Annotated in this window: 58 protein-coding genes (2 of these 58 cut by a window edge); 22 read left to right on the top strand and 36 right to left on the bottom strand. The window is 36.4% G+C overall.

The genetic code is table 11. From position 1 onward, the window contains the following. The 7 genes from leuC to MMF97_RS08765 all read left to right on the top strand — a co-directional run. A protein-coding gene (leuC, locus tag MMF97_RS08795) for a 3-isopropylmalate dehydratase large subunit (RefSeq protein WP_243361599.1) crosses the window boundary here: on the top strand, window positions 1-994 show its 3' portion. 404 nt of this gene lie to the left of the window's left edge; 994 of the gene's 1,398 nt are visible here — the last part of the coding sequence; its start codon lies beyond the left edge, outside the window; the stop codon is at window positions 992-994. 13 nt (window positions 995-1,007) lie between these two features. Continuing rightward, complete coding sequence (gene leuD, locus MMF97_RS08790; RefSeq protein ID WP_243361597.1) at window positions 1,008-1,604, top strand: 3-isopropylmalate dehydratase small subunit; 597 nt, start codon at window positions 1,008-1,010, stop codon at window positions 1,602-1,604. Between the two features lie 72 nt (window positions 1,605-1,676). Continuing rightward, a complete protein-coding gene (locus tag MMF97_RS08785; protein WP_243361595.1) occupies window positions 1,677-3,074 on the top strand; it encodes an ATP-binding cassette domain-containing protein in 1,398 nt (465 codons plus the stop codon). Beyond that, complete coding sequence (gene leuB / locus MMF97_RS08780) at window positions 3,071-4,147, top strand: 3-isopropylmalate dehydrogenase (protein WP_243361593.1); 1,077 nt, start codon at window positions 3,071-3,073, stop codon at window positions 4,145-4,147. Before MMF97_RS08785 ends, leuB begins: the two co-directional genes overlap by 4 nt. 18 nt (window positions 4,148-4,165) lie before the next feature. Next, window positions 4,166-5,332 carry a 2-isopropylmalate synthase gene (locus MMF97_RS08775; protein ID WP_243361592.1) on the top strand — a complete coding sequence of 389 codons (1,167 nt, stop codon included), beginning with the start codon at window positions 4,166-4,168 and terminating at the stop codon, window positions 5,330-5,332. A 20-nt stretch (window positions 5,333-5,352) separates the two neighbouring features. Then, window positions 5,353-6,597 carry a threonine ammonia-lyase IlvA gene (gene ilvA, locus MMF97_RS08770; RefSeq protein ID WP_243361590.1) on the top strand — a complete coding sequence of 415 codons (1,245 nt, stop codon included), beginning with the start codon at window positions 5,353-5,355 and terminating at the stop codon, window positions 6,595-6,597. A gap of 552 nt (window positions 6,598-7,149) precedes the next feature. Next, window positions 7,150-7,554: a hypothetical protein gene (locus tag MMF97_RS08765; RefSeq protein WP_243361589.1), complete on the top strand. Its 405-nt coding sequence runs from the start codon at window positions 7,150-7,152 to the stop codon at window positions 7,552-7,554. Between the two features lie 6 nt (window positions 7,555-7,560). Here MMF97_RS08765 and MMF97_RS08760 read toward each other — a convergent pair whose 3' ends face one another. The 17 genes from MMF97_RS08760 to hemA form a co-directional block, all read right to left on the bottom strand. Then, window positions 7,561-8,553, bottom strand: coding sequence for an ABC transporter ATP-binding protein (locus tag MMF97_RS08760; RefSeq protein WP_243361587.1), 993 nt, complete (start codon window positions 8,551-8,553; stop codon window positions 7,561-7,563). A gap of 60 nt (window positions 8,554-8,613) precedes the next feature. Further along, window positions 8,614-9,387 (bottom strand): TIGR03915 family putative DNA repair protein, encoded by a 774-nt coding sequence (locus MMF97_RS08755; protein ID WP_243361586.1) that lies wholly within the window; start codon window positions 9,385-9,387, stop codon window positions 8,614-8,616. Between the two features lies 1 nt (window position 9,388). Continuing rightward, the gene (locus MMF97_RS08750; RefSeq protein WP_243361583.1) at window positions 9,389-10,642 is read right to left on the bottom strand and encodes a putative DNA modification/repair radical SAM protein; all 1,254 of its coding nucleotides are present in this window, start codon (window positions 10,640-10,642) and stop codon (window positions 9,389-9,391) included. A gap of 149 nt (window positions 10,643-10,791) precedes the next feature. Then, window positions 10,792-11,688, bottom strand: coding sequence for a gliding motility protein GldB-related protein (locus tag MMF97_RS08745; protein WP_243361581.1), 897 nt, complete (start codon window positions 11,686-11,688; stop codon window positions 10,792-10,794). A 45-nt stretch (window positions 11,689-11,733) separates the two neighbouring features. Then, the gene (locus MMF97_RS08740; protein ID WP_243361578.1) at window positions 11,734-12,534 is read right to left on the bottom strand and encodes an outer membrane beta-barrel protein; all 801 of its coding nucleotides are present in this window, start codon (window positions 12,532-12,534) and stop codon (window positions 11,734-11,736) included. A 21-nt stretch (window positions 12,535-12,555) separates the two neighbouring features. After that, window positions 12,556-13,272: a hypothetical protein gene (locus MMF97_RS08735; RefSeq protein WP_243361576.1), complete on the bottom strand. Its 717-nt coding sequence runs from the start codon at window positions 13,270-13,272 to the stop codon at window positions 12,556-12,558. 31 nt (window positions 13,273-13,303) lie between these two features. Next, window positions 13,304-13,873, bottom strand: a complete 570-nt coding sequence (locus MMF97_RS08730; protein ID WP_243361574.1) for an RNA polymerase sigma factor — start codon at window positions 13,871-13,873, stop codon at window positions 13,304-13,306. Between the two features lie 176 nt (window positions 13,874-14,049). Beyond that, window positions 14,050-15,189, bottom strand: a complete 1,140-nt coding sequence (locus MMF97_RS08725; RefSeq protein ID WP_243361572.1) for a hypothetical protein — start codon at window positions 15,187-15,189, stop codon at window positions 14,050-14,052. 50 nt (window positions 15,190-15,239) lie between these two features. Then, window positions 15,240-15,788 (bottom strand): protoporphyrinogen oxidase HemJ, encoded by a 549-nt coding sequence (gene hemJ, locus MMF97_RS08720; protein WP_243361570.1) that lies wholly within the window; start codon window positions 15,786-15,788, stop codon window positions 15,240-15,242. Between the two features lie 136 nt (window positions 15,789-15,924). After that, a complete protein-coding gene (gene hemE / locus MMF97_RS08715; RefSeq protein ID WP_243361568.1) occupies window positions 15,925-16,950 on the bottom strand; it encodes a uroporphyrinogen decarboxylase in 1,026 nt (341 codons plus the stop codon). Window positions 16,951-16,953: 3 nt separating this feature from the next. Beyond that, window positions 16,954-17,445, bottom strand: coding sequence for a tetratricopeptide repeat protein (locus tag MMF97_RS08710; protein ID WP_243361566.1), 492 nt, complete (start codon window positions 17,443-17,445; stop codon window positions 16,954-16,956). 29 nt (window positions 17,446-17,474) lie between these two features. Beyond that, complete coding sequence (locus tag MMF97_RS08705) at window positions 17,475-18,179, bottom strand: response regulator transcription factor (protein ID WP_243361564.1); 705 nt, start codon at window positions 18,177-18,179, stop codon at window positions 17,475-17,477. A gap of 3 nt (window positions 18,180-18,182) precedes the next feature. Further along, window positions 18,183-19,049, bottom strand: a complete 867-nt coding sequence (locus MMF97_RS08700) for a sensor histidine kinase (RefSeq protein WP_243361562.1) — start codon at window positions 19,047-19,049, stop codon at window positions 18,183-18,185. Window positions 19,050-19,073: 24 nt separating this feature from the next. After that, window positions 19,074-20,444, bottom strand: a complete 1,371-nt coding sequence (hemL, locus tag MMF97_RS08695) for a glutamate-1-semialdehyde 2,1-aminomutase (RefSeq protein ID WP_243361561.1) — start codon at window positions 20,442-20,444, stop codon at window positions 19,074-19,076. A 59-nt stretch (window positions 20,445-20,503) separates the two neighbouring features. Beyond that, window positions 20,504-21,472, bottom strand: coding sequence for a porphobilinogen synthase (gene hemB, locus MMF97_RS08690; protein WP_243361559.1), 969 nt, complete (start codon window positions 21,470-21,472; stop codon window positions 20,504-20,506). A 148-nt stretch (window positions 21,473-21,620) separates the two neighbouring features. Continuing rightward, window positions 21,621-23,201, bottom strand: coding sequence for a hydroxymethylbilane synthase (gene hemC / locus MMF97_RS08685; protein WP_243361557.1), 1,581 nt, complete (start codon window positions 23,199-23,201; stop codon window positions 21,621-21,623). Window positions 23,202-23,283: 82 nt separating this feature from the next. After that, window positions 23,284-24,510, bottom strand: coding sequence for a glutamyl-tRNA reductase (gene hemA, locus MMF97_RS08680; protein WP_243361556.1), 1,227 nt, complete (start codon window positions 24,508-24,510; stop codon window positions 23,284-23,286). A 159-nt stretch (window positions 24,511-24,669) separates the two neighbouring features. Between hemA and MMF97_RS08675 the strand changes: the two genes are divergently transcribed. The 4 genes from MMF97_RS08675 to MMF97_RS08660 all read left to right on the top strand — a co-directional run bounded on the left by MMF97_RS08675 (window position 24,670) and on the right by MMF97_RS08660 (window position 26,737). Next, window positions 24,670-25,503 (top strand): alpha/beta hydrolase family protein, encoded by an 834-nt coding sequence (locus MMF97_RS08675; RefSeq protein WP_243361554.1) that lies wholly within the window; start codon window positions 24,670-24,672, stop codon window positions 25,501-25,503. A gap of 65 nt (window positions 25,504-25,568) precedes the next feature. Further along, complete coding sequence (locus MMF97_RS08670) at window positions 25,569-25,799, top strand: hypothetical protein (RefSeq protein ID WP_243361551.1); 231 nt, start codon at window positions 25,569-25,571, stop codon at window positions 25,797-25,799. Further along, window positions 25,789-26,124 (top strand): type II toxin-antitoxin system PemK/MazF family toxin, encoded by a 336-nt coding sequence (locus MMF97_RS08665; RefSeq protein WP_243361550.1) that lies wholly within the window; start codon window positions 25,789-25,791, stop codon window positions 26,122-26,124. The genes MMF97_RS08670 and MMF97_RS08665 overlap by 11 nt, the downstream gene beginning before the upstream one ends. A gap of 190 nt (window positions 26,125-26,314) precedes the next feature. After that, complete coding sequence (locus tag MMF97_RS08660; protein WP_243361548.1) at window positions 26,315-26,737, top strand: secondary thiamine-phosphate synthase enzyme YjbQ; 423 nt, start codon at window positions 26,315-26,317, stop codon at window positions 26,735-26,737. Here the strand turns inward: MMF97_RS08660 and MMF97_RS08655 are convergent, their stop codons facing one another. After that, complete coding sequence (locus MMF97_RS08655) at window positions 26,738-27,457, bottom strand: LytR/AlgR family response regulator transcription factor (protein ID WP_243361546.1); 720 nt, start codon at window positions 27,455-27,457, stop codon at window positions 26,738-26,740. An 8-nt stretch (window positions 27,458-27,465) separates the two neighbouring features. Further along, window positions 27,466-28,563 (bottom strand): sensor histidine kinase, encoded by a 1,098-nt coding sequence (locus MMF97_RS08650; protein WP_243361544.1) that lies wholly within the window; start codon window positions 28,561-28,563, stop codon window positions 27,466-27,468. 246 nt (window positions 28,564-28,809) lie between these two features. Here MMF97_RS08650 and MMF97_RS08645 point away from each other — a divergent pair, with 246 nt between their 5' ends. Further along, window positions 28,810-29,115, top strand: a complete 306-nt coding sequence (locus MMF97_RS08645) for a hypothetical protein (protein WP_243361542.1) — start codon at window positions 28,810-28,812, stop codon at window positions 29,113-29,115. Window positions 29,116-29,207: 92 nt separating this feature from the next. Here MMF97_RS08645 and ispG read toward each other — a convergent pair whose 3' ends face one another. The 5 genes from ispG to MMF97_RS08620 form a co-directional block, all read right to left on the bottom strand. Continuing rightward, window positions 29,208-31,175 (bottom strand): (E)-4-hydroxy-3-methylbut-2-enyl-diphosphate synthase, encoded by a 1,968-nt coding sequence (ispG, locus tag MMF97_RS08640; RefSeq protein WP_243361541.1) that lies wholly within the window; start codon window positions 31,173-31,175, stop codon window positions 29,208-29,210. Between the two features lie 153 nt (window positions 31,176-31,328). Next, window positions 31,329-31,928, bottom strand: a complete 600-nt coding sequence (locus MMF97_RS08635) for an RDD family protein (RefSeq protein WP_243361539.1) — start codon at window positions 31,926-31,928, stop codon at window positions 31,329-31,331. Between the two features lie 33 nt (window positions 31,929-31,961). Beyond that, window positions 31,962-32,930 (bottom strand): LiaF transmembrane domain-containing protein, encoded by a 969-nt coding sequence (locus MMF97_RS08630; RefSeq protein WP_243361537.1) that lies wholly within the window; start codon window positions 32,928-32,930, stop codon window positions 31,962-31,964. Between the two features lie 39 nt (window positions 32,931-32,969). Beyond that, entirely contained in the window at window positions 32,970-33,644 is a 675-nt protein-coding gene (locus tag MMF97_RS08625; protein WP_243361535.1) for a PspC domain-containing protein, read from the bottom strand. 11 nt (window positions 33,645-33,655) lie between these two features. Then, window positions 33,656-34,345, bottom strand: a complete 690-nt coding sequence (locus tag MMF97_RS08620; protein WP_243361533.1) for an SDR family oxidoreductase — start codon at window positions 34,343-34,345, stop codon at window positions 33,656-33,658. 133 nt (window positions 34,346-34,478) lie between these two features. Between MMF97_RS08620 and MMF97_RS08615 the strand changes: the two genes are divergently transcribed. The 3 genes from MMF97_RS08615 to MMF97_RS08605 are packed head-to-tail and all read left to right on the top strand — an operon-like array spanning window position 34,479 to window position 36,854. Further along, window positions 34,479-35,213, top strand: coding sequence for an MlaE family ABC transporter permease (locus MMF97_RS08615; protein ID WP_243361532.1), 735 nt, complete (start codon window positions 34,479-34,481; stop codon window positions 35,211-35,213). Then, window positions 35,210-35,962, top strand: a complete 753-nt coding sequence (locus MMF97_RS08610) for an ABC transporter ATP-binding protein (protein WP_243361529.1) — start codon at window positions 35,210-35,212, stop codon at window positions 35,960-35,962. The genes MMF97_RS08615 and MMF97_RS08610 overlap by 4 nt, the downstream gene beginning before the upstream one ends. Before the next feature lie 7 nt (window positions 35,963-35,969). Then, window positions 35,970-36,854: a class I SAM-dependent methyltransferase gene (locus tag MMF97_RS08605; protein WP_243361527.1), complete on the top strand. Its 885-nt coding sequence runs from the start codon at window positions 35,970-35,972 to the stop codon at window positions 36,852-36,854. Between the two features lie 56 nt (window positions 36,855-36,910). On the opposite strand, the gene MMF97_RS08600 is transcribed toward MMF97_RS08605, so the two are convergent. Further along, window positions 36,911-37,243 carry a single-stranded DNA-binding protein gene (locus tag MMF97_RS08600; RefSeq protein ID WP_243361525.1) on the bottom strand — a complete coding sequence of 111 codons (333 nt, stop codon included), beginning with the start codon at window positions 37,241-37,243 and terminating at the stop codon, window positions 36,911-36,913. 186 nt (window positions 37,244-37,429) lie between these two features. Between MMF97_RS08600 and MMF97_RS08595 the strand changes: the two genes are divergently transcribed. Genes MMF97_RS08595 through MMF97_RS08580 form a run of 4 tightly spaced genes read left to right on the top strand, consistent with a single transcriptional unit; the run spans window position 37,430 to window position 39,410 of the window. Further along, a complete protein-coding gene (locus tag MMF97_RS08595; protein ID WP_243361523.1) occupies window positions 37,430-37,786 on the top strand; it encodes a hypothetical protein in 357 nt (118 codons plus the stop codon). Between the two features lie 41 nt (window positions 37,787-37,827). Next, entirely contained in the window at window positions 37,828-38,292 is a 465-nt protein-coding gene (locus MMF97_RS08590) for a GyrI-like domain-containing protein (RefSeq protein ID WP_243361521.1), read from the top strand. Window positions 38,293-38,318: 26 nt separating this feature from the next. Then, window positions 38,319-39,047 carry a (S)-benzoin forming benzil reductase gene (locus MMF97_RS08585; RefSeq protein WP_243361519.1) on the top strand — a complete coding sequence of 243 codons (729 nt, stop codon included), beginning with the start codon at window positions 38,319-38,321 and terminating at the stop codon, window positions 39,045-39,047. Between the two features lie 3 nt (window positions 39,048-39,050). Beyond that, complete coding sequence (locus tag MMF97_RS08580; protein ID WP_243361518.1) at window positions 39,051-39,410, top strand: DUF4180 domain-containing protein; 360 nt, start codon at window positions 39,051-39,053, stop codon at window positions 39,408-39,410. A 62-nt stretch (window positions 39,411-39,472) separates the two neighbouring features. Here the strand turns inward: MMF97_RS08580 and gyrB are convergent, their stop codons facing one another. Then, a complete protein-coding gene (gene gyrB / locus MMF97_RS08575; RefSeq protein ID WP_243361516.1) occupies window positions 39,473-41,431 on the bottom strand; it encodes a DNA topoisomerase (ATP-hydrolyzing) subunit B in 1,959 nt (652 codons plus the stop codon). 165 nt (window positions 41,432-41,596) lie between these two features. On the opposite strand from gyrB, the gene MMF97_RS08570 reads away from it, so the two are divergent. After that, on the top strand, window positions 41,597-42,196 hold the full coding sequence (locus MMF97_RS08570; protein WP_243361514.1) for an OmpH family outer membrane protein: 600 nt from the start codon (window positions 41,597-41,599) through the stop codon (window positions 42,194-42,196). 60 nt (window positions 42,197-42,256) lie between these two features. Here the strand turns inward: MMF97_RS08570 and MMF97_RS08565 are convergent, their stop codons facing one another. From MMF97_RS08565 to MMF97_RS08555, 3 genes are all read right to left on the bottom strand, one after another. Further along, window positions 42,257-44,167: a redoxin domain-containing protein gene (locus MMF97_RS08565; RefSeq protein WP_243361513.1), complete on the bottom strand. Its 1,911-nt coding sequence runs from the start codon at window positions 44,165-44,167 to the stop codon at window positions 42,257-42,259. A gap of 122 nt (window positions 44,168-44,289) precedes the next feature. Continuing rightward, window positions 44,290-44,820: an adenine phosphoribosyltransferase gene (locus tag MMF97_RS08560; protein WP_243361512.1), complete on the bottom strand. Its 531-nt coding sequence runs from the start codon at window positions 44,818-44,820 to the stop codon at window positions 44,290-44,292. A 2-nt stretch (window positions 44,821-44,822) separates the two neighbouring features. Then, on the bottom strand, window positions 44,823-45,719 hold the full coding sequence (locus MMF97_RS08555; RefSeq protein ID WP_243361510.1) for a ComEA family DNA-binding protein: 897 nt from the start codon (window positions 45,717-45,719) through the stop codon (window positions 44,823-44,825). A 73-nt stretch (window positions 45,720-45,792) separates the two neighbouring features. Here MMF97_RS08555 and MMF97_RS08550 point away from each other — a divergent pair, with 73 nt between their 5' ends. Continuing rightward, on the top strand, window positions 45,793-47,544 hold the full coding sequence (locus tag MMF97_RS08550; RefSeq protein ID WP_243361509.1) for a lysophospholipid acyltransferase family protein: 1,752 nt from the start codon (window positions 45,793-45,795) through the stop codon (window positions 47,542-47,544). A gap of 361 nt (window positions 47,545-47,905) precedes the next feature. After that, a complete protein-coding gene (locus MMF97_RS08545) occupies window positions 47,906-49,111 on the top strand; it encodes a hypothetical protein (protein ID WP_243361507.1) in 1,206 nt (401 codons plus the stop codon). Between the two features lie 66 nt (window positions 49,112-49,177). Here the strand turns inward: MMF97_RS08545 and MMF97_RS08540 are convergent, their stop codons facing one another. The 7 genes from MMF97_RS08540 to pheT all read right to left on the bottom strand — a co-directional run. Further along, complete coding sequence (locus MMF97_RS08540) at window positions 49,178-50,602, bottom strand: hypothetical protein (RefSeq protein ID WP_243361505.1); 1,425 nt, start codon at window positions 50,600-50,602, stop codon at window positions 49,178-49,180. Between the two features lie 151 nt (window positions 50,603-50,753). Beyond that, window positions 50,754-53,558, bottom strand: a complete 2,805-nt coding sequence (locus MMF97_RS08535; protein WP_243361503.1) for a TonB-dependent receptor — start codon at window positions 53,556-53,558, stop codon at window positions 50,754-50,756. A gap of 112 nt (window positions 53,559-53,670) precedes the next feature. Beyond that, the gene (locus MMF97_RS08530) at window positions 53,671-54,183 is read right to left on the bottom strand and encodes an Mpo1 family 2-hydroxy fatty acid dioxygenase (RefSeq protein WP_243361501.1); all 513 of its coding nucleotides are present in this window, start codon (window positions 54,181-54,183) and stop codon (window positions 53,671-53,673) included. Between the two features lie 89 nt (window positions 54,184-54,272). Then, window positions 54,273-55,835: a ribonuclease Y gene (rny, locus tag MMF97_RS08525; RefSeq protein ID WP_243361498.1), complete on the bottom strand. Its 1,563-nt coding sequence runs from the start codon at window positions 55,833-55,835 to the stop codon at window positions 54,273-54,275. 169 nt (window positions 55,836-56,004) lie between these two features. After that, on the bottom strand, window positions 56,005-56,295 hold the full coding sequence (locus MMF97_RS08520; RefSeq protein ID WP_243361496.1) for a cell division protein ZapA: 291 nt from the start codon (window positions 56,293-56,295) through the stop codon (window positions 56,005-56,007). A 31-nt stretch (window positions 56,296-56,326) separates the two neighbouring features. After that, window positions 56,327-56,617 (bottom strand): hypothetical protein, encoded by a 291-nt coding sequence (locus MMF97_RS08515; RefSeq protein ID WP_243361494.1) that lies wholly within the window; start codon window positions 56,615-56,617, stop codon window positions 56,327-56,329. Between the two features lie 37 nt (window positions 56,618-56,654). Further along, window positions 56,655-57,671, bottom strand: partial view of a phenylalanine--tRNA ligase subunit beta gene (gene pheT / locus MMF97_RS08510; RefSeq protein WP_243361492.1) — the final stretch only. The gene runs 1,380 nt beyond the window's last position; 1,017 of the gene's 2,397 nt are visible here — the last part of the coding sequence; the start codon falls outside the window, past its right edge; it ends in the stop codon at window positions 56,655-56,657.

Below are 57,671 nucleotides of genomic sequence, written 5' to 3'. Positions count from 1 at the left end.
CGCTTTTGGAGCTATAGCTTTTGGTATAGGAACCTCTCAGGTAGAACAGGTTTTTGCTACGCAGTGCTTGCTGCTATCTAAGCCTAAAACCATGAAAATTGAGGTAAATGGCGAGCTTAAAAAAGGTGTGGGTGCCAAAGACATTATCCTTTACATCATTTCTAAAATCTCTGCTGCAGGTGGTACCGGATATTTCGTAGAGTTTGCCGGATCGGCCATACAATCATTAAGTATGGAAGCTCGTATGACCGTTTGCAACATGAGCATAGAAATGGGTGCCCGTGGTGGCTTAATTGCTCCCGACGAAACTACTTTCGAATACATCAAAGGCAGAGAATTTGCCCCTAAAAGCGAAGAATGGGACAAAGCTTTAGCTTACTGGAAAACATTATACAGCGATAATAATGCCCTATTTGATGCGGTACTTACCTACAATGCAGAAGATATTGAGCCCATGATCACTTACGGAACGAATCCGGGTATGGGTATTGGCATTACCGAAAATATACCAGCCACTACAGCACAGCCTAAAAGTGAACAGATATCTTATCAGAAAGCTTTGGATTATATGGGCTTTGCTGACAATGAACCTTTAATAGGAAAACCTGTTGATTACGTTTTTATTGGCAGTTGTACCAATTCACGTATCGAAGACTTAAGAGCCGTAGCTACTTTTGTGAAAGACAAACGCAAAGCCGATCATGTAGAAGTATGGATTGTTCCGGGTTCAAAACAAGTTGAGGCACAAGCTAAAGCCGAAGGTATAGATAAAGTTTTTGAAGCAGCTGGTTTCCAATTACGCGAGCCGGGTTGCTCGGCATGTTTAGGCATGAACGAAGATAAAATTCCTGCCGGGAAATACTGTGTTTCTACTTCTAACAGAAATTTTGAAGGCCGTCAGGGGCCAAATGCCAGAACATTGTTGGCCAGTCCTTTAACTGCCGCAGCCGCTGCTGTTACGGGTAAAATAACTGATGTAAGAGAATTAATTTAACGGATACCAGTAAATGAAAAAATTTGAAAAATTAACATCAGCCGTTGTGCCTTTGAGTATCGAAAACATTGATACAGACCAGATCATACCGGCAAGATTTTTAAAAGCCACCACCCGCGAAGGTTTTGGAGACAATCTTTTTCGCGACTGGCGTTTCGATAGTAACAACGAGCCCAAACCAGAATTTGTGCTTAACAACAATGCTTACAAAGGCAAAATTTTGGTAGCAGGAAAAAATTTTGGCTGTGGTAGCAGTCGCGAGCACGCTGCCTGGGCTATACAAGATTATGGTTTTGATGTAGTGATCAGCAGTTTCTTTGCCGATATTTTTAAAGGCAATGCCTTAAACAATGGTTTGTTACCAGTACAAGTTAGTGATGGTTTTTTAGCTGATATCTTTAACGAGGTTGCTAAAGATCCTCAAACACAGCTAACGGTAGATTTAGAAACGCAACAAGTTACCATAGATGCAACCGGAAAATCAGAAAGTTTTGAGATCAATCCTTATAAAAAATCGTGTTTACTTAATGGTTACGATGATATTGATTTTATCCTGAACCAAAAAGATTTGATAGAAACCTACGAAGAAAATCGTCCGTTCAAATATTAAAATATGCATCAACCGCTGGTCCACATATCAGGTTTATCTATAAAATACGGTAACAAAACCGTGTTAAGAGATTTGAACTGGATAATAAACCGGGACGAAAACTGGTATTTGGGTGGAGAAAGTGGCAGTGGGAAAAGCGTTTTACTTACTGCAATAGCCGATAAGGATAAAAAGACCGAAATACAAGTCAATGTACTTAACAAAAGTAAGCTTAAACCTGTCTGTTTATATATATCGCAATGGTACCAGTTTAAAAATCTGGAAGGCGTCGCAAACTTTTATTACCAGCAACGCTACAATAAACAACAGCTTAAAGATACCCTTACCGTAGGACAGGAATTGGCACTTTACGGCAAAGAAAATCAACTTGATTTTACCGAACTGGATCAAATTTTAATTGCCCTTAATTTTAGCTCATTTAAAGACGCACAACTTATTGAACTGTCTAGCGGCGAGCATAAAAAGCTCCAACTGATCAAAGCAATATGGTTAAAACCCCAGTTGCTGCTATTAGATCAACCTTATACCGGTTTAGACATTAATTCACGTACAAACCTCAACATTTTACTGGATTACCTTGCCTCACAAGGTGTGCGGTTTGTTATAGCTTGCAGTGAACATGAATTACCAAAATGTATCAATAAATACGCCTGCATAGAAAACGGCCAGATCAAAGAACTTAATGGAGTTTTACCTGTAGTTAGAACCATTCCCTTGATCACAAAAGTTCCTTCATTCTTGCAACAAACTCCCAAACCAAATGCAGATGTGATGGTAAAAATGGTAAACGTCAACATCAGCTATGGCGATAAACAGGTCATCAAAAACCTAAACTGGGAGGTAAAAGCTGGCGAAAAATGGTTATTACAAGGACACAACGGTTCAGGAAAATCTACCTTATTAAGTTTAGTTAATGGCGATCATCCACAATCTTATGCCAACGAACTTTATTTATTTGGCAGCAAACGTGGGTCGGGCGAAAGCATTTGGGATATCAAATCTCACATTGGTCTGATCTCGCCTGAATTGCACTGGTATTTTGATAAAGAAGCCAGCGTATGGCAAAGTATAGCTTCTGGTTTCTTTGACAGCGTAGGCCTGTTTAATAACCTGGGCTACCATAAAACCCAACAAGTTAACGAGCTGCTCGATTATTTCGGGTTAACCGAAGATAAAAATGAACTCCTGGTAAACTTATCTCTTGGCAAGCAACGCCTGGCTTTATTAGCACGCACGCTAATTAAAAACCCTGAACTATTGGTTTTGGATGAACCTTGTCAAGGGCTTGATGAGCAGCAAACCGCACATTTTAACCAATTGATAGACGGAATTTGCAGTACAGAAAGAACATTGATTTACGTATCGCACAATCAGCAACAATTGCCACAAAAACTTACGCACCGTTTAGTATTGAATCAGGGCGAAGTAATAGAAAACAGCACATACAACTTAGAAAAAGAATTAGCATGAAGAAAAATATATTAGTTATACCCGGCGATGGCATTGGCCCCGAAGTAACCACATGGGGAAAAGCCGCCTTACAGCAGATTGCAAAAGATTATGGTCATGACTTTAGTTTCGATGAAGCCTTAATGGGGCATATAGCCATTGAGCAAACCGGAAATCCCCTACCTGATGAAACATTGGAAAAAGGAAGAAAAAGCGATGCTATTTTGTTTGGCGCTGTAGGTCATGCCATGTATGACAATGATCCTTCCTTAAAAATAAGACCTGAGCAAGGACTACTCAAAATAAGGAAAGAACTGGGTTTATATGCCAATCTGCGTCCTATTCTTTTATTTGATGAATTGTTACAAGCATCGAGCATAAAGCCCGAAATTTTAAGAGGTACAGATATTCTCTTCTTTAGAGAACTTACCGGCGATGTCTATTTTGGAGAAAAACAACGCTCTGATGATAGAAATACTGCTTCAGACCTGATGATCTACCATAGATATGAAGTAGAACGCATTGCACATAAAGCCTATAAAGCAGCACAACAGCGTAGCAAAAAAGTATGCTCTGTAGATAAAGCCAACGTATTGGAAAGTTCAAGATTATGGAGAGAAACCATTCAGGAAATTGCAAAACAATATCCTGATGTAAAAACTACCCATATGTTTATTGACAATGCGGCTATGCAGTTGATCAAAGATCCTAAACAGTTTGATGTAGTGCTTACCGCAAACTTGTTTGGCGATATTCTAACAGACGAAGCTTCTCAAATTGCCGGATCTATGGGCATGCTAGCCTCTGCTTCTGTGGGCGATGGTACAGGTTTTTTTGAACCTATACACGGCTCTGCACATGATATTGCCGGAAAAAACCTGGCAAATCCGCTGGCCTCTGTACTTTCTGCCGCATTAATGTTAGAAATCAGTTTCGGACTCAAAGAAGAAGCACAAACCCTAGTAAAAGCCGTAGATAAAGTATTAAAAGAAGGCTACAGAACCAAAGATATTGCCGATAAACAAACAGCCAGTGATAAAGTATTGGGCACCCGCGAAATGGGCGATCTTGTTTTAAAATATTTAGCTAAGTAAAACCTAAACCTGAAGATTATGTTACACGACCCGAACAAAGTTTACATTTTTGACACCACCCTTCGCGATGGCGAACAGGTACCAGGTTGTCAGTTAAGCACCGCGCAAAAGATCGAGATTGCAAGATCATTAGAGATATTAGGTGTTGACGTGATAGAAGCAGGATTTCCGGTATCGAGTCCCGGCGATTTTAACAGCGTTGTAGAACTGTCAAAAGCAGTAACCAATCCTGTAATCTGTGCACTTACACGAGCCAACAAAAACGATATTGACGTGGCTGCTCAAGCATTAAAATATGCTAAAAGACCTCGCATACATACCGGAATCGGTGCATCAGATATGCACATCAAGCATAAATTCAACAGCACACGTGAGGAGATTTTAGAACGAGCAATAGCCGCTGTAAAATACGCTAAGCAATATGTAGAAGATGTAGAATTTTATGCCGAAGATGCCGGACGTGCAGATATTGAGTATCTGGCAAAAATGATTGAATCGGTGATTGCTGCCGGAGCCACTGTGGTTAATATCCCCGACACAAATGGTTATTGCTTACCAGATCAATACGGTTCAAAAATCCGTTTTCTTAAAGAAAACGTAAAAAACATAGACCAGGCAATCATCTCTTGTCATTGCCACAATGATTTAGGTTTAGCCACAGCAAATTCAATTGCTGGTCTGCAAAATGGTGCCCGTCAGGTAGAATGTACCATAAACGGCATTGGTGAAAGAGCAGGAAATACTTCTATGGAAGAAGTGGTCATGATTTTAAAGACACACAAAAATCTAGGATTGCATACCCATATCAATACCATGGGCTTTTACGAAATCAGTCATCAGGTACGCAACCAGATGAACATGCCTGTACAGCCTAACAAAGCTATTGTGGGTGCCAATGCCTTTGCACACAGTTCGGGCATACATCAGGATGGTTTCTTAAAAAACAGAGAGAATTATGAGATCATCAAACCCGAAGATGTAGGTTTTCCTGATGCTACTATTGTACTAACCGCAAGAAGCGGCAGGCATGCACTTAAACATCACTTAGAACGCCTAGGTCATAATCTAGACAAAGATAATTTAGCACTCGTATATGAACAATTTTTGCTTTTAGCAGACAGTAAAACAGGCATAAATGACAACGATTTAAACCTACTGGTCACTACCCATCTGGTTAAAGCGTAAATAAACAACAAAACTGTAAAATGAACACCACGCAATATACTTTAGATTTCAGCAGTGCAGCACAACGCCTTAAAAATATAGTAAGACGTACTGCCCTAGAATACAATGCCGGCCTCTCAAAACTATTTGAGGCCAATATTTACCTTAAAAGAGAAGATCTGCAAATTGTAAGATCTTATAAACTGCGTGGTGCCTATAATAAAATTAGCAGTCTGCCGCAAACAGAACTGGTAAACGGTGTAGTTTGTGCAAGTGCAGGCAATCATGCTCAAGGCGTAGCCTATTCATGCAATAAGCTTAACATCAAAGGGGTTATTTTTATGCCCGAAATTACCCCCAAACAAAAAATTACGCAGGTAAATATGTTTGGTGGTGACAACATTGAGATTGTACTGGTAGGCGATACTTTTGACGATTGCTTAAAAGAAGCACTGGCTTATACAGCACAAAAATCAGCAACGTTCATCCCTCCTTTTGATGATGAAAAAATCATTGAAGGGCAAGGAACCGTGGGCATGGAGATTTTTGAAGATCTGCCAGAAGTTGATGCTGTTATTGTTCCTGTAGGCGGTGGCGGACTGGCATCGGGTTTAAGTGCTTACCTTAAAACAGTAAAGCCCGATGTAAGCATATATGGCGTAGAACCCGAAGGTGCGCCTTCATTAACCAGAGCTTTAGAACATAATCAACCTTTTACTGTTGAACATATCGATCGTTTTGTTGATGGTGCTGCCGTAAAACGCATAGGTAATTTAACCTTTGAGTATTGCAAAGATTTATTGGATGAAACACATTTAGTACCCGAAGGCAAGATCTGCACCACCATATTAAAATTATATAATGAAGATGCCATTGTGGTTGAACCTGCAGGAGCATTATCTGTGGCGGCACTCAGCCAGTTTAAAGCACAGATCAAAGGTAAAAATGTGGTTTGCGTAATCAGCGGTGGCAATAACGATATCGAAAGGATGCAGGAAATCAAAGAAAAATCTTTGTTATTTGAAGGACTAAAGCATTATTTCTTAGTTCGTTTTCCGCAACGACCAGGGGCCTTAAAGTTATTCGTAACCGAGGTTTTAGGGCCGCATGATGACATTACGCGTTTTGAGTTCATCAAAAAAACCAACCGCGAAAATGGCCCTGCACTTGTAGGGATAGAACTAAAACACAAAGAAGACTATACAGGTTTGCTCAATCGTATGAAATCAAAATTTGACATCATAGAACTGAATCAGGATGCTACGCTTTTTGAATACCTTGTCTAATATCTAACCCCGTCATGCTGAGCTTTCCAATTAAATTTAGGACAAGCTGTTTCGGCATCTTATAAAAACATGACAAAAAGCAATAGACTCTGAAATAAATTCAGAGTGACGTTAGAAGAAAATCATTGAAATCCATTCGTCATACTAAAAATCCAAGTACGTCATGCTGAACTTCCCGATTAAATTCGGGACAAGTGTTTTAGCATCTTAAATCTAATAGAAGCCTTAAGGCATGAATAAAGTCAAAACAAAATTTGCAGTACTTTGTTTAACCATTGCGTATAATTTGGTACAGGCTAATGCGTAACTGTACTAAATTTTGGTAACATTTAAATCGAAAAACATATTTGGTGTACAGACTAAAGTATTCAAAAAGCAAATTTCTTATGAGCTTAAATTAAGCCCTAGAACTTGTTTTCAGGATATTAAAAGAGAAAATCTTATGATTTAAAGCTTATCATGAATATGAAATGATAAATAGGAACTTTTCAGTTGCATTTTTTGGCAATGGTTTTGCATTAACAAGTCTGACACACAAATAAAACTAATCGTATGAGAAAATTAACCTTACTACTCCTTTGCATTGTTACACTGGGTTTAGCATCATGCAAAAAAGAAACTTATGTACGACCAAACAATTTAACGATAGTTAAATACATTGAAACCAATCAATGGGCTTTAAGTTCAGACGGTTTAACGTACTCTGCTACTATTAACGATAGCAGGATAGATCCAAGAACGTTTGAAGATGATGGTATCTTGGTTTACATTTCAAGGGGCGATACCAATATTTATGAACAATTACCTTTTGTATATAATGTAGATGCTTTCAGTTATTCGGTAAAAGCTGGTTCATTAACCATTGATGTTCAAAGCTCAGATAATCAGGATACGCAACCTATTAAACCTAGCAGCAGAACAAGGGTAAAAATTGTACTGATAGAATCGTACCAATAAGATAATTTAAAATTCAAGAAAACGGCCAATGTTTACATAAACATGGTCGTTTTTTTTGTAGATGCCTGTATCAAACTGTACCGAACGGATATGAATATCCTCTTTTTCTAAGATAAGCTCTTCATAAAAACCCTTAAACTGCACATCTTTAACTTTCATCAAAACACCTTCTTCTCTATTAATCTTTACCCATTCAGGATAAAAAGCAATATGAGATGCTTTGGATGCAATGCTCAGTTTATTGGTCTGCTCTATATTTAGAACTATCGCATTCCCTAAGATTTTAGCGGTATAATAATGATTAGGATGCGCATAAACAGTTTTGGGCTCATCATTCTGCAATAATATGCCATCTTTCAAAATAATTAACCTATCTGCCATAGACAGTCCGTCACCAGCATCATGAGAAACCAAAATAATGGTCAATCCTGTTCTTTCTGCCAGATTTTTAATATCTGCTCTTAACTGACTTTTCAGAATAGAATCTACCTGGCTAAAAGGTTCATCCAATAACAAAACTTTTGTATCACTTACCAAAGCTCTTGCTATAGCTACTCGTTGTTGTTCGCCACCACTCAGTTCTACAATTCTTTTATTCTTTAAATGAGCTATATGCAAGTTATCAAGCATGTCCAATGTTTTCTGCTCTTTTAAAGCCACATTGGTATTGGGTAACATTGAAGCAATGTTATCATATACTTTTGCATAAATATTAAGCGAAAAATCCTGTGTTACCATTTTCATTTCAGCATGACCCGGAATTAACTGTTCATCAGGACCTTTTACTCTTTTTCCGTTAAAGAGCACTTCTCCTTCATCTAACTTCAATAAACCATAAATAGACTTTAATAAAGTCGATTTCCCACTTCCGCTTTCGCCTATAATGGCAACAATTTCACCCTCAAACACATCAAAGCTAATGTCTTTGATACCTGAGTGTAATCCGGGTTGGTGTTGTTTGGTTAAGTTCTTAACGTTAAGAATTTGCTTGTTATTCACGTGTGTAAAGTTAACAAAGGTTTCTGAATTATATTTCAAATGACCTTTTTCTTTATCGCTCTACAATTTCTCGTTTAAATATTTCCAATATCTTTTAGGTACATGTTGCATATGCAGTTTGGTATTTTTTCGCTCTTTTATATTTACAGATTTAAAATATAAATTCCACAACTTACCATAAAAAGCTTCTTCTTCATGCCAGCCATTAGCAATACTTTTTTGGTTAACCATAACATCTTCTTCTCCGAATATGACCTCATTCACTTCATGTAGATCATAACTAATTCCATAATTTCTTTTGCCATCATAAATAATCCATTGCTGATCGGCATAGCGTTCTTTAAAATGCTTTACAATTAAGGGCAATACATTAAAATCGGGTTCTACAAGCGCAAAGTAAATACCATCTGATAAACGCTGAAACCTTACAAATGCTTTCATGCGGTGCCTTTCTCTCGAAACAGACTTTACGATTTTCTTGATTTCAATAATCTGCGGATGCGCATAATTTTTATGACCAGCCTGTTGCAAGGAAAAATAATACTGAACCGCTTTTAATATCAGCATTTCAACTCCCTTAATTTCAGAAAGATAGGCTTCATACAACTCTGTTAAACCCTGTGCACCTGTTTTAGCTTTTAGCCCTTTCATTACCCGCTCTGCTTTTTGTTGATTGGTGGTTATCCTTGCATTTTGGGCAAAAAAATCTGATTGCAACTCTGCTCTCTGATGGTTAATGATAGCACTTACCTCATATTTGTATTCATACACTTCAAAAATGAGTGTTAAAAGCCCGTACCATGAACCGTCATATTCCAAAACTTTGCATTCCATGTTAAAACAACTGCATTTGCTGAGAAGTTCCTTTTATGTATTTACTGGTAGATTGCGACAGGATATAATGCTTAATCTTATCGGCCTGCAGATGTACAAACTGTTGTTGATAGCCCTGGCAGGTAATAAAATATTTGGCCTTACTTAAAGAGATACCTATTTTTTCTAAATGTATAACCCGCAGCTTTGAAAATTTACGGGCCGCAACAATCTTCTTGGCAGAAGTAACCCCAATACCCGGAACCCGCAAAAGCATTTCATAACTTGCCCGGTTAATATCTACTGGAAATTGATGCATATTTCTCAGCGCCCAACTTAACTTGGGATCAATATCCAAATCTAATAAAGGATTTGTCGGATTTAGGATTTCACTTGCTTCGAATTTATAAAAACGCAGTAACCAATCGGTTTGATACAGTCTGTTTTCTCTAACCATGGGTACAGCTGTTCCTAAAGCAGGTAAACGTGTATCATTTGAAATAGGCACATAACCTGAGTAATACACCCGTTTTAACTGGTAAGTCTTATAAAAATGTTGTGCAGCGTGTATAATCTGCCAATCGCTCTCTTTTGCAGCCCCAATAATCATCTGGGTACTCTGACCAGCTGGAACGAATTTTGGCGTACTTTTAATAATCTTTTTTTCTTCTCTGGTCTGTATAATGGTATTTCTGATGTAGTCCATCGGTCTTGCCATTTGTTGATGGTCTTTTTCTGGTGCCAGAAGCTTTAAACCCGATGTTGTTGGTATTTCAAGATTAATGCTTAAACGATCGGCGTACAACCCTGCTTCGTAAATCAATTCTTGTGAAGCACCCGGTATGGTTTTTAAATGGATATAACCATTAAAATTATGCTCATTTCTCAGTTTCTTAGCAATGCGTACCAGACGTTCCATGGTATAATCAGGATCTTTAAAAATCCCCGAGCTCAGAAAAAGACCTTCAATATAATTTCTCCGGTAAAAATTAATAGTCAAATCAACCACTTCCTGTACCGTAAATGCCGCACGCTTAATGTCATTAGAACGCCTTGAAACACAATAAGCACAATCATAAATGCAATAATTGGTCAGCAGGATTTTTAACAACGAAACGCAGCGTCCGTCTTCTGTATAAGTATGACAGATCCCTGCTCCGGTATCACCCAATCCTTTATTTTTATTTTTCCTGTCGCTTCCACTCGAACTACAGCTTACATCATATTTAGCTGCATCGGCCAGAATAGCCAGTTTTTCTAAAGCACGCTCGCTCATAAACTATCTAATTTAGCAAAACCAAAGCTAAATTACTAATTTATTTAGCAAAAATTAAAGCGTAGTTAAAATTGTTGTATAAAATAAAAAGCCGCCCAAATACAGGCGGCTTTTTGATTTGTGTGTTATGCTATTTCTTTAGATTAATATCAATTGGTAAAACCACTATTTTCATAAATCTCTCTTGGCGATTTAATGAAGATATCTTTCCACGAATTTGCTCCATGTTTTTGTACGTATGCATCTACAATTTTATAGCCGATATAATAACCAATAGCTCCTGGTAATTTCTCATTTAACTTTGCTCCCCTGTTTCTAAAAAGATTTATGACTTCGCGGTCTGCAGAATATTTATTGGCAAGAAAGAATTTCTTCAAAGCCTCTATATTTTTATCGCATACTTGTAGGCCCTCTTCTGTATAACCCAGGTTCTGAGCTAGTGTAAATTTCTGTTTCCAGTATTTTTGGTTCATCCATACGGCAAAGCCTTCTCCAACTATTGATGATATAGCTGTGGTATCACGATGAGGGTTTACATTGGTCATGATCTGGTGCGTAAGCTCATGTGGAAACATTTTTACAATAGCCTCATTAGAATTATTTTGTGGATGTGCTAAATCTATCAGCATGGCAAAATCACCTAAGCCTCCTAAATCTGTCCATGCTGGTCCGTACACCACATACCATTTACCTTTAGGTTCGTAACCTGTAAGTTTGCGCATTTCTTTGGCCATTTGCTTAAATTGCTTAAGTAATGCTTTGCCATCAACATTTTTATTTTTTTCTTGCCACTCAGGTAATTTAGATAGGGCTTCATTCATCCATTTGGCCACTGCCTCACCATTTCCTAAATAACCCTCCCAAAATGCTTTATAAGGCGTATAAACCGAATCTATGAAGATTTTACTACGGCTTGCCGAGTCCTGGTTTTTATAACGGTTCATAAGCCTTAACTCCATCTGAGACATATCGTATAACTTTAGGTCTTTTTGGGCAAAAGCCTGTAAGCCCACAAGTAAAATAAATGCTAAAAGAACGTTTCTCATTTCTGTTGATGTTAAATTTTAATTGTAAGAGCGTTAAAGAATCAATTAGTTAAGCCCGAAAGTTACACCGAATGACATATTTTTCAAACCTTTTTGCGGAGCACTGTCAAACATATCATTTGCATAATATTTGGCAAATACGCCTAAACCTCCGTAACCTAATCTGATTGCTCCTCCGTATCTGAACGGTGCAAAGTTATAGTTGTCTTTTTGTTTTACTTTACCGCGTTCTTCGCTAATTTGTTTTACTTTACCATTAAGCAGGAAACCTATTTCTGGGCCTACCACTAATCTGAAACGTTTACCATAACGATTTTCCTGTGTTCTAAACTCAAAGTTTAAAGGAACGTGTAAGTAACTGCTAGAGAAACGGTTTTTGCTAAATTCTACAGACTCATCAATGTAAGTTAAGACCGGTTTATCTTTTTGCATGGTAATGTCTTTATTTAAGCGGATGTGTGTCCAGTCAAAACCACCAGCGAGATAAATTTTGAAATTTTTATTAAATCTGTAGCCTAATTGCAATACATCAAAAGATACCGTACTTGTTTTTCCGCCTCTATAGCTTAGAAAGCTGTTTGTTGGCGATAAAGAGAAGCTGCCATTGTCTATTAATCTTGAAAAACCAATATCTAAACGGGTAAAGGTTATTCCGCCTACAAAGCGTGCATCACTGGCTTTTTGATTAGCGCTGTCTTTGTTCTTTTTAATGTTTATGGTTATACCTACGCCGTAATCAATTTCTCCTGCTTTACGTTTTACGCTATCTGTTTGCGCATTAACTTGAAGTGAGCTCAATAAAGTAAGTCCGCCTACTAAAATTGAAGTTAAAAATCCAGGTTTCATAATATGTGTGTGTTTATATTCTTAATTATTTTGTTTGTTCTTTTTTGAGTTTAATTTCACAAAGCCAATGTTTATCCCGATGATAGATGAGTTATCGTCATCGTCTGTGCTAAATCTGATCAGCTTCTTTTCTCTTTTATCTACTTTGTCTATTACATAGTTGACTACATCGCCTACGTTTCTAAATCCTTTTTTACTTTGGGTACTTTCAACTTCTTCTGTTAAATCGGCACTTTGTGTTTTGTGATCTACCTGTGCTATCATTTCCTGATTAACAGGATTGGTATTTCCTACATTTGCTATGGTTACAGTTGTTTCACTTTTAGTAACATCATAAGGCATAACATCTAGAGGTTTAACAGGAAGACGTTCTATGTTTTCTTTTGGTTGCAAGTCTGTTTGAATATTTTTTATCATTTCATCAGACTGTTGTTTATTTGATGCTAAATGAAAGTTTGTTTTAGCAACAGGCTCTCTATAATCTGTTTTAACAGCTGTTTCCGGCATTTGTAGATCTTCCTTAACAATTGTATTTGCATCTTCTGTTTTAGCTAAAACCTGTGCTTTGCCATGTAAACGTATAGTTCTCTTTTCCTGTGTAAGAATGAGACCGGTAACGGCAATCAGCACGCAGGCTGCTGCTACCCAATAGATTGGGAATACACGTTTACGCTTAGGTTCTAACTCCTGCTTAATGTTGTTCCATAAATCTGCAGAAGGTTCTATTTCTGCATCCATAAATTTGTCTCTAAACAAATTATCAAAGTCTTTATCCGGCATGTGTTGCATAACCAAAGCCCTCCAATTTTAAAATTTCTTGTTGTAATATTGCTCTTGCTCTTGATAGTTGTGATTTGCTAGCACCTTCGGTAATACCCAAAGTTTCTGCTATTTCTTTGTGCGAATACCCTTCTATGGCATACATGTTAAATACCATGCGATAGCCATCTGCAAGTTTTTGTATCACTTTTAGCAGATCCTGCATACCCAAACGGCTAAAATCGAACCCTGCAGAGGGTTGCTCATAAGCCTCATCAATTGCCACTACATTTAATGAACGTACATTTTTACGGTAACTCTCTATTGCCGTATTTACCATAATCCTTCGCATCCATCCTTCAAATGACCCTTCTCCTCTGTATGCTTGTATTTTCTGGAATATTTTAACGTACCCCATCTGCAGAACATCCTCTGCCTCCATTCTGTCTTTGGCATAACGCATACAGATAGCCAGCATTTTAGAAGCAGTCTGCCTGTACAGCTGCTCCTGCATTTGCCTGCTGCCTATCTTACAGCCCTCCAGTAATTCTTCTAAAGTATAGGTTTTCGCCACTTTCATTTGTTTGTGTTATAGAGTAGATGGCATTTTAAAGTGAAAGGTTGCATCAGATTCGTATTTTTTTTAAAAATATTTTCGCCTTACTTTTTCATAAGTCTTTAGCCTTATTTCAGACCATTAAAAAAGGCAAAAACTATTCTCACTTTCAAGCACTTAACCCTATAAATCGTTTAAAATTAGTTTTTAATTTTAAGTAGTCTAAAATCTTGCTTGTAGGTTAAAAATAAAGAATGATTAAATTGTAGATTATTGGCTTTCTCATCCAGATCAAAATGAGGCTCAACCCTAACATCTAAATAAAGGTGTGGCAAAAGCTCATGCTGATATGCATAACGTATAGCCACTATGTTGCGTTGATTACGCGTATAACCGTATTCGTAAAGGTTTTCAGAAACCGATTGATACAATGGCATACCCTTAATGCTAATAAAGTTATTTCCTTTCCAATAAGTTGCCATTAAGGTTCCCCAACGTGTACGTGTACCCAGGTTAAGCCATAAGCCAAAACCTCCTTGATAAGCCCGGCGTTTTTCAGACGAAAAATCTTTATATACTGCTAAATAATTGTGCATGAAGATTTGTTTAACGTTATATCCCAGGTCTTTTTCTATTTTAAAACCGGCAGCTCCGTTAAACAATGTACTAATAGGAATGTCTTTTAAGATATCTATTTGTCCGCCTTGATGGTAAGCTAAAAATTGTACAGGAACACTCAATTTCCAGCCTTTATCTTCAAGAAGTGTAGTTTGTGTAATTAAACCTCCTGCAATTTCTTCTTTTGCAGCTTCTCCTTTATAGATCATTTTTTGCCACGACACCCAGGTATCAAGTTTAAATTTTGGCTTTTCTACCAATAGCTGAGTACCATATTCAACAGGTGTGGTAATCTTACGTTCAAAATCGTAGATAGGTTCTATATAATCATGCGCAATATTTCCTTCTAAATTACCAAAAATAAGGCTGAGGTCTTTTTTATGATAAGTAATATTAAATAAAGGCTTGGCATCTTCAAGTCCTCTTTCGTTACCAAAATCTTTACGCAGATATGCACCCGCAGTAATGGCTAAATTAGCATTGGCATAATAGGTAATCTGAGGTTGTAGTTGTACGCCAAATAGCGTGTAACCATCATGAAAATTATTACTGTATTCATAATTTCTGACGTAGTTAAAATTATAGAAATTAAAATGGAGTTCTTTAGATAAACTATCTGCAGGTCGGGTTCTATTGTACAAATAACTGTTATCAAATTGGGCTTTTACATTAAAGCCAGTAAACAGCGTTACCAGTAACAGCAGAAATAATTTATTGATCATATAGGTGATAATGTTTGGATATTTTTGTTAAAAATAAAAAAACATGTTCACTATAAATTATTTTTCTCCCGGTAGTTCTTATAAAGTTTAACCGCTAACATAATTACAGCCGAAAAAATAATTAAGCCGATTAAACCGTACAGCCAGTCTATGGCACTTTTTAAAATCACTGTAAATACAATGGCCACAAGTAAAACGGTAGCCACTTCATTCCATAAACGTAATTGCGTAGAACTTCTTTTAAAAATGCCGTTGCGCAACTGTTTCATTATACGCTGACAGGTAAAATGATAAATTAACAGAAGTGCTACAAAAGCCAGTTTTACATGCATCCAAGGTTGGTACAACCATCCGGGTACAATATAGATCATGGTTAAACCTGCTGTAACAGCTAAAATCATGGCTGGTGTAGCTATGATACTCCACAACCTTGCAGTAATTTTACTGTACTCTTTTAGCAGAATACTACGTTCAGGTTCATCTTTCTGATTGGCTTCTGTATGGTAAATAAACAAACGTACACCATAAAAAAGCCCCGCCATCCAGCTTACCACAAAAATAATGTGTACAGCCAATATGTATCTGTAGTATGCTTCCATTTAATTTATTTGTTACGCTAAAACGGATTTTGCATGCAAAATATGAAAAAGGTCTAAAAATTTGTCCTATTCTTTTATCTCAAATCCCAAAACAGGTTCAGAATAACGAATAAGACAATTTTTAGACCCCTTATAATTAATACTTAAATTCTTTTATTACGTCAACCGCATATTTCACATGGTCAAAAGGAATATCAGGCATAATGCCATGTCCTAAGTTGAAGATAAATCCTTTTTCGCCTCGCATGCGCTCAAACAATTTATGTATCTGTGCTTTTATTACAGGTTTATCTGCATATAAAATATGTGGATCTAAATTACCTTGTACAGCAATTCCTTCTGGTAAAGCTTTTTTAATATTCAAAAGATCAGCATTCCAATCAACAGAAATTACATCTGGTTTGGCCTGAGCCATAATTGGTGCAAAAACAGAACTTCCTTTACAGAAAGAAATTACAGGGATATTTTTTCTGTTTAGGCCTGCTATGATCTGTGCATTGTACTGATGCGAGAACTCCTGATAATCATTCCATGATAAGGCTAAAGCCCAGCTATCAAATAACTGTAAAGCATTTACACCTGCATCAATCTGCATATTCAGGTAATCAACCGTTACTTTAGCTATTTTGCTTAATAACTGATGTGCAAGCTCAGGATGATTATGGATAAGTAATTTGGTTAATTTAAAGTCTTTAGAAGATCCTCCTTCTACCAGATAGCTCATTACGGTAAACGGAGCGCCGGCAAAACCAATTAAAGGAATACGCCCATTTAAACGTTGTTGTATTACTTTAATGGCATCGGCCACGTATTGCAGTTTATCTAAAACATCGGTAGCCAAAGCATCAATATCTTTTTGCGTACGTACCGGATTGGCAAATTTAGGCCCTACACCTTGTGTAAAGCTCAAGTCGCCACCCATAGCTTCTCCAGTTACTAAAATATCAGAGAATAAGATCGCTGCATCAATTCCCAACAAATCTACCGGCAGCATGGTAACATCTGCCGCTACTTCGGGAATTTTGCACATCTCCAAGAAAGAGTATTTGTTTTTAATTTCCCAATACTCAGGCATAAAACGGCCTGCTTGTCTCATCATCCACACGGGTGGTCGTTCTGTAGCTTTAGAAAATGCTGCGTCTAAAAATAAGTTATTCTCCATGTTTTAATTTGCCAATTTAGCGGCTTCCTTCTCTATTACGTTTATAATGTCTGTTGCCCGGCTGGTAGTTGCCAGTTCTTTTGCTTTTTCAATATAGGCTAAGGCTCTGGTTCCGTCTTTTTTACGTAAAGCCAAATTAGCCAAATGGATCAGTACATAGGCTTTATCATTTTTACCTCCTAGCGGAAAACGACTGGCTATCTGAAAATGTCTTTCTGCAGATTCAAAATCGTCTCTCTTCAAGGCAATATTGGCCCGCATAAATTCATAAAAGCCTCTGCGGGTTTTGGTAAGCCTATCGGGATTGTCAACCTCGTCTAAATATTTCTCTGCTCTTTCATAATCAGAATTTTTGAAATATTTAGAAGCAATCAATACCGAGCTGTGCTTAAAATGGCTCCAGATGATGAAACCTAAAAACACACCCACTATAGATGCTAGCTGATATTGTTGCCTGTAAACGAAAAATATGCAGACAATTGCAAAAAGCGCCATAAAACAATAGCGCCCGATTTTATTGTACATTAGTTAGCCTCTGTAAATTTATATCCAACACCTCTTATTGAATGAAAATAGATTGGATTCTTTTGATCCGGCTCAAAATATTTACGGAAAGTAAGTATAAAGTTATCTATAGTTCTGGTTGATGGATAAACATCATAATTCCAAACTGTTTCCAAAATCTGCTCACGCGAAACCGCTTCGTTTTTACGCTCGATAAGCAGTTTTAACAACATGGTTTCTTTCTTGGTTAAAGGAACTACGGTACCATCATCTTGTTTAAGCTCAAATGAGTTAAAATAAATGGTTTTATCACCAATTTTATAAGAGTTCAGTTCTTTCAGGTCATCTGATTTTAAACTGCGTTTAACCAAAATACCTACACGAAGAATAAGTTCTTCAAGGTTAAATGGTTTTACCAGATAGTCATCAGCGCCTTTTTTAAGACCCATTACACGGTCTTCGCTTGTATTTTTTGCTGTTAAAAATAAGATGGGTACTTCTGTATTTTCAAGACGTATGGTTTCACAAACCTGGAAACCGTCCATTTCAGGCAGCATTACATCTAATATTACCAGATTAAAGCGTTCTTCTTTAAATATTTTCAGTGCAGTTTTACCGTCTTTTACAGCATGCACTTTATAACCTTCAAGTTCGAGGTTTAATTTAATGGCATCCAACAAATGATCTTCGTCTTCTACCAACAATATTCTTAGCTTTTGTGACATATTTTAATTAAATGTTACTTCAAAAATCGCCCCGTGAGGCACATTATCTTTAACGCTTATGTCAGCGTCGTGGTTTTGTAATACTTCTTTAACAATAAACAAGCCAAGACCTGTTCCTTTAGATTTACGTACATTTTCATCACCCACACGGTAAAATTTATCAAAAATATGCAACTTCTCGCTATCAGGAACGCCCATTCCTTTATCTGCAACACTCAAAAACGGTTTACCGTCATTTTGACATAATTCTACTGTAATTTCGGCACAAGGCCCTGAGTATTTAATGGCATTTTCTACCAGATTGGTTACTACAGAGGAAAGTGCAAATTTATCGCCTATAACTTTTATTTCATGTTCTATCTTGGTTTTGATCAACTGCTCACTTCCACAGGCATGTACCTGTAAACGATCAATAATTTTGGTAACCAAATCAGAAAAATCAAATTCTTCTTTAGGGAAAGAATAGGTACGGCTTTCTATCTTGGTAGCCAAAAGCATATTCTCAACCAGATCATCTAAACGCTCAACATCTTTCAGAGAATTCCTGATCAGGGAAATCTGCATCTCGCGATCGAGTTCTCTTTTTGCGATGGTTTGCAATGAAAGTTTAATAGCAGCTAAAGGAGATTTTAGTTCATGCGTAACTGAGAGCAGGAAATTCTGCTGGTTTTCATGCAGTTTTTCTTCTTTGGTAATAGAAGAGTGAATAAAATAGGCTCCAATACCCAATAAGAAAAGGAATACGGCCCCCTCACCCATAATCATAGGTAGCCTGCTGGCATCTATTTTTACCACAAGCATACCCCAGCTAATAAGCTGGCCTAATGCATAAAACAATAAAACATAGAATATGATAATGGATTTCTTCATCCTTTTAACTTTTAGGGCTTTATATTATTTTGCAAATACTACATCCAAAGCTTCAAAAATAGCTCTCTTTGCTTTCTCAAGTTCTATTTTGCTGTGCGCAGCCGATACAAATCCTACTTCGTAACCAGAAGGCCCTAAATAAACCCCTCTGTTTAACAGCTCTCTGTGCAATACCTTAAATTTCTCCATGCTTGCAGGATCAATATCTTCCGCAGTTTGAATTTTATCTTTATCTATAAAGGCAAACCAAAAAACAGAACCTACAGTAAATACTTTAAATTTATAGTTTCTTGCCGAAGCAAAACGCTGTATGCTTTCTACAAATTCCTGAGCTTTTGCATTCAGGTCTTTATAAAACCCAGATTTAGAGAGTTCTGTTAAAGTAGCAATACCTGCGGCCATAGCTACCGGATTACCCGATAAAGTACCTGCCTGATATACGCCGCCATCTGGTGAGATATGCCCCATAATTTCTGCTGAAGCGCCATACATACCTACGGGCAAACCTCCACCTATGATTTTACCATAAGTTACAATATCTGGCGTAATGCCGTAATAAGCGGCTGCCCCTTCAAAACCTACCCTAAAACCTGTAATTACTTCATCAAAAATGAGTAGTGTTCCGTTGGTAGAGCAAATTTCTCTCAGGAACTCGATGTACTCTTTATCCTGGATCAACAAACCGTTATTTGCCGGAATGCCTTCTATAATTACCGCAGCAATCTGATCTTTAAATTGTTCAAAAACCTGAGTTAGTGCAGTTTTATCATTTAAGCCAATTACAATGGTTTCTTCTGCAAATGCTTTAGGCACACCTGCCGATGAAGTTTCGCCAAAAGTAACCAGACCAGAACCCGCTTTTACCAAAAGTGAATCGCTGTGACCATGATAGCATCCTTCAAATTTTACGATTTTATCTCTACCGGTGTAGCCTCTTGCCAAACGTATGGCCGACATTACGGCCTCTGTGCCCGAACTGGTAAAACGGATTTTTTCTACAAAGCGGTTATTTTTAATGATCAGCTCTGCCAATTCATTTTCTAATGCCGTAGGTGCGCCAAAGCTCATTCCATTTTGCATAACCTCCGCAACTTTTTCGCGGATTTTTGCATGGTTATGTCCTAAAATAAGTGGGCCCCAGCTTGCACAGAAATCAATAAACTGGTTATCATCAGCATCCCAGATAAAACAGCCATCTCCTTTTTGGATGAACAAAGGCGTACCATATACTGATTTGAAAGCTCTTACCGGAGAGTTTACTCCTCCCGGGAAATATTTTTTAGATTTTTCATAAAGGGCAGCAGATTTTTCTCTGCTGATATCAGGTTTGGTATGTGTGTTTACCGGAATTTCGTCTTCGTTACCTGTAAATATCTTTTTTAACTGCTCTAACATTTCCTGTGTGTTAATAATAATCTTCTGCTTCTGATTAGGTTATAGAACCTGCAATTCTTTTATATCCAGTTATTCTCTACCATATCTCTGATATGGTAAGTGGTGATTACGCTTGCTCCTGCTCTGGCAAAAGCATGCAGGGTTTCCATCACTACTTTCTGCTCATCTATCCAGCCTTTTTGTGCTGCTGCTTTGATCATAGAATACTCTCCTGATACATTATAGCAGGCGATAGGCAGATCTGAGTTTTGTTTTAATTTAGCTATAATATCCAAATAAGCCAAAGCTGGTTTTACCATCAGCACATCTGCTCCTTCGCTTTCATCTAACAAAGCTTCTCTTACAGCTTCTGCCGGATTTCTGAAATCCATTTGATAAGCTTTCCTGTCGCCTTTGTTCGGTGCACAATCTGCCGCTTCTCTAAACGGACCGTAATAAGCCGATGCAAATTTGGTAGCATGGCTCATGATAGCCACATTTTCAAAATGATTGCTATCTAATTTCTCTCTTATAGCTAAGATACGTCCGTCCATCATATCAGAAGGTGCTAACATATCTGCTCCTGCCTCTGCATGATTTAAAGCCATCTTAGCAATCAGATCAACTGTAACATCATTCTGAACGTAATCATCTTTTAAGATACCGCAATGCCCGTGATTGGTATAAGAACAAACACAAACATCTGTTACGATATACAGGTCATCGCCAAAGTTTTTCTTTAACTCTCTTATCGCTACCGGAACCAACGAATGCGGATCATAAGCTGAATGTGCATCTTCGCTTTTTTCATCGCCCACACCAAACAGCATGATCTTGTTTACGCCTAATTTCAATCCCTTTTCTACATCTTTAATTAAAGTATCTGTAGAAAAATGGCTGATGCCCGGCATAGCATCAATCTGGTGTATTACATCTTTACCCGGCACTACAAAGTATGGGTAAATAAACATATCTTTTGATAGCCTGGTTTCTGCTACCATCTCTCTCACTATACTGTTTTTTCTTAACCTGCGTGGCCTATATAACATATCTTAATTCAAAAGTTAAAAATCAAATTAAAATACAGTTCTTTCTAAAGCACTGTATTTTAATCGCAAACAAAAATGCAAAGACAGCGGCATTGTTTTTTTATGCCTCTGTCATTTATAAAGAGTTTACTTTGGGTTAACAATCGTATTATTTTATTTCAATACCAAAAACAGCTTCTGCCAATCCAATTTCATCAGGAGAATACGGCAATTCATAGCTTACACCCATTTCGTCGAACTTTTTACCTGTAGAATTCCCAATGGCAATCACCTTTTGCCCAGGAATTAGAAGGTTTTCAGCAAAATAAGCGTTTACATTGCTCGGACTGGTAAACACCAATATTTCGGCTTCGGTTTCTTCTACTTCATCCAAAAGAACCGTTTCGTAAATAGGTAGATCTATTATTTTTGTGCTTTCAGTAAGATAAGTCTGCATGGTTAACAGCGAATCTTGTGCTCTTGGAAATACAACAGTTTGTCCATCCACCACTTTTGCCAGTTCTTCTGCTACTTCTAAAATATCGCCACCTTCGCCTACAAAATCTGCCAGATGGCCAACTTTGCGCAATGAATCTTCAGAACCACGACCAACAACAGCATATTTTACTTTTTTAGGCAGTACCAGATTTAACTGAAAGAAATACTCTACACTGTTACGACTGCTAAACACAATCCAATCGGCATTTTTCAAAAAGAAATCATCCAGCACGTGCACAATAGGTGTGGTGCGTATCAATGAGCGATCGTCTATTTCGATATGATGCTTAGTCAAAGCTCTTCTGAAATAACTGTTCTCTCCTACTTCTCTTGATATGAAAACTTTAGTTGGTTTTTTACGTTCAGGAGCAAATTTAGCTACAATTTTTTCTGCCAGTCCTTCGGTATCTGCTTCACGCAAGAACAAACGATCCGGAAAATCTTCATCATCATTTGCTTTTGATGTCCACACCTCAAACTGTCCGTCTTCTTGTTTGCAATAACAACCCAAAGGCATATGACAGCCGCCTTCAAAAAGGTTAAGCACTTTGCGCTCTACCTCTATTTCTTGGGCTGTAGCTTTATTGTGTATTTTTTGCAACTCATTAAAGAGTTCGGTATCATTTTCTCTGATCTGGATAGCCAAAGCGCCTTGTGCAGGTGCAGGTACAACCTCAGTGGTATCGATTACTTCTACATGAAATTCGCTCAAATCTAAATTTAAACGGTTTACGCCTGCTTTTGCCAACACAATGGCATCGTAATTCTCATCACGTAGTTTTTGTATACGTGTAGGCACATTACCTCTCAGATCATCTATATTCAAATCAGGTCTGAGCGATAGTAACTGGGCTTTTCGGCGGTTTGATGAGGTACCCACCATAGCGCCTTTTTTTAAAGAAAGCTTTTGCTTAATATCTACACAATCTTTAAGAATGAGCAATAGCTCTGAAGGGTCTTCACGCTCAGGAACAGCGGCTATAATCAATCCCGGAGGATTTATAGTAGGCAGATCTTTATGTGAATGCACTGCCATATCTATACTTCCATTTAGCAGTTCTTCTTCAAGTTCTTTGGTAAAAAAACCTTTACCTTCTAATTTATCTAATCTTAAATTCAGGATCTTATCGCCCTGCGTTTTAATAATCTTTAACTCTGCCTCTATGCCAATCTCCGCTAATCTGTCTTTAGTGTAGTTTGCTTGCCAAAGGGCTAAATCACTACCTCGCGTACCGATGATTACTTTTTTCACTTCTATGTATAAGGTTTCAGGCAAATTTAGTAAAAATTAGCCTGCGGTTTGTATGAGAAAATCTAGTATTTTAAAGCTTGTACTAGCTGTTCTTAGCCAAGATCTCTTTAGCCATTACCATTGGAACGCTGATATATTTTTTCTCCATATAATCTATAACGCGTTCAAGCACTGCCTTTGAACTTTCATCTAAGGTATTGATCTCGTTTGCAAAAACACCCTGTAAAGCCGTTTGTTTGATCTCCTTGATTTTTTTAGGCACCTCGCTCATGGCGATTTCTATACGGCGCTGACGTAAAACAGATTCGAATTCCTGGATATTTGTTTCAATGATACGTTCGGCATGCACCAGTTCATCGTAACGCTCCTGTATATTTTTACGAGCTACTTCTTTTAGCGATTCCACTTCGATGTAGTGAATTGGGAACTGCTCTCTTACGGCTAAATCTGTATCATTAGGAACGGCTAAATCTACAATTACTTTTTTGCCTGTATCGCCGTTTAAAAGCTTAAGATAGATTTCTTCTGTAATTACAGGTTCTGTAGAGCCTGTACAAGTAATGATTACATCAAAACCTTTATTATATTGAGCAATTTCTGAAAGCGCATAAGCTTCGCCATTTAATTCTTTAGCTAAGGCTTGTGCTTTTTCTATGGTACGGTTAAATACCACAAAGTTTGAGTAGGTATGTTTTTTAAGATATTGCGCAATGTTGTTATTGGTTTCTCCGGCACCAATAATCAGTAAACGCGAGTTACCACAAACATTAAGTTCTTTCAGCTTTCTGTAAGCTAAAGATACTACCGAAACCGGGTTGCGCGAAATATTGGTATGGGTATAGACTTCTTTGGCAGTTTTTACCACTCTGTCCATGATCATACGCATATAATCGCCAGTAAAACCACTGTCTTTACATGCCTGATAAGCTTTGCGCACTTGTGCCAAAATCTCTTTCTCGCCTACTACAAGGCTTTCTAAAGAACATGACATTCTTAACAGGTGATTAAAAGCTTCTCCTTTTTCATAAACAGAAACATTGTCAACAAACTTTTCGAGATACTCTTCTGGTAAGCCCATATTAAGCACCTGTAAAAAACGTCTAGTAAAATTGTTGTCTATGGTTTGCGCAGAAGTAAAAATAAACTCCACACGGTTACAAGTTCCTACATAAAAGATCTCTTTAACCTGAAGTTCCGACTGGATATTTCTTAACCTATCATCTAATGTTTCTTCACAGATAACCAGTTTACCTAACGATTTCAGGTCTATCTGTTGATGAGTAAAAGCAATGATCTTTAAATATTCCAAAATGGTTACCCTATTATTTCAGCGAACAAAAGTAACAAGGGAAACACGCTTATCTGTCATTATGCTGTAATTTAGGCTAATTTAGAAAGGTTTTAAATTAACATTAACTTAGCATCACTTACCTTTAAAGTTTGTTATACTGTTAAAAACCGCTTTGATATGAGTTTGCACCAGGAACAGTTTTCTATCATCGGCGCTTCGGAAAAGCCAATTTACGGCGATTTAACCTACAATCCTAAGAACTCAAATATGCCTTTAGTCATTTTTATACATGGGTTTAAAGGTTTTAAAGATTGGGGGGCGCATAATTTAGTAGCCAAACATTTCGTACAGAATGGCTATCGATATCTAAAATTTAATTTATCACACAGTGGAGTTGATCAGGAAAACCCGAACGATGTAAGCGACCTTGAAGCTTTTGCTTCAAATACTTTCAGCAAGGAAATGACAGATGTTGACATCATTATTAAACATGCCGTAAATTATTTGGGAGTTGATAAAGTTTTTTTAATTGGTCATAGCAGAGGCGGTGGTCTGAGCATATTACAGGCCGCTAATAACCCTTATGTTGGTGGTTTGATTACCTGGAGTTCTATAGCTGATTTTAGCAGTTTATGGAAAAAAGAACAGGAAAAGAAATGGCACAGAACAGGAAAAATTGAAGTAATAAATGCCCGGACTAAAGAGAAAATGCCGCTTAACGTAACTCTTTTAGAAGATTTTGAAGAAAACCAGGATAAGCTGAATATTTTAGCTGCTGCAAAACAGTTAAACATTCCCTGGTTAATTATTCAGGGCGATAACGATGTGAACGTGCCTTTTGAAACCGCCGAAAAGTTGGCTAATGCCAATCCTGCCAGCAGATTGCTAAAAATCAAAGACGCCAATCATGTATTTGGCGCATTTCATCCTTATATAGGCGACAGCTTACCTGCTCACTTGTTTGAAGTTTGTGAAAAAAGTTTAACCTTTTTAAATAGTATTGAAAAGTAATTTTGCGAAATATTGAAAGTATATACTAAAAATATATACCTTTGTAATAGTTCAAGAGGTTAAATATGAAAACACTTTCATTAAAATTAGATGATGATATTTTTAACGAAACCGAAGAGGTAACGGGTATGTTAAAAATTGCCCGTAATCGTTACATTAACGAAGCTTTAAAAGTTTTTAACGAATATCAAAAGAGGAAACTATTGAAACATAAGTTGCTACAAGAATCAAAAGTTGCTTATGGCAATTCATTAGATATATTGGAAGAATTTGAACGGATCTTAGATGCAGATTAGGCAGTTTGACATTTGGTTAGCTAATCTTAATCCTGCCAAAGGTACAGAACCCGGCAAAACACGCCCTGTTGTGGTGGTGCAAACCAATCTGTTAAATGGTGTACATCCATCTAGTATTATTTGCCCTATCACAACAAATGTACTACCTGATCTTGAAATCTTGCGTGTACACCTTAAGGCTAATCAGCTAGATAAAGAAAGTGATGTTTTAATTGACCAAGTACGTGCCATTGATAACCGCCGATTAATTACCAAACTTGGTGAACTGAACAGAGAGCAGATTAAACTGGTAAAACAGAATTTAAAAATTGTATTGGATCTGTAACAGAAGCATTTTTTAACGACTTGGATTAGCATTATCATACCAAGATAGTTTCTTAAACAACCTTGCTTTTTTAAAATAACTACTTCATTTTCAAAAAGATTAAAACCTATTCAATTAAAATTATTTTCTTTTTAAAATCCAAGAGATCTAATATGGTGTTTAATCCATATCAATATTATTAAATTTACTTATGCATTTTTTCCAGAAACGACTTAACTTAAAAGAGCGTTCGCGTGGCTTTCATCTCATTACTGATGAAATTTTGCAGATCATACCCGAAATTGTTGAATTAAACACAGGTATGTTACAGGTTTTTATACAACATACTTCTGCTTCTTTAACCATTAATGAAAATGCTGACCCTACCGTAAGAATAGATTTTGAAACCTGGTTTAATAAAGCTGTACCTGAAGGTGATCCCGATTACATACACAATTACGAAGGTGATGATGATATGCCTGCCCATCTTAAGTCTTCACTTACAGGGGCCTCTGTTCTTATTCCGGTTACCAACGGACAACTTAACTTAGGCACCTGGCAGGGCATTTATTTATGTGAACACCGCAACCATGGTGGCAGCAGAAGAGTAATCATAACAGCTTGGGGTATTTGATCAATTCTCTTGCAAACATCTCATAGCCTGCTGCTTATAATTACGTCCAATTGGCAATTGTTTTCCCATAATCTCTACTGCATATGAATAATAGGCATCTACTTTATCTATAGAAATAATAAAGGATTTATGTATTCTGCAAAACTGTTCTTCGGGAAGCAGGTCTTCCAAAACACTGATCTTTTGTTTGCTTAACAATACCTTATCTTCTAAAATTACTTTAACGTAGTCTTTAACGCTTTCTATCCAGTAAATATCTTTTACATTAACTTTTACGGTTTTGCGGTCTACTTTAAGGAACAGGAATTTATTCACATCAGGCATTCCTACAGTTTCTTTAGCTAACATCACCTGTTGCCTAGCGCCCATGCTGGCCAAAACCTTATCCATAGCTTTTAAAAAGCGATTAAGTGCAATGGGTTTTAAAAGATAATCTACGGCATCAAGCTCAAAACCTTCTATAGCATAATCACTATAAGCAGTGGTAAAGATTACCTTTGGCGGATTTTTAAGACTTTTTAAAAGCTCAACACCTGTAACGCCTGGCATTTTCACATCTAAAAACATCAGGTCTATAGTATTCTGCTGCAAAACATGAAATGCGTTGATACCGTCTCTGCATTTGGCAACAAGGCTTATTTCTTGAAAATTTTCAAGGTATTTTTCGATCACCTCAATGGCGTGAGGTTCATCATCAACAATTATGGTTCGTATTTTCATCAGTGCAATTAAACAGAAACTCTTTTATCAAGATCAATGGTCAAGATTACAGCAAACAGTTCTTCTTCATCTATAATTTTAAGCTGGTGTGCATTAGGATAAATAAGTTGAAGTCTTTTATGCACATTCTGTAAACCTATATGTCCCACGCCCAGGTTGTCTTTTTTAGTTACATGGGTAACCTTGCCATTCATGATTTTAAATTTAAGTAAATTGTCATTTACAGACAGCTCCATATTAATCCATGCCTGCCCTACTTTTTCATTTGCTCCATATTTAAATGCATTTTCAACCAAAGGCAGCATTAACAGAGGAGCAATTTCATAATGATCCAAATCTCCTTCTTTGGTAAAATTGAATTCGAGCCGATCTTCATATCTCATTTTTTCAATGAGGATATAGCTATCTAATATTTCAATATCCTTCTTTAGTTTTACATGTTCGGCATTACACTCATAAAGCATATATCTTAGAATATCAGACAATCCCAATACTATTTCTGGCGATTTTGGCGAATTACTGAGCGTATGAGCATAAAGGTTATTTAGAGTATTGAATAAGAAATGCGGATGGATTTGTGCTTTCAGTAAATTTAACTCAGCTTGTAAAGCGGCCTGCTGGCGTTTATACCATAAGTTAAAAAATTTTAAAGCAATGGCAAACCATACAATAAGGTTAACAGATTTAAACGCATTGATGTAATATAAAACATTGGTAAATCGCTCTAACTTTGTTCCACGTACTTTCTCCCAGTTGTAAATCTTGTTGTCAATCAAATATTTATTCAAACTGGGTTCTACAACAAAAATATCCAACAACCTGCTAACCAATGGCATTGCCGCCACAAATAGAAGCAGGATTAAAAAAAATTGCAGATACTTTTTAGTAAATAAATAGCGGGGAATAATAAAATAGGCTATTGTATAAAAATACAGCATGTGAACCGGCAATAAAATAAGGTTATGTTTTAATGCCATGGAAACGGTCTGCTTTTGGTAACCGAATAAGATGGAGGTAAATATCCAAACCGATATCCAAAAAATGATATGCTGAATTATACGTTTTTTTGGATCTGAAGTATTAAGGTAATTGTACCATGCATGCATATTCAAATATAATTAGCAACTGCTCATATCGAAGATTTTAATAGACAAACAACAGGTTTTGGCGAACAAACAGCAAGCATATCAAAATCAATTTCTTCTATTTTAAACACAAAGCCACTCATAGCCTTTTAAGTAAGGATTGTAATCTGAACACTTGTAATGGACGACCATTGTTTTTTTAAGGTTTGAGGGTCTATAAGTTTGAACTATTAAAATAACAGATAAACACCATAAAAAACCTGATATATGAAAAAGTTAATTCTTACAGCGATTACCATTTTTATAATGGCCGCTTGGGCAAAAGCACAAAACAAAGCTGATTTCGCAAATTGGGTGGTTGAGAGCAATGTTAAAACTCCAAAAATCCAGTCGATTAAATTTTACAATGCTCAACAGGAACTGATTTACGAGGAAGAAGTAAAAGATTTTAAAGTAAAAATCAGCAAGAAAAAAATAAGAACAGTTTTAAATGCCATACTTGATGAAGTATTACAAAAAGACAAAGCTATACAAAAAGAAAACCTGGTTATGGCAAGGTTGAAAAAGAATTAAGACATAAGCAAGGATTGCCAGAAATTACAACTTACATTTAATGTTTTTCATGCTCTTTAAATATAAGATTTTGGCATCCTTTTTTCTTCTTATTAATCTTCTTTTTCTACCCAGTTTCCGTCTGTTCTTATAATCTCGATCAGCTCGTTAATCGCTTCGGCTGTTTTAACGTTCTTCTTCACTACTTCTTGCCCACGGTAAAGCGTAATTCTATCAGGACCTGCACCTACATAACCATAATCGGCATCAGCCATTTCGCCCGGGCCATTTACAATACAGCCCATAATACCAATTTTAACACCTTTTAAATGCGAGGTACGTGATCTTATAGCCTGTGTAGTTTCTTGTAGATCAAATAGAGTACGTCCGCAGCTTGGGCATGAAATGTATTCTGTTTTTGAAATACGTGTACGCGAAGCCTGCAATATGCCAAATGAAACAGAGTTGATTACTGAAAGTGGCGTATCCTTTGAATTGAGCCAAACTCCATCACCAAAACCATCTACCTGCAAGCCACCTATATCTGTAGCGCTGTATAACTGTAAATTTTCATCGCTTATCTGCTCAAAATCACGTCTGATGATTACAGGAATTTTGATTTCTGCATTGCATAGATCTATAAAAGCTTTTCTAAGTGTTTGCAATGCATTTTGCTGTTCAGTATATAAAATCAGAACAGTATTGGTAAGTGTTTTTATTTCATCAACAACCAGCTCTTCGGCTAGTACCTGAACAAAATTGAGTTTACTATCTTTTTGCTTAGCGCCCTTAAATTCTTTTAAAGTCAATAAAGGATGTGTATTCTCTTTATTGCTTAAATTTAGCCATGTTTGGTAGTTATAAAGCTGCTTTAAGCCTCCCGGAAAAGAAAAAGATGGTAATTGGTCTCCTAAATAAACCATATCGCAGGCCTGGTCAGAAAGATTGTATTTATCAAGCAAAGCAGAATAACTGAAACCCACCCCATTTAAAATAGCCGGATCTTTTAAATTCTGTCCTGTCAAATCAATCACTACTCTTGGTACCTGATGACCACCAAAGTTTACAACTTCTTCTGTTTTTCTTCTTTGGTAATGATAAGGATTGTAACCAGAAGTCTGAAGTCTGAAGTTCGAAGATAGGATGTTATCAGTCTGAGCTTGTTGAAGGCCAACTTCAAACCTGTTAACCAGGGCCTTTGCCACTGGCGCTTCAAATTCAGGGTCTTCGGTTAATGAAACTCTTACTGTATCGCCTAAGCCATCTGCTAAAAGCGTACCTATGCCTACGGCAGATTTTATGCGTCCATCTTCGCCATCTCCAGCTTCGGTAACGCCTAAATGTAAAGGGTAATTCATACCTTCTTTAACCATAGTTTGCACCAACAGGCGGTAAGCCTGTACCATTACCTGCGTATTGCTGGCTTTCATGGAAATAACCAGGTTATAAAATTTCAGGTCTTCGCAGATACGGATAAACTCCATGGCAGATTCTACCATTCCCTCTGGCGTATCGCCATAATGGCTCATGATACGATCTGATAACGATCCATGATTGGTACCAATACGCATAGCTGTACCATATTCTTTACAGATTTTTACTAAAGGCGAGAATTTTTTATAAATCCTTTCGAGCTCTGCCTGATAGGTACTTTCTGTATATACTAAATTTTCAAACTTCTTTTTATCGGCATAATTTCCAGGATTTACACGCACTTTTTCTACAATACGTGCCGCAGCTTCAGCAGCATTAGGTGTAAAATGAATATCTGCCACCAAAGGCACATCGTAACCACGCATACGAAGTTCCTTTTTTATGTTAGCCAGATTTTCGGCTTCTTTAACACTTGGCGCCGTGATACGCACATATTCACAGCCCGAGTGAACCATTCTTATGGTCTGCTCTACGGTTGCCATGGTATCCATGGTATCGGTAGTGGTCATAGATTGGATACGGATAGGATTATGCCCGCCCATGGGCACGTTTCCTATGTTCACTTCTCGTGTTAAAAACCTTGAATATTGGGTTAAACTATTGCAATAACCACCTGGCAAACCGGCCATTTTCTCTATATTCTGCATGGTTTAGCAAAGATACGCTAAATGTTAGATTGTTAGATTGATTGATTGTTATTTTATTGATGCCTGACAAACCTAAGGCTGGTTTAAATTTTTGGATATTTTTATCACGAACTTCTCGATTGAATTCGGGACAAATTGTTTCAGAATCTAATTTTAGATTAACCTATCTTTAACCACCAATGTATTGGCCATTACATCATGCAGGCATTGCTGCTTCTTGTTAAGAAAGCTGTATAAATAGCCAAAGAAAAGAGTAAGAACAGAAAAGATTTTCAAAAAATTCCTCAGTAAAGAAACACCTAAACTAAGTCTGTTTCCGAACATATCTCCTACTTTTATGGCCAAAATTCGTTTGCCAATAGTAGCCTGTTTTATAGAGGCCTCGGCTAAAGAGCTGTATAAAAATTTTGCTATGGGTATTACAATTAAGGTCGATAACAGGATCATCAACATTTCTTTCTGATTGTTTACAATTAAATAAACAACCACCATTAAAGACACGTAGATTAGTACAATAAAGAAATAATCTATTGCCGAAGCAAGTAATCTCTGATCAAAAGAAGCAAAGTATTGAGGTACAGTTTGCTGAAAGCGAAAACCCATAAGCTCCCGCAATTCGGGCAGCTCATGGGCTTCTTTATAGTCATCCATCCCCGGTTTTCTGATAAAAGTTCCCGGTTTGATGTTCAGCTTTCTTAATTCATCTAATGTATAAGGCCCTTGTGGCTTACCATCTATTACTACTGTGTACAAGGCAAATAATTATTTTTATAAAAACAGCGGCAACTAATATCTGCTTACATTAAAGTTGCTTAATCCGCCATTTAAATTTATAAAAACTTTTTGTTTTGTTTCCTTATAACCTGGTGTTTCATAAACACCGTCGCTGATTTTGGTAAATCCTTCAAAATCCCTGTTAGACAGACCTGTTTCTGTTTTAATACGACATCCCGATGTTTCAGGCACACTAATTTCTACATTTGCCACTCCTGTTTTAACATTGATATCGCTAATCGGCATCAACTTCCCTACTTTAAGAACAACATCTGCAGCACCTCCATCAAAATTCAATGTGCGTACTTTATAATCGCTTAAATCAAAATCTAATTTACCTGCGCCCATTGCCAGGTTCAAATACCATACAGGAGTAGTGCTTAGGTTCAGCTCAACGCTGTTATTTCTTCCTGAACCAAAAGACCATGATTTATTTCTGCTTCCTTTATCCTGCATTTTAAAGGTTAATACATTAGTGGTATCTGTGGTATTCTTGTTTAAGAAGAATCTACCCGATCTGCGTTTTACCTTTGCATAAAACAAGCTATCTGAATTGCCTTTCAGTTCAAAAAGCGTACCTCCGCCTGAAAGATTTAAAATTGTTTTTTTAGCTGTATCTGCTGCAACAATAGGTTCAAAAAAAGTTAAAGTTTCACCTTCATTTCTTTCATTATCTATATCAAGATTAAAATCATTGTCGCTATTCCTGTTACCTCCCCAGAAATATCTATTTCTTGGATTCTCCTGTCCTTTAAAGAAAAGGAATGATAAGGTGATAACCACCACAACCAACGATAATATGCTACCTACTTGCGAGTTGTTACGGTTAAACAGCATATTTAAGCCACCAACAATTAAAAATATTGGCCAAAAATGCCATACGTTACGCCAGTAAAAGTGTATGATATTTAAATTATCTAATAGTAATATACCTCCTATAAAAAGTAATATCACTCCCCAAACTATACGTTCAAATTTCATGTGTATGCTATTTAAAGTTAAACCTTATTAATAATTACGTTACTGAGCGCTATCAGATTGTTCGTCTTTTTTCTGCTCTTCAATTATTTGTGCATCTTCTATGGTAGAATCATTGGGCTTTCCAGGCTGTTCTTTTTCCTGTTGAGCAGTTTCTGTTTGGCGCTTAAAATTCTCCCAATCGGCTTTACCTCTACTTCTAAAAATAAGGCTTACACCCAGAACTACAATAGCAAGTGGCCACAATTTGTAAATTTTAAAGATGCTAAACCAGTAAGGGACCATGCCCAATTCTCTTAATAGAAAATACACTCCAAGTGCCAGTAAGATTAAACCTACCACAGTTCTACTGGTGTCATTGCTCTTTTTGAACTGGTTTAAATTGGGTTGTTGTTCAAAATTAGGCGTATTCCATTTGGTTTGCTCTTCAGACTGATATGGGTTGCTGAAAGCTTCTGAGGAATTGAACATCGAATTAGGCTGTTTATTCTTAAAATAATCATTAAACTGTTTATATTTTAAGGTAGGATCATTATTTACAGGAAGTATAATCCATAAAACAATATAAGCTATAGCGCCTAAACCGGCAGCAAATATGGTAGTTAAAATAAATAACAATCTTATAATGGCAATATCCACACCCATATAATCGGCTAAGCCCGAAGCTACACCTGCAACATATTTATTATGTTCGTTTCTATATAATCTCTTTTCCATTTTTTCGAAACTTAAAAATTCAACGGAGTTAACATAATTTCATCAACATTTACACCTTTACTCAAATTTAACACACAGGTAATTAATTGTGCAATATCCTGTGGTTGTACAAATTTTTCCGGACTAATGGTTGTTCCCTCCCATGATGCTGTTAATGTTGAGCCCGGTAAAATGGCTGTAACTTTGATGTTGTGCTGAGCTAACTCATCTCTTAACACGTTATTAAGACTGAGCAATGCTGCTTTTGTTACACTATAACTTCCAGCTCCTTTAACCGGACCTTTACTGGCAACAGAGCAGATGTTAAAAATATGCCCACTTTGCTTTTTACACATCATTTTACCCAAGCGTTTTGCCAAGTAATATGCCGCATTTACATTAATCTGCTGCTGTATTTCAAAGTTTTCATCCTCCTCATCCAGAAGATTCTGCGGCAGAAAAATTCCTGCATTATTTACGAGTACATCAACCTGATCAAAAGTATTTTCTACCTTTTCTGCAAAATTAATTACATCTGCTTTTTGGGTACAATCGGCTTGCATGGCCAATATATTTATAGGATAACTTTCTAATTCCTGTTTAAATAAGTTGAGTTCATTTTGATTACGTGAACATATAGCCAGATGGTAGCCTTGTCTAGCCAGTTCTACCGCAATTGCTTTACCTATGCCCTTGGTTGCCCCTGTAATAACTGCATTCATTTTTTATTGCTTAACTATAAAATACGAACAATTATAAACTAAATCGTAATATTTTTTAAATAAAAACAACCTGCCAGAACATTTTTGTTGTTACTTTGTATATTAATAGTTTAAACTAAGCAAATTCCCATAAATGAATTTTACCAATTTTGGACGTTACATTTTATTGCTAAAGGCAGCCTTTAGAAAGCCTGAAAAGTGGAGTATTTATTTGAAAGCTATTTTTCAGCAGATGAATTTTATAGGTTTAGGTTCATTAGGTTTAATCAGTATTATCTCTACATTTATTGGGGCCGTAATGACATTACAGATTGCTTTCCAGCTGGTAAGTGATTTCATTCCTAAATCTATTATTGGTTCTGTTAACCGTGACTCAACTATTTTGGAGTTAAGTCCTACCATTAGCGCTATTGTATTGGCAGGTAAAATCGGTTCGGCAATTTCTTCAGAAATTGGAACTATGCGGGTTACCGAACAAATCGATGCTTTAGAAATTATGGGTATTAATGCTCCGGGATACCTTATTTTACCTAAAATTCTTGCAGGTATAACCATGGTTCCTATTTTGGTTATTTTTTCGATGGTATTAAGTATTACCGGAGGCTATATTGGTGGTACTTTATCAGGAGCTGTAACCGCAAACGAATATATACAAGGTATCACTACTGATTTTAATCCTTATACCATTACTGTAGCATTGGTTAAAGCTTTTGTTTTTGGCTTCATTATTACATCAGTACCCGCTTATGAAGGGTTTTATGTTAAAGGCGGAGCACTTGAAGTAGCACAGGCCAGTACAAGGGCAGTCGTAATTAGTTGTATAAGTATTTTAGCCTGCGATTACATTGTAACCCAATTATTATTATGATCGAGATCAAAGACATCCATAAATCATTTGGCGACAATGAGGTTTTAAAAGGTATTTCAGGCAAATTTGAACCAGGTGTAACCAATCTGATCATTGGAGGCTCAGGCTCAGGTAAAACCACCCTTTTAAAATGCATGATCGGGTTACATCACCCTGAACAAGGCAGCGTAATGTACGATGGACGTGAGTTTACCCAGCTCAATACCGAGGAACGAATAGAAATCAGGAAAGAAATAGGTATGCTTTTTCAAGGTTCTGCGCTTTTCGATTCGATGACGGTTGAAGAAAACATTATGTTTCCTTTGAATATGTTTACAGATCAAACCAGAAGTGAAAAGTTAGACCGGGTAAATTTTTGTTTGGATAGAGTAAATCTTGAAGGCAGAAATAAATTATTCCCTGCCGAATTATCGGGCGGTATGAAAAAACGTGTAGGTATTGCACGGGCTATTGCCATGAACCCTAAATACCTGTTTTGCGATGAACCTAACTCGGGACTTGACCCTAAAACCTCTATCGTAATTGACGAGCTGATCAAAGAAATTACGGAAGAATACAACACCACAACCATTGTGGTAACCCACGATATGAACTCTGTAATGGGTATTGGTGATCATATCCTGTTTTTACATGAAGGCAAAAAATTCTGGGAAGGTTCAAATAAAGAAATCGCCAAAACAGATGTACCCGAACTGAACGATTTTGTGTTTGCCAGCCGTTTTATGAAAGCTGCAAAAGATAAGTTATAATTTTAGAATGATACAACTACTTACGCCAACGCACTGGAAAGATTACGAGTTAATAGACTGCGGCGATTTTGAGAAGCTGGAACGCTTTGGCAATTTAATATTATCAAGACCCGAACCTCAGGCGGTATGGAAAAAGGTTCTAACTGAACAGGAGTGGAAAAAAAGAGCACACATTCATTTTAAAGGCCGCTCTGCAACTACGGGCGACTGGATAAAATTCGCAAAAAACGCACCCGATCGCTGGAACATCAATTACAAAAACAACGATATTAGCATTAATCTTCGTTTAGGATTAACTTCATTTAAACATGTGGGCGTTTTTCCTGAGCAGGCAGTTAACTGGGATTACATTTCTTCTTGTGTTAAAAAATTTAAATGTGAGCAACCTAAAGTTTTAAATCTCTTTGCTTATACAGGAGCCGCTTCTTTGGTTGCCCGTGCAGCAGGAGCCGATACTACTCACGTAGATTCTATAAAGCAGGTAGTAACCTGGGCTAATGAGAACCGGGAACTATCAGACCTGAAAGACATTAGATGGGTAGTTGAGGATGCTTTAAAATTTGTAAAAAGAGAATTAAAGCGCGGAAAGAAATACAACGGTATTATTCTTGATCCACCTGCGTTTGGTCATGGACCTAATGGTGAAAAGTGGAAACTGGAAGACCATATACAAGAAATGATGCAAGATGTTGTTCAATTATTAGATCCTGAAGAACATTTCTTAATTCTGAACACTTATTCACTCGGATTTTCATCGGTGATTGTAGAAAACTTAATTAAGACCTCTTTTCCACAGGTACGAAACCTCGAAACTGGCGAGCTGTTTTTACAGGCAACTTCAGGTGTAAAGTTACCTTTGGGCGTTTTTGGCAAATTCAATACTTTTAAATAAGATCTTATTTGATTATAAAAGGGTTGTTACTTGAAAGTAACAACCCTTTCATTTTATCAGTTACTGATTGCCTGCATCGTTTGCACTACAATCTCGGTAACTTGCTTCTTTAAACCTTTTTTAGTTTGGTAGCTTAAAGATTGTAAGCGCCCTTCAACTGTTAAACGGGTTCCTTTTTTAATGGTATCTAAGGCTCTATCTGCATGTTCGTTCCAGAAAACCAATTGAAACCAGTGCGTTCTTTTTACAGGCTCTCCTTTGATGTTTTTATAATACTCGTTTACTGCCAAGCTAACACGTGCTAACTTTTGTTTTTCAGTAAAATTTTTGATCTGAACTTCTGTTCCTGCATTACCTGTAAGGGTTACTTTGTTGATTACATTTTTCATAAAAATACATTTAGATTAAGTGATTAACGACCAGTAGCTTTTTGCTTACCGACGATACAAAGTTGTTGACCTTTTCAAATTTTATCCGGAGTTTATACAGTTATATCCGTATATAACCGATTACAAACGGATAACGCCTGTTAATAATATTAAGGATTAATGCTATCTTTAAGAAGTATTTAATTTATGGAACAACGACTTTGTTTAGATTGTAATACCGAAATTAAAGGGCGCTCAGATAAAAAGTTTTGCGACGACCAATGCCGTAGCAATTACAACAACAAGATTAGAGCATCCGACAATGACTTTGTCAGAAAAATCAACCAGATATTAATTAAGAACAGGAAAATATTAAAAGATGAAAATCCTGAAGGCAAAGCTAGGATCAATAAAAACAAGTTGCTGAAAAAGGGATTTAATTTTAACTATTATACCCATGTTTACAAAACACAGACGGGAAATCTTTATACTTTCTGTTATGAATTTGGCTTATTACACCTCAATGAAGATCAGGTTCTTATTGTAAGAAAAGAAGAAATGTAAAAGCTAAAATCATATACCTTATCCCACAACCTCAATGATCAATGGAAACTACGACATTACAAGATTTTAAACTGATTGGCATTAAACTTCCTCATAAAACTACTAACCTAAACGGACAGTCGGGCATAGATTGTGGTAACTTCTGGCAAAAATTTGAAACCGGAAATTATATTGAACGTATACCTGGTAAATTAAGCAATGAAATCTATGCAGTTTATTTTGAGTACGAAGGGGATCATCTTATGCCTTATTCGTACTTTATAGGTTGCAGAGTTAATCCTGATACAGTCACCCCTGCAGATCTAGAAGCTTTAAGTATACCCGAATCTGTTTATACAAAGATAATAGCAAAAGGTAAAATGCCCGATTGTGTAGCCCATACCTGGAAAAAGATATGGCTAAGCGATACCAACAGAGCTTATCAATACGATTTTGAAGTATATGGAGAAAAGAGCGCCGACTGGCAAAATGCAGAAGTTGATATTTTTTTATCCGTTAATGTTTAAAGCACATCTTATTCAATTTATAACCCATGAAAAAAGTATTGATCATAACCGGGGGCAGTAAAGGCATTGGGGAAGGGATTGTAAACGCTTATCTAGCTGATGGTTTTAAAATATATTCCATTGCACGCAACGTTAATAAAGATTTATCAACTGCGGTAAAGCAATTTGCTTTTGATTTAACCTTAATTGAAAATATAGAAAGACTATTTGAAGATATTTTCAAAGAAATTGATCCAAAAGAAACCGGGCAGATTACACTCATTAACAATGCTGGTACCTTAGGAGAAATAGCTCCTCTTGCAAGATTAAAACCTTTAGATATGCAGCAGACAGTTGCACTTAACCTCACTTCTGTATTTGTAAGCTGTGCAATATTTATTAAAAGCTGTCAATCCTGGTCATGCAAAAAAAGCATCATAAATATCTCATCTGGTGCAGCTCAGAAACCTTATTTTGGTTGGTCTGTATATTGTGCCACCAAATCTGCCATTGATATGCTCAGCAAAAACATTGCGCTTGAACAGGAAGAAGAAAAACATCCTGTAAAAGTATTGAGTATAGCTCCAGGTGTGGTTGACACAGGTATGCAGGCAAAGATCAGGAGCAGTAGTAAAGATAACTTCAAAACCATAGATCGATTTATACAGCTCAAAGAAGATAATCAATTATTAAAACCTGATTATGTTGGCCATTCTATTTTACAAATGAATCAGGACGATCAACTTATTTCAGGCAGTATATTAAGAGTACAATAAAATATGCAAATCATAAATCCACCTATGTCTGATGGCACTACTGTAGAGATTATAGCCGACCAATATATTATTAATAATATTGATGATGGAGCAGATCTGTTGGGAAATCTTTATTATCAGGGCTATGCTCAGGTTATAATTCATGAAGAAAATATCAATCCACAATTTTTTGACCTTAAGACCAAAATAGCCGGAGAAATTCTACAGAAATTTGTCAATTACAAAGTAAGACTATGCATTATAGGAGATTTTGCGAAATATAACAGCAAAAGCCTGAATGATTTTATTTATGAAAGCAATAAAGGAAAAGCTGTTAATTTCTTATCACATACAGATCAGGCAATTGAAAAATTTAAACATTAATATTAAAAAAGGCGTTTGAAAATATTTCTCAAACGCCTTTTTATATTTCGCTCTGCTTTTATCTAAGCATCAATTTTTGCATACTTGGCATTACGCTCAATAAATTCTCTGCGTGGTGCTACTTCATCACCCATTAACATAGAGAAAGTATAATCGCATTCTGCTGCATTTTCAATCGTAGCCTTCATTAAAGTACGTGTAGCTGGGTTAAGTGTAGTTTCCCAAAGCTGCTCGGCGTTCATTTCTCCCAAACCTTTGTAACGTTGTACGTGCACACTATCCTCCTTACCTGCGCCTTTTAAACGTTGTATAGCAGCATCACGTTGTACATCATTCCAGCAATATTCAAAATCTTTACCTTTTCTAACCTGATATAATGGCGGTGCCGCAATGTAAACATAACCAGCCTCTATTAGGGCCTTCATATAACGGAAGAAGAAAGTTAAGATCAGGGTAGTAATGTGCGAACCATCAATATCAGCATCGGTCATGATAATGATTTTATGGTAACGCAGTTTGGTTAAGTTCAAAGCTTTATCATCCTCTTCCGTTCCGATACTCACACCTAATGCAGTAAACATATTCTTGATTTCGTCATTTTCGTAGATTTTATGCTCCATAGCTTTTTCTACGTTAAGGATTTTACCTTTTAAAGGTAAAATAGCCTGATAATTACGATCACGTCCCTGTTTAGCGGTACCACCCGCCGAGTCACCCTCTACCAAGAACAATTCGCATTTTTCAGGATCGCTATCTGAACAGTCTGCCAGTTTACCAGGTAAACCAGAACCTCCCATTACACTCTTACGTTGCACCATTTCGCGTGCTTTACGTGCCGCAGCTCTTGCAGTAGCAGCCAAAATAACCTTATTAACGATCATTTTAGCTTCTTTAGGATTTTCTTCTAAGTATATACCTAAAGCTTCACCTACAGCAACATCAACCGCTCCCATCACCTCAGAGTTACCTAATTTGGTTTTGGTTTGTCCTTCAAACTGAGGTTCAGCTACTTTAACCGAAACTACAGCTGTTAAACCCTCTCTAAAGTCATCCCCTGTAATCTCGAACTTAACGTTTTTAAGCAACCCCGATTTCTCAGCGTAAGCTTTTAAAGTACGGGTTAATCCACGTCTGAAACCTGCAATATGCGTTCCTCCCTCGTGCGTGTTAATGTTGTTTACATAAGAATGCACGTTTTCAGAGTAGCTGTCATTGTACTGCATAGCCAACTCAACCGGAATACCACTTTTTATCCCTTCTACATAAATAGGTTCAGGAATTAAAGAAGGACGAGTACCGTCCAAGAATTGTACAAATTCTTTTAATCCACCTTCAGATTTAAAAGTTTCTGAAAGAAATGAACCATCTTCGTTTACTTCCCGCTCATCGGTTAAAGTTAAACTAATGCCTTTATTTAAGAAAGATAACTCACGTAAACGCGATGCCAATGTATCATAACGATATTCGATAGTTTGGGTAAAAATCTCATCATCTGGCTGGAATGTTTGTATCGTTCCAGTTTTATCTGATACGCCAATTTCTTTTACGTCAAAAAGCGGTTTACCTCTTTCGTATTCTTGCGTAAAGATTTTACCCTCACGGTGAACAACCGTTTTCATATGGATAGACAAGGCGTTAACGCAACTTACCCCCACACCGTGTAAACCTCCTGATACTTTGTAAGTATCTTTGTCAAATTTACCACCGGCATGCAATACGGTCATTACAATTTCTAAGGCCGATTTACCTTCTTTTTTATTGATGCCTGTAGGAATACCACGACCATTATCTTCTACAGTAATGGAATTTCCTTTATGTATAGTAACAAAAATATCGGTACAATATCCTGCTAAAGCTTCATCTATGGAGTTATCTACAACCTCATAAACCAAATGGTGTAAACCTTTAACTCCGGTATCTCCAATGTACATCGATGGACGCTTACGTACAGCTTCCAAGCCTTCTAGTACCTGAATATTATCTGCAGAATAATTTGAGTTTTGAACTGTTTCTTCGCTCATAAATTTAATTAATACTTAAAGATTCAAAAATAGCGATTTTTACCGTAAAAACGGCAGGTGTGGATAACTATTTACCTATAAAAATTGTAATAAATTCATGAAAAAAAACTTGCTTTTAGGATTTCGGTTTTGATTTCTATATTTGTTAAAATTTAAAGTAGTAGAATGAAAATAAACGGATTAAAATTAGGTGGAATTGCAACAGCCGTAGCATTGGCTTCTGTAATTGCCTCTTGTAGCAACAACGCCCCTAAAACTGAAAGTGGTGTTGCAAAAACAACCTCAACCGACGTTCAAAAAGAAAGTATTGTATATGTTAATTCAGATACGCTTTTAGCTAAATATGAATATTCGAAAGATATACAGAAAAAAATGGAAACCAAAGGTAAAGCAGCCGATAATGATTTAGCTGCAAAAGGTCAGGCTTTCCAACGTGAGGTACAACAATATCAATCGCAGGCTAACACTTTACCTGCAGATCAAAGAGCTGCTACTGAACAAAGATTGGCACGCAAGCAACAGGAATTACAGGCTTATCAGCAGAATGCCGGTGCTGCTTTGCAAAATGAGCATGCAAAAGAGCAGGAAGCTTTATACAATAAAGTAACTGAGTTCTTAAAAAGCTATGCCAAAGATAAAGGTTATAAAATGGTGTTAACCTATGCTAAAGGTAACAGTGCTATTTTATATGCTGAACCTGGTTTAGATGTAACCGCAGAAGTACTAAAAGGCTTAAACGACGCTTACACAAAAGATAAGAAATAAGCTTTATAAGCTCAATAAAAAAGGCGCCTAGAGGCGCCTTTTTTATTGAATAACGTTCTTTTATTTTGTTTCTTTGGCAAGACTGATCATTACATCCAGCTCTTTAACTGTAGCATCTGCTGACCCGCCAAAACCTACTTTTTTAAATCTGATATTCCCGTTTGGATCAATAATATACTTTTGAGGAATACCATCTCCATTTAAATTGTAACTATCTATCACATCAAACTTGCTTGGATCCTGCTTATTCTTTGTATCCAGTAGCACATTAAAGGTATATTTTGAATTTGCTGCCATAAAATCTTTCACTACTTTTTCTCTGTTCTCTTCGGTTTGCCATGTATTTACAAATAAAAATTCAACCTTAGGGTCATCTTTGTATTTCTCAACAGCCATTTGCATACCCGGAAAAGAAGCTATACACGGACCACACCAGGTAGCCCAGTAATCTACAATTACAACCTTACCTTTTAGTTTTTCAAGACTTACAGTTTCTCCCTTTAAATTAACCAAAGTAAATTTGGGAGCTGGTCTGTTGATCATTTCTTTTACAAATTTTTCACGCTCTTTCTCTAAAGCCTCACGCTCCAGTTTGGCATAGTAAACATCAAAACCTTCATTACCCTGATAAGCTTTCTTCAATGCTCCCTTAATTTCAGCTCCTCCTTTTCCTTCCTTAATAAATCTTTCTCCATATTCTCTGGCATCTTTAAATCGGTTATTGTCTGCTAAAAAAACAACATAACGGCTGTTCATATCGGCACTGCTAAAATTGTTCATTTTAACAGCTTGTTTCTGGTATTTTAAGGCTTCTGCTTTATTACCGGAATGATTTAGCAATAATGCATAAGTATCTGCATATGAAGCCCAGTTACTTTCTAAGTTCTTCAGATAATCTTCTTTTGAGTTATAAAAAGCAGGAACGGGATCTTGCTTAGCGGCATCTAACAAATCCAGTGATTTTTTTGAAATCTGAGTAGCAAAAACAACGTTTTCGTTCTTTTCTGCACAGGCCCATGCAAAACTGTTACAAATACTAGCTAAACTTGTTTTATTCTTTATTTTATTAGCATAGTCTTCAAATTTTTGGTTATTCTTTTCTTGACCAAAAGCACTTGCCAACTCCATGTATAACCCCTCTAACTTTTTGTAATCTGCTTCATTATTAACATTCAGTTTAAAGTTTTTAACCAGTTCATTCAGTTTTTCTTCTTTTTTTACAGCTGATGTTTCACGATATATAACATTAGCAGTTTGTCCAAACATATAGTTACCATGTGGATATTTGGTTTTAATAATATTATATACTGAATCTGCAGATGATTTTAATTTCAGCGCATTGTACACCAATGCTATTTTGTTCAAATCACTTTCAGATGCATCACGTTTCTGATTAAGCTGTTTAATATAAGCATGTGCTAAAGATGAACCTTTAGTTTTATCAACCCCATTAACCAATCCCAAATAGTTTACATAATAAGTTTCTTTAAGTTTGGTATCTTCTGCAAAAGCACTTTCGTAAGCCTTTATTGCTTTTTCCTTATCGGTTTCTGCTCCTGAAAGCGATTTACCCAATCCGCTATAGAACTGTGCCTGCCAGTAATAAGACATTGCCGTTGGCTTACCATTTTGATAAAACAAAGTATAATAACCTGCCGGATTTTCATCTTTGGTGCCGTCTGCCGAAAATACCAACACAGCAATAGAAGTACTATCTACCGGAACAAAACTTCCTCTATAGACACTACCTTCTTTTTCCAGTTTTATATCAACTTTTTTATAACGGGTATTGACAAATGTTTGAGCAATGCAAGTTACATTGGCTAAGCCTTCTAACTTAGTTCCTTTAGTATTGTACTCAAAATTTAGTGCTTTTCCAGCCTCGGGTTTATCAGGCAAGAATTTTACGTTTTGTGCAAAGGCTGTTATACCTGCAATGAATGCACAAATCATTAATGTGATTTTTTTCATAATAGGGTTCTTTTAGGTTAACTAAATATATAGTTTTATTTTTGATAAAACAAAATTTACTCAACCTATTTAGGTATAAATCAATATGATATACACTTAAGACAATTATGAATTACGGTAATTTATAAGTAAGATATCAGCGAAAATACATTCGGATTAAAAGTTTGCAGTCGCTGTTTTCCGTTTAAAAATTCAAGATTAATGATAAAAGAATAACCAGCCACATGTGCACCCAATTTTTCAATTAGCTGTGAGGCTGCAACAACCGTACCTCCTGTAGCCAGCAAGTCATCATGGATCAATACTTTCTGACCGCTTATAAAAGCATCCTCATGCACTTCTAAAGTTGCTGTTCCATATTCTAAAGCATAAGATTGCTGAATTGTACGGTAAGGCAGTTTGCCCGCTTTTCTAATGGGCACAAAAGGCACATTCAAAGCCTGAGCTAAAGACATCCCAAACAAAAAACCCCGGCTTTCTATACCTGCTATTACATCTACGTTTAAAGACTGAAGCTGCTCTGCTAACGCTTGAGTAATCTCTTTACACAAAACAGGATCTTTTAAAATGGGTGTTATATCTTTAAAAATTATTCCCGGTTTAGGGAAATCTGCAACATCGCGAATGGTATCTTTAATTTTTTGCTCCAGCATTTTTAAAATTCAAGGTAAGGAGAAATCTTTTGAATGATTTCGGGGCTCAAGATAAGTACTTTATTTAAATCTTCGACACTTTTATAATTGCCATGTTGCTTTCTGTATTGTATAAGCGCATTGGCCTGTTTACCCGTTAAATAAGGATGATTTTTAAGTTCATCATATTGAACGGCATTGATGTTAAGCTTTTTTAAATTTTCTCTATTGATAGCGATCTCATCTTTGATCTGGTTATATTTTGCACTGTCTATACCAAACACTTCCATCAACTGTTCTTTTTTATAAAAGCCGCCTAATCTTTCTCGGTATTTTGCAATGCGCCGGGCAAATGCTGGGCCTATACCCCTAATCAAAGTAAGTTCAATCGTATCGGCATTATTGATTTCAACCAGTACAGGTTCTTTTTTTGTAAAAGCGCTTTTGAAAGTATTTTCCTGTTTCGGCGCTGTAATCTGCACATAAGTCAACAACTCCTCATATTTCTGGGGAGAAATGGTGTACATTTTTTTCAGGTCTTCGGGTTTATAGAACCGACCACCTTTTGCCACATAATTTACAATAGATTGAGCCTGTTTCAAGGATAAACCCAACAACTGCCATTTGTTAGCGTCTATAATATTGGGGTCAAAATAAAAGTAAGTTATCTCAGACTTAGACTTTCTTTGCGGGTAATCTTTTGGGGCATAAGTATGCGGATATAATGAGGTTTTACTATCCGCCAACTCTAGCTTTTGTATGGCGGCTACATCATTAGCATTCAATACGTTTTCTTTATGATAGTAATACCGATAGATAAAAGGGAACAAATAAGACAGCAATATTAAGCTCAATAATAATATTAAACCATTAAACTCTGCTTTTGTAAACACAATGTACTTATTCAACCAATTTTTCATTGCGCAAAACGTTTAGTATAAATATAAATCTTATTTTTGAAACTGCTTATTAAAAAATAAGCCTGCCTCACACATGAAAATTATTACTACTAAAGAATTTGCTCAGGCAACAAAAATAGATAAGTTAGGCGTTCCCGGTCTTGCCGCTTTATTAATGGAAGTAATGAAACTTAATGATATTAATAAAGTTTTTTCGCAGAACCAACACTTTGAAGGATTAGAATTTGTTGATAAGATATTAGAAACCATTGGGGTTTCCATAGATTTTGATGAAGAAGACCTTAAAAACATTCCCAAAACAGGCGGTTTTATAGCTATTGCCAACCATCCTTACGGAGGGGTTGAAGGTTTAGCCCTGGTAAAATTACTTTGCGCAGTACGTCCTGAAGCTAAAGTAATGGTTAACTTTATTTTAAAAAAGATACCTAATTTAAGCCAGTTCTTTGTTGCGGTAAATCCGTTTGAAAACATACAGCATTCATCAAGTATAAGTGGTTTAAAAACAACTTTTGATTTATTACAAAGCGGTACACCGATTGGTATTTTTCCTGCGGGTGAAGTTTCTACTTTTAATGTAGAACAGCAGGAAGTAACAGACCGTTTATGGCATCCTGTAGTTGGAAAACTGGTAGCCAGAGCCAAAGTACCTGTTGTTCCTATATATTTCCACGGCAATAATGGTGTTTTATTTAACATCTTAAGCTTTATACATCCTACATTACGTACAGCAAAACTACCTTCAGAGTTTTTAAATAAACAAGGACTCAAAATAAAGGTAAGGATTGGTAAACCTATCAAAATAGAAGACATTTCTTATAACAGGGATACCAATAAATTACTTGATTTCTTACGTGCACGCACTTATGCCTTAGGTACCAGTATCGAGGAGGAAAAGAAATTGTTCAACCCTATCAGCTTGTTCAAGATCAAGAAAAAGCCTGCAGAAATTGTTGAAGAAACAGATAAAAACTTAATCGTAAACGAAGTTTCCCAACTTGAAAACTATAAAGTTTGGGAAGAAAAAAATTACGAGGTATATATTGTGCCTACTACCGGTATTCCTTATATACTGAGGGAAATTGGCCGTTTAAGAGAAATCACTTTCAGACAGGTGGGCGAAGGCACCAACAAAAAGATAGATCTTGACAATTACGACATCTATTACAATCACCTGTTCATCTGGGATAAAGAAGCCCAAATGATTGTGGGAGCTTACCGTATTGGTAAAGGCGATGAAATTTTGAACACAATGGGCAAAAGAGGTTTCTATATTTCTGAGCTTTTCAAAATCAAGGAACCTTTCTACCCGGTTCTACGTCAGGGTATTGAATTAGGTCGTTCGTGGATCAGAAAAGAATATCAGCAAAAACCGCTACCTCTTTTCTTATTATGGAAAGGCATTTTAAAGTATTTACTGCTAAATCCGCAGTACAGATATATGTTTGGTCCGGTAAGCATCAGCAACAGTTTTTCTAAGTTCAGTAAAGCCCTTATTGTTGATTTTATTACCAAAAATCACTTTGATTATGAGATGGCGCATTATGTTAAGCCTCGTAATAAATTCAAGGCAGACCTTACTTCTATTGACAAAGATCTGTTGATAGAAAACAGCGAATCGCTTAAAGATCTGGATGGCCTGATTGCCGATATTGAATCAAATCACATTAAAATTCCTGTTCTGTTACGACAGTATATGAATTTAAACGCCAAGATTATCTGCTTTAATATAGACCCTAAGTTTTCAGACTGTCTGGATGGTTTTTTAGTCGTCGACACTCAGAAAATACCAGCTGAAATGCTGGAAAAGATTGGAAAAAACATGTAATAAATAGCAAAAAGCCCTGACATCCATCGGGGCTTTTTACCATCAACTAACCTAAACTGTATGAATAAAATACTACCAAATATTTTACGCCTCAAAGGTAAAATTGTAGTATTAAGCTTCTGTAAAGTACAGGTTATCTTATAGTCTTAACAGCAAATTACATTGAAAAACTGTTGCTGATCTTTCCATAAAAGAGCCATGCGCTTTATTTTTCTATGTTAACTCAAGCCAAAATCGCTTATACTTTACATTAACTTAACCCTAAAAATCTTTTTTGGGTAAAATGGTAGTTTTTCCAGCAGATTTGTTAGGTATCTTATGTTAATATTATTTAAATTCATTGTTAACTCAATATTAATAAATGTATTCAGCTGTAAAATATAAGCTATTCTGGTTATTGGCCCTACTGATAAATTTATGTCCTTTTACTCACGTAAAAGGACAACAGTACAGCTTTGAATTTTATAACGGAACTTTTAATTTCCGTGCAGACAGCATATTCCAAAAGAATTTTTCTGCAAATCTCGATGCAAACAATGTTCAGCGGTTTTACCAGCAGCTCAATAATGCCAACACAGAAGAATTGATCTCTTCTCTAAAGAGTTATAAGGAGAAATACCAGCTAAATGACTGGCTGTATTATCAATTGGTAAGAAAAACCGCAGAGCAACTCAGCCCAAAAGCAAAAAATTATCCTAGTTATACTTTGTACAAATGGTTTTTGATGACAAAATCGGGTTACGATGCCCGAATTGCAATAGGCAACAACCAGATTATCTTTTACATACGTTGTGATGAAGATATTGCTGACATTCCCTTTTTTATGATTAACGATAAGAAATATATGTGCCTGAATTACCACGATTATCAAAAAATGTTTAAACAGGCCGATACGTATATTCCCATTGACATAGGAGTTAAAGGAGCAGAAAAAGCTTTCAGCTATAAAGTAACTAAAATGCCCGAGTTTAAGCCTGAAGATTATAGTGAAAAACAGATCGCTTTCAATTATAAGCATAAAGCCTATCATTTTAATGTGAAGGTAAATAACGAAGTTGCCCAGATCTTTGCAAATTATCCCGGTGTTGATTTTGAAACCTATTTTAACATTCCCTTAAGCAAAGCAACTTATCAGTCTCTTATTCCATTGCTAAAAGAAAATGTAAAAGGAATGCCTGTTAAAAAAGGGGTAGATTATCTGATGCAGTTTACAAGGTATGCGTTCTTATATGAAAACGATCAGGAAAATTTTGGTAAAGAGAAACGCCTATCTCCCGAGCAAACTCTACTTTCTGCTTACAGTGATTGCGACGATCGTGTAGGGCTGTTTTTTTTACTGGTTAAAGAAATCTACAACTTACCCATGATTGCTATTCTTTATCCTACCCATATTACCATGGCTGTAGCCTTTGATAAGCCCATTGGCGAAGGTATAAAGTACAATGGCAAGCTCTATTCTGTTTGTGAGCCTACTCCCCAGAAAAGAAATCTTAAAATTGGCGAAATAGCTGATCATTTAAAAAAACAAAAATATGAAATTGTATATGCTTATGAGCCTTCTTTATAAGCATAATGTTTACAAAAAAGCCTCAAAACATAATGTTTTGAGGCTTTTTATTTTAAGTTACAAGTATTATTTTACTGCTCCTGGAGTGGTATAAGCCAATGATTGCGGATCAAAATGTGCCCATCCTGCTGTCCAGTCAGTTGCGCCGAAAGCACCTTTATAAGCTACAGTTTTATCAAAGAAGGTATCTCCTGTAAATTTAGCATCTGTAAACAAAGCTCCCGTTGCTGCAATAGAACCTGCTTTTAAAGTAAAATCTGGGCGACCAACTTTAGTACTTAAATCTTTAGAGAACAAGTTTGGAGCATTGAATAAATCTGCTGCATATAATGCATCGTTAAAGACGTTATTAGCTCTTAAGCTGGTTTCAAATAATGCTTTGTTTTCGCCTTTTACTTCATTTCCTTTAGAGTTACAAGAAGCAACAATATTGTTCATAAATTTTAAAGCGCCAGAAGTATAGTTTGTAGAAGTAGCACCTGCAGTAGCAACTTTACTATCATCTATATATATTCCTTCAGGGAAACCTGCAAAAACACTGTTAAATGTGCTTAATGAAGAGTTACGGCGAATTTGTGCTGCATGCTGAAAGTTAGCGTTTTGTTTACCTTTATCGCCAGCTGCTGAAATTGGACCAATGATAGTGATATTAGAGAAAATAGCACTTGTTTTTGGAGTTAAGTTTGAGCCTGATCCATCATTATCTGATTCAAAACCGTTTGAACCTGATTGATCGGCTGTAACGATTAAACGCTGACCTACTGCAAACTGAATTTTACCAGAGTAACCGAAGTCAGTATCAAAATCATCATCCCATCCATCAATAGCAACTAAGTGTTTAGCATTTACAGTTCCACCAAACCACTCAAAAGAATCATCTCCTGAACGGTAAACTTGAACGTAGTCAACTGTAGTACCATCACCCACGCCACCAAAAGTAACACCGTTGATTTCGTTATCCGGACTCAAAGGAATACCTGCGAACTCTACACGTACATATTTTAATACACCTGAGTTATCATGCGGATCGTTACCTCCGTATTTACCTTTACCAGAACCGTCATCTGCTATACCTTCTATAGATACGTCTGTTCCCTGATTAACCGGTGCTTTACCTAATAAAATCAAGCCACCCCAATCACCTTCTCTCCTTGCGCCAGCTGGTTGAGCCGAAGTAAATACAATTGGTTTATCAACCGTACCTTCAGCCATGATTTTTCCGCCACGAGAAATTACTAAAGCGCCTTTTGTAACTTTATCACCTTTAATAATAGTACCTGGCTCAATAGTTAAAGTAGCCCCAGAAGTTACATAAACCGTACCTTTCAAGAAATAGATCTTATCAGCGGTCCATTTAACATTTGTAGAAATATCTCCTTTTACCTCTACCATACCATTTCCTTGATCAATAGGATCATCTACTACTTTTTTTGAACAACTTGTTACGATTAATAGTAATGCAAAAGCTGCAAATAATAATTGTTTTTTCATCAGATTTTATTTGTTTTAAAATTCTTTTTTGTCGGTCTTAATGTCCGTTCTCTGTTTTTTTATTTTGGTTTATACAAATATCCATATGATGTTTAACCTGCCTGTTAATGCTAATTTAAATTCATGTTAAGATTAACAGGCCAATGTTAAATTAAAAGACATACGAGAATGATAAAGAATAATTACTGCCTGCTTTGTAACTGCTTATGGTCTGATCATTTGTGCTTGATACCGCATTTGCCACAGGGTTATATGTTTTTGAATTGTCTTTATCAAAATACAATACATTTCTCTGATTTAGAATGTCGCCAGCATTGAATTTAAGCTCCGCTTTTTTAGAAACCTTATAGCTTAACTGGAAGTCTATAACATCGCGTGGGTTTTCCCATACACTTGGAAACTGCTGTCCACCTGCTTTATAAATTTTACGGCCTACTCTGTTATACAGCACATTAATTCCCATCTTATTTTCTAATAAGTTATGTTGTATACCAGCATTGATTACATAGGGAGCCTGTCCAACCATAGGCCTTTCCTTTTCCAGTAATTGCGGATTGTTAGGGTTTTCTACTTTTGATTTAATGATGGCTACATTTGCATAAAGCGTTGTATTTTTCAAGAAATCTGAAGTACCTATAAAATCAAGTGTTTTTCTTCCTTCAAATTCAACTCCATAAGTACTGGCTTTTTTAGAATTGAAATAAGAAACAATAGGTGTTGAGTTTACGTCATCTATATATGATTCTATAGCATTATTAAAGTTTTTATAGAAGGCTGATACCGATAAGATTTGTCCCGCTGAAGGATAAAATTCGTAACGTAAATCTATATTATCAATCAATGCACGTTTTAAGTGTGTATTTCCGGCCTGGATAGCTAAGAGTTCATAATCATAATACTGAAACGGAGCCAATTCTCTCAGTTCAGGTCTGGCTAGAGTACGTGCATACGATACTCTGAAATTAGCTTTTGGTGTGATACTGTAAGTAAAGTTTGCCGAAGGCAGGATATCAAAATAATTCTGTTCTATAGGATCTATTAAAGTACTGAAAGTATTCAGGTTAACTTTAAATTGCTCAGCCCTTACTCCCCAAACTACTCTCATTTTCTCGCCAATCTTATTATCAAGCATTAAATAAGCCGCATTATTAAGCGAATTTGCAGTGTACTTATCTCCCGCATTGGCAATTTCATCTAAACGATATTTACCTGCATTTACCAAATCACTTCCAAATAGAGTATTTAATGGACGTATTCTGATATCATTAGCCTCAGTAGGATCATTTGTATTTAAAACCAGACCTATAAAACGAACATCAAAATCGCGATCTCTGTATTGTGAATTCAAACCTGCTTTTAATGTTGCACTTTTAGAGAACATGGTTAAGGGTAATGAATAGTTTACTGTTCCTGCATAACCATTTTCATGCATTTTAGAGAATAAACGAGTGTTAGCTTTACCTAAACCAGTTATACTGGCTCTAAAACCATTTGGATCATCCCTGTCTGCAACGTTTCTAAAATATTCTACTTTACGCTGATCTGGCTGATCATTTAAAACATCATCAAAAGATAAAGACCAGTTAATCTTATCGTTCTTGCCACTCACTTTATGGTTACCTTCTATAGTAGATTTAAACAAAGTTTTTTGCAACAGGTCAAAAGCATAGAATCTAATATCACCTCTTGATACATCATTACCTTCTCTGTATAAGTAAGTATCATCAAATACTTTGTTGTAAATGTTTTTAAAAGTGATTTTGCTATTGCCATAACTATAAGCGAAATTGGCTAAAGCACCTAAGCTGGTAGAGAATTTATATTGATTATCAACAAGGTTGTAAACGTGAAAGCTTCTGGTTAAATCAGGTGTAATGCTTTGCGAATTTCTGTAAGTCAATGCAAAAATAGCTCCCAGTTTTCTGTTGTTCTCAAAGTTTTTGGTCTTACCCAAACTCAATTGGTAGTTTTGAGTAGGTAAAGCACTCATAGAATATTTATTCCAATCGTTAGGTAGTGTTTTAATGGCAGCTATATTTTTAGCCGGATCCAAGCCTGCCGATATTGCATTGGTGCTTGGGAAATTAGCGGCCAGCTCTCTGTTTCCACCATCAAAGCCTAAATAGTTAATACCAGCACGTGGGCCACTGATAAAATCTTTAAAAGTAGAAACGGTGTTATATCCTGCTCCTATTCCTATTGAGATAAAATCATTGTCAGGTACATCTTTTGTAATCACCTGTATAGCACCTCCTGTAAAGTTACCTGGAAGATCAGGAGTAGCTGTTTTATTAATGATCAGATTATCTACTAACGAAGAAGGAACAATATCAAAAGAAAATGCTTTTCTGTTAGGTTCGGTACTTGGAAGTTCTGCATGATCTAATAGTGCAGTATTATAGCGATCGCCAAGTCCGCGTATCACCACAAATTTATTATCCTGAATATTGGCACCACTAACACGCTTTAATACATCCGATGTATTTCTATCCGGAGACCTCTTAATCGATTCTGAAGATATACCATCACTTATTGAAGCACTATTTTTCTGTTGAGCATACAGGGCGTTTACACTTTCCTGTTTATAGCTTCCCGTAATCACCACTTGTTTCAGGGTTTGAGAATTAGCTTCTTCCATTACCACATTTAAATTGGTAACAGCCGCCTCCTTTACCTCAACATCTGTAATTCTTTTGGTTGCATAACTTATATAAGATATTTCTATGGCATATTTCCCAGGAGTTAATCCTGTTAAAATATATTTACCATCTATATCGGTAGCTACGCCTCTTGTGGTTCCGGCAATTTTAACAGAAACACCTATCAGGGTCTCTCCTGTTTTTTTATCCGATACAGTTCCTGAGATTTTTCCTGTTCCCTGAGCGAAAACAAACGCACTGCTCAGTACCATAATGGTAATCAGAAATGCTTTTTTTAGAGTTAATTGTGATTTCAATTTTACTGTTTTTTTGTTTCAGCAAAACTATTATCACAATGTTAGCTCTCTATTAACAAGATATTACGATTTAATTATCGTAAAATTAAGCCAATGTTAAATGCCTTAGCAGTTAATATTTTAGCCCTATTTTTTTACATATAAAATGTAGCAACCAGATTGGCCCTATTAACAGGAATTTAACATCATCTAAGAATGAAGGCTTTTTTCCTTCTATTTTGTGCCCGATAAACTGACCTACCCAGGCCAGAACAAAAATAACAGCAAAGATGATCCAGGCTTGAGGTCCGCCTTCTTTTTCCCAGATTTCCAGTTTTACAATGCCAAAGCTCATAGCAAAAATTACCCATACCATTAAAAAGAACAATACGGGCGAAAGTCTGAAATAATAGTACATGGCAAAAGCAATTAAAAAAGATGCCCAGTTAAAAAAAGTCTGATACTGTCCTAAAAAGCTTAATTGTGGAAAAGGAATAAGCCAGATTAGGCCTAACAGACTGAATACGATTAATGGCACACAAATCCAGTGAATCAACTTATTTGTTTTATTCTGGTGACTTTCAGCATATTTGTCAAACAGGATATCAACAGGTTTTTTAGGGTTTGTGGCAATAGTCTTACTCATAATCTGCAATTTTAATCGTTCTATAAAAATAGAAAAAGCGACGGAGATTTCCATCGCTTTTAAAATTATGTTTAGAATTTACTTTCTTCTTATTTAGCAAATGCAACCGAACGGGTTTCTCTGATTACGGTTACTTTAATTTGCCCTGGGTAAGTCATTTCGGTTTGGATACGGTTCGAAATATCAGCGGCTAACAATTCTGCTTGTTGATCGCTTACTCTTTCACTTTCTACCACTACACGTAATTCTCTACCAGCTTGTATAGCGAAGGTTTTTTCTACGCCAGGGTATGATAATGCCAGTTCTTCCAGCTCTTTTAAACGTTTGATATAACTTTCAACTACTTCTCTTCTTGCACCTGGTCTTGCGCCTGAAATTGAGTCACAAGCCTGTACAATCGGCGATATTAAAGAAGTCATTTCTATCTCGTCGTGGTGAGCACCAATCGCATTACACACTTCAGGATGCTCTTTATATTTCTCTGCTAACTGCATACCTAAAATAGCGTGTGGTAATTCAGGATTATCATCAGGCACTTTCCCTATATCGTGTAACAAGCCTGCACGTTTAGCCAGTTTTGCATTTAAACCTAACTCTGCTGCCATTGTAGCACAGAAATTAGCTACCTCGCGTGAGTGGTGCAACAGATTTTGTCCATAAGATGAACGGTAACGCATACGCCCAATCATTCTGATCAACTCAGGATGCATACCATGAATTCCAAGGTCGATTACTGTACGCTCGCCAATCTCGATGATTTCTTCTTCAATCTGTTTTTTGGTCTTGGCAACGATTTCTTCGATACGTGCCGGGTGAATACGCCCATCTGTTACCAAACGATGTAAAGCCAAACGGGCAATTTCTCTTCTTACCGGATCAAAGCCTGATAAGATGATTGCTTCGGGTGTATCATCTACAATAATTTCGATGCCTGTTGCTGCTTCAAGCGCTCTGATATTTCTACCTTCACGACCAATTACACGTCCTTTGATTTCATCATTTTCAAGATGGAAAATTGAAACTGAGTTTTCAATAGCTGCCTCTGAAGCGGTACGCTGTATGGTTTGTATCACTACCTTTTTAGCTTCTTTGCCAGCGGTAAGTTTAGCTTCGTCAACAATATCTTTGATCTGCATCAAAGCCTGCGAACGGGCTTCACCTTTCATATTTTCTACCAATTGGTTTTTAGCCTCGTCGGCAGTTAAACCAGCAATAGTTTCAAGTTGTTTAACATGTTGCTGCTTTAAAACATCTACTTCTTCCTGCTTTTTTACAGCCAAATTGGTTTGACGCTCTAAATTTTCACGTTGTTTATCTAATTCCTGTTCTTTACGACTGGCATTCTCTAAACGTTGGTTTAAAGACTGCTCTTTTTGTTTGATGGTGTTTTCACGCTGACTGATCTCTCCATTGCGAGATTGAACCTGCTGCTCATGCTCAGCTTTTAACTGTAAAAACTTTTCTTTGGCTTCGAGCATTTTATCTTTTTTAAGCATTTCTGCACTGCTCTCAGCATCTTTTAACATTTTCTTGATCTTACTCTGTGCCGCTATCTCCTGCTGCTTTAACAGATTACGCAATAAGAATCTCCCTATTGCTATGCCAACTACCAGGCCGGCCAAAACATATCCTAAAATTTCAATAATACCCATGTGTTTTTATATAAAAAAACCGTAACTAAATTAAAATGCTTCGTGCGCTGGTAATTGCAGGGCAATAAACCCAAAATTGAAACATTATAATCTAACTACGGTCAAATTATATTTTAGCTATATAAGTTTTCAGAAGCCTTTCTGCTTCCCAAAACATATAAAGAACGATTTATTTTATTAAAAATCCGTTAAGCAAACTATCTAATTCTTCAACTTTATCAGCTACAGACGTATCTTGCTGCTGCACTTTTTGCTCGGCTCTTAAAACTGCCGTGGCATAATGCAATACAGCCATTGATAGTAAATCCTGTTTATCTCTGACCGCATAATTTTCTTGGTATTCTTTTATACGCTCATTAATAATCTTAGCTGCACGTCTTACAATTTCTTCTTCTTCAACATTTACCTTTAGCGGATAAATGCGATCAGAAATAGTTATTTTAATCGAGATTTCTCCCATTTTTTAGCTTTGTTTCAATTTTTTGCCTTCACTACTTCTTCAGCAAGGCTACACACTTATCAATTTCTCGCACAAATTCGTTAATTTTTTGCTTTATATCAAGAGTCTTTTCATTTGTACCCTCAATACTTTTTGCCAGCTTAAGAACTCTGAGCTTTTCATCAAGATCAGTTTGCTGTACTCTTAAATCGGCTAAAGCTGTTTTAGTCTCCTGATTTTCACGCCTTAATAAATTATTTTCCTCCTGCAATGCTCTGCAAAGCTCAATAAGCTGAGCCGTTTTAAGGAAAACACCATCGAGTTGTTCTGAAACTGAAGACATCTTAATTTTTTATTTCCGTGATTACTTTATTTTCAATTTATCTAACTTCTGCTTGCACAGTCTGAGCTAAGTTAGTAATTATCTTTTGCATAATTGCATCTATCTGCTTATCTGTTAAGGTCTGCTCTTCATCCTGTAAGGTGAAATTAAGTGCATAAGATTTTTTACCCTCAGGTAATTTATCTCCCTGATAAACATCAAATATCTGCACTGCTTTTACCAGTTTCTTTTCTGCTTTTAAAGCAATACCTTTCAATTGGTCAAATGTGATATTTTGATCAACTAAAAGCGATAAATCTCTGCGTACTGCCGGGAATTTAGGTACTTCTTTGTTTACAATTTTATTTTTACGTACCGCATCAATCAGTAAAGCCCAATCAAAATCTGCATAAAAAACTTCTTTATCAATTCCAGCTTGCTTTTTGTCGTTTTTAGTAGCAGCACCAAAAGTTACCAGTGTTTTATCTCCTCTGTAATATTTCAATCCATAAGCAAAGTCTTCGTTGGCTATTTCTTCAAACTGGAAATTTGTAATACCCAAACGGCTCAAAATTGCGTCAACAGCTGCTTTGATATGGTAAAAGTTAGTTGGTTTTGCACTTTGGTTCCATTGCTCAGCTTGTTGAGCACCACTGTTAACCAATAATAAACGCGGACGCTCTATATATTCCCCATTGATCAGATGATAAGTTTTTCCAAACTCATAAAATTTGATATCGGCATTTTTACGGTTCTGATTGTAAGCTACGCTCTCTAAAGCGGGTTGCAACAAGCTTTGGCGCATTGCATTTAAATCTGAGCTCAGCGGGTTTAAAATCTGTACAGCTTCATCTGGGTTTTTAGAGTACGCCAGTTTGGTTAACGAGTTGCACCATATCTCGATATAATTATTAGCCGTTAACATATCGGCCACTAAATTTTGCAGATTCTCTTTATTAGGTTTCTGCGTATAAGCCAGAGAAGCATTAACTTTTGTGGGGATATGGATATTGTTATAACCGTAAATCCTTAAAACCTCTTCTGTAATATCGCATTCGCGAGTAACATCTACTTT

It is taken from the genome of Pedobacter montanisoli (assembly GCF_022809115.1).
Taxonomy (GTDB): domain Bacteria; phylum Bacteroidota; class Bacteroidia; order Sphingobacteriales; family Sphingobacteriaceae; genus Pedobacter; species Pedobacter montanisoli.
The sequence above is the reverse complement of the archived record's forward strand: the minus strand, read 5'-3'. Positions and strand labels throughout refer to the sequence as shown.

What these genes read in the sequence shown, in the direction of transcription:
- leuD (WP_243361597.1), top strand. Translation starts at nt 1,008, where the DNA reads ATGAAAAAATTTGAAAAATTAACATCAGCCGTTGTGCCTTTGAGTATC.
- leuB (WP_243361593.1), top strand. Translation starts at nt 3,071, where the DNA reads ATGAAGAAAAATATATTAGTTATACCCGGCGATGGCATTGGCCCCGAA.
- MMF97_RS08775 (WP_243361592.1), top strand. Translation starts at nt 4,166, where the DNA reads ATGTTACACGACCCGAACAAAGTTTACATTTTTGACACCACCCTTCGC.
- ilvA (WP_243361590.1), top strand. Translation starts at nt 5,353, where the DNA reads ATGAACACCACGCAATATACTTTAGATTTCAGCAGTGCAGCACAACGC.
- MMF97_RS08765 (WP_243361589.1), top strand. Translation starts at nt 7,150, where the DNA reads ATGAGAAAATTAACCTTACTACTCCTTTGCATTGTTACACTGGGTTTA.
- MMF97_RS08755 (WP_243361586.1), bottom strand. Translation starts at nt 9,387, where the DNA reads ATGGAATGCAAAGTTTTGGAATATGACGGTTCATGGTACGGGCTTTTA.
- MMF97_RS08750 (WP_243361583.1), bottom strand. Translation starts at nt 10,642, where the DNA reads ATGAGCGAGCGTGCTTTAGAAAAACTGGCTATTCTGGCCGATGCAGCT.
- MMF97_RS08745 (WP_243361581.1), bottom strand. Translation starts at nt 11,688, where the DNA reads ATGAGAAACGTTCTTTTAGCATTTATTTTACTTGTGGGCTTACAGGCT.
- MMF97_RS08740 (WP_243361578.1), bottom strand. Translation starts at nt 12,534, where the DNA reads ATGAAACCTGGATTTTTAACTTCAATTTTAGTAGGCGGACTTACTTTA.
- MMF97_RS08735 (WP_243361576.1), bottom strand. Translation starts at nt 13,272, where the DNA reads ATGGATGCAGAAATAGAACCTTCTGCAGATTTATGGAACAACATTAAG.
- MMF97_RS08730 (WP_243361574.1), bottom strand. Translation starts at nt 13,873, where the DNA reads ATGAAAGTGGCGAAAACCTATACTTTAGAAGAATTACTGGAGGGCTGT.
- MMF97_RS08725 (WP_243361572.1), bottom strand. Translation starts at nt 15,189, where the DNA reads ATGATCAATAAATTATTTCTGCTGTTACTGGTAACGCTGTTTACTGGC.
- hemJ (WP_243361570.1), bottom strand. Translation starts at nt 15,788, where the DNA reads ATGGAAGCATACTACAGATACATATTGGCTGTACACATTATTTTTGTG.
- hemE (WP_243361568.1), bottom strand. Translation starts at nt 16,950, where the DNA reads ATGGAGAATAACTTATTTTTAGACGCAGCATTTTCTAAAGCTACAGAA.
- MMF97_RS08710 (WP_243361566.1), bottom strand. Translation starts at nt 17,445, where the DNA reads ATGGCGCTTTTTGCAATTGTCTGCATATTTTTCGTTTACAGGCAACAA.
- MMF97_RS08705 (WP_243361564.1), bottom strand. Translation starts at nt 18,179, where the DNA reads ATGTCACAAAAGCTAAGAATATTGTTGGTAGAAGACGAAGATCATTTG.
- MMF97_RS08700 (WP_243361562.1), bottom strand. Translation starts at nt 19,049, where the DNA reads ATGAAGAAATCCATTATCATATTCTATGTTTTATTGTTTTATGCATTA.
- hemL (WP_243361561.1), bottom strand. Translation starts at nt 20,444, where the DNA reads ATGTTAGAGCAGTTAAAAAAGATATTTACAGGTAACGAAGACGAAATT.
- hemB (WP_243361559.1), bottom strand. Translation starts at nt 21,472, where the DNA reads ATGTTATATAGGCCACGCAGGTTAAGAAAAAACAGTATAGTGAGAGAG.
- MMF97_RS08675 (WP_243361554.1), top strand. Translation starts at nt 24,670, where the DNA reads ATGAGTTTGCACCAGGAACAGTTTTCTATCATCGGCGCTTCGGAAAAG.
- MMF97_RS08670 (WP_243361551.1), top strand. Translation starts at nt 25,569, where the DNA reads ATGAAAACACTTTCATTAAAATTAGATGATGATATTTTTAACGAAACC.
- MMF97_RS08665 (WP_243361550.1), top strand. Translation starts at nt 25,789, where the DNA reads ATGCAGATTAGGCAGTTTGACATTTGGTTAGCTAATCTTAATCCTGCC.
- MMF97_RS08660 (WP_243361548.1), top strand. Translation starts at nt 26,315, where the DNA reads ATGCATTTTTTCCAGAAACGACTTAACTTAAAAGAGCGTTCGCGTGGC.
- MMF97_RS08655 (WP_243361546.1), bottom strand. Translation starts at nt 27,457, where the DNA reads ATGAAAATACGAACCATAATTGTTGATGATGAACCTCACGCCATTGAG.
- MMF97_RS08650 (WP_243361544.1), bottom strand. Translation starts at nt 28,563, where the DNA reads ATGCATGCATGGTACAATTACCTTAATACTTCAGATCCAAAAAAACGT.
- MMF97_RS08645 (WP_243361542.1), top strand. Translation starts at nt 28,810, where the DNA reads ATGAAAAAGTTAATTCTTACAGCGATTACCATTTTTATAATGGCCGCT.
- ispG (WP_243361541.1), bottom strand. Translation starts at nt 31,175, where the DNA reads ATGCAGAATATAGAGAAAATGGCCGGTTTGCCAGGTGGTTATTGCAAT.
- MMF97_RS08630 (WP_243361537.1), bottom strand. Translation starts at nt 32,930, where the DNA reads ATGAAATTTGAACGTATAGTTTGGGGAGTGATATTACTTTTTATAGGA.
- MMF97_RS08625 (WP_243361535.1), bottom strand. Translation starts at nt 33,644, where the DNA reads ATGGAAAAGAGATTATATAGAAACGAACATAATAAATATGTTGCAGGT.
- MMF97_RS08620 (WP_243361533.1), bottom strand. Translation starts at nt 34,345, where the DNA reads ATGAATGCAGTTATTACAGGGGCAACCAAGGGCATAGGTAAAGCAATT.
- MMF97_RS08615 (WP_243361532.1), top strand. Translation starts at nt 34,479, where the DNA reads ATGAATTTTACCAATTTTGGACGTTACATTTTATTGCTAAAGGCAGCC.
- MMF97_RS08610 (WP_243361529.1), top strand. Translation starts at nt 35,210, where the DNA reads ATGATCGAGATCAAAGACATCCATAAATCATTTGGCGACAATGAGGTT.
- MMF97_RS08605 (WP_243361527.1), top strand. Translation starts at nt 35,970, where the DNA reads ATGATACAACTACTTACGCCAACGCACTGGAAAGATTACGAGTTAATA.
- MMF97_RS08600 (WP_243361525.1), bottom strand. Translation starts at nt 37,243, where the DNA reads ATGAAAAATGTAATCAACAAAGTAACCCTTACAGGTAATGCAGGAACA.
- MMF97_RS08595 (WP_243361523.1), top strand. Translation starts at nt 37,430, where the DNA reads ATGGAACAACGACTTTGTTTAGATTGTAATACCGAAATTAAAGGGCGC.
- MMF97_RS08590 (WP_243361521.1), top strand. Translation starts at nt 37,828, where the DNA reads ATGGAAACTACGACATTACAAGATTTTAAACTGATTGGCATTAAACTT.
- MMF97_RS08585 (WP_243361519.1), top strand. Translation starts at nt 38,319, where the DNA reads ATGAAAAAAGTATTGATCATAACCGGGGGCAGTAAAGGCATTGGGGAA.
- MMF97_RS08580 (WP_243361518.1), top strand. Translation starts at nt 39,051, where the DNA reads ATGCAAATCATAAATCCACCTATGTCTGATGGCACTACTGTAGAGATT.
- gyrB (WP_243361516.1), bottom strand. Translation starts at nt 41,431, where the DNA reads ATGAGCGAAGAAACAGTTCAAAACTCAAATTATTCTGCAGATAATATT.
- MMF97_RS08570 (WP_243361514.1), top strand. Translation starts at nt 41,597, where the DNA reads ATGAAAATAAACGGATTAAAATTAGGTGGAATTGCAACAGCCGTAGCA.
- MMF97_RS08565 (WP_243361513.1), bottom strand. Translation starts at nt 44,167, where the DNA reads ATGAAAAAAATCACATTAATGATTTGTGCATTCATTGCAGGTATAACA.
- MMF97_RS08560 (WP_243361512.1), bottom strand. Translation starts at nt 44,820, where the DNA reads ATGCTGGAGCAAAAAATTAAAGATACCATTCGCGATGTTGCAGATTTC.
- MMF97_RS08555 (WP_243361510.1), bottom strand. Translation starts at nt 45,719, where the DNA reads ATGAAAAATTGGTTGAATAAGTACATTGTGTTTACAAAAGCAGAGTTT.
- MMF97_RS08550 (WP_243361509.1), top strand. Translation starts at nt 45,793, where the DNA reads ATGAAAATTATTACTACTAAAGAATTTGCTCAGGCAACAAAAATAGAT.
- MMF97_RS08545 (WP_243361507.1), top strand. Translation starts at nt 47,906, where the DNA reads ATGTATTCAGCTGTAAAATATAAGCTATTCTGGTTATTGGCCCTACTG.
- MMF97_RS08540 (WP_243361505.1), bottom strand. Translation starts at nt 50,602, where the DNA reads ATGAAAAAACAATTATTATTTGCAGCTTTTGCATTACTATTAATCGTA.
- MMF97_RS08530 (WP_243361501.1), bottom strand. Translation starts at nt 54,183, where the DNA reads ATGAGTAAGACTATTGCCACAAACCCTAAAAAACCTGTTGATATCCTG.
- rny (WP_243361498.1), bottom strand. Translation starts at nt 55,835, where the DNA reads ATGGGTATTATTGAAATTTTAGGATATGTTTTGGCCGGCCTGGTAGTT.
- MMF97_RS08520 (WP_243361496.1), bottom strand. Translation starts at nt 56,295, where the DNA reads ATGGGAGAAATCTCGATTAAAATAACTATTTCTGATCGCATTTATCCG.
- MMF97_RS08515 (WP_243361494.1), bottom strand. Translation starts at nt 56,617, where the DNA reads ATGTCTTCAGTTTCAGAACAACTCGATGGTGTTTTCCTTAAAACGGCT.